At 72.6% G+C, this 57671-nt stretch carries 43 protein-coding genes, 3 tRNA genes, 1 pseudogene and 1 riboswitch (2 of these 48 cut by a window edge); of the genes and pseudogenes, 24 read left to right on the forward strand and 23 right to left on the reverse strand.

Going from position 1 to position 57671, the window contains the following annotated elements:
* Positions 1-233 carry the final stretch of an SMI1/KNR4 family protein gene (locus ACFPCY_RS29390; protein WP_378260374.1) on the forward strand. The gene continues 316 nt to the left of window position 1, outside the view, so 233 of the gene's 549 nt are visible here — the last part of the coding sequence; its start codon lies beyond the left edge, outside the window; it ends in the stop codon at positions 231-233.
* Positions 234-491: 258 nt separating this feature from the next.
* Here ACFPCY_RS29390 and ACFPCY_RS29395 read toward each other — a convergent pair whose 3' ends face one another.
* The 7 genes from ACFPCY_RS29395 to ACFPCY_RS29425 all read right to left on the reverse strand — a co-directional run bounded on the left by ACFPCY_RS29395 (position 492) and on the right by ACFPCY_RS29425 (position 8764).
* On the reverse strand, positions 492-3014 hold the full coding sequence (locus ACFPCY_RS29395; protein WP_378260376.1) for a GmrSD restriction endonuclease domain-containing protein: 2523 nt from the start codon (positions 3012-3014) through the stop codon (positions 492-494).
* Positions 3015-3490: 476 nt separating this feature from the next.
* Complete coding sequence (locus ACFPCY_RS29400) at positions 3491-4540, reverse strand: hypothetical protein (protein WP_378260378.1); 1050 nt, start codon at positions 4538-4540, stop codon at positions 3491-3493.
* A gap of 13 nt (positions 4541-4553) precedes the next feature.
* Positions 4554-4844: a hypothetical protein gene (locus ACFPCY_RS29405; RefSeq protein WP_378260379.1), complete on the reverse strand. Its 291-nt coding sequence runs from the start codon at positions 4842-4844 to the stop codon at positions 4554-4556.
* A 258-nt stretch (positions 4845-5102) separates the two neighbouring features.
* Positions 5103-5753 carry a response regulator gene (locus ACFPCY_RS29410; protein WP_378260381.1) on the reverse strand — a complete coding sequence of 217 codons (651 nt, stop codon included), beginning with the start codon at positions 5751-5753 and terminating at the stop codon, positions 5103-5105.
* A complete protein-coding gene (locus ACFPCY_RS29415; RefSeq protein ID WP_378260383.1) occupies positions 5750-6895 on the reverse strand; it encodes a sensor histidine kinase in 1146 nt (381 codons plus the stop codon). The genes ACFPCY_RS29410 and ACFPCY_RS29415 overlap by 4 nt, the downstream gene beginning before the upstream one ends.
* Positions 6892-7722, reverse strand: coding sequence for a CPBP family intramembrane glutamic endopeptidase (locus ACFPCY_RS29420; RefSeq protein WP_378260385.1), 831 nt, complete (start codon positions 7720-7722; stop codon positions 6892-6894). The genes ACFPCY_RS29415 and ACFPCY_RS29420 overlap by 4 nt, the downstream gene beginning before the upstream one ends.
* Before the next feature lie 139 nt (positions 7723-7861).
* On the reverse strand, positions 7862-8764 hold the full coding sequence (locus tag ACFPCY_RS29425) for an aldo/keto reductase (RefSeq protein ID WP_378260387.1): 903 nt from the start codon (positions 8762-8764) through the stop codon (positions 7862-7864).
* Positions 8765-8856: 92 nt separating this feature from the next.
* On the opposite strand from ACFPCY_RS29425, the gene ACFPCY_RS29430 reads away from it, so the two are divergent.
* Complete coding sequence (locus tag ACFPCY_RS29430; RefSeq protein WP_378260389.1) at positions 8857-9522, forward strand: TetR/AcrR family transcriptional regulator; 666 nt, start codon at positions 8857-8859, stop codon at positions 9520-9522.
* Here ACFPCY_RS29430 and ACFPCY_RS29435 read toward each other — a convergent pair whose 3' ends face one another.
* Together ACFPCY_RS29435 and ACFPCY_RS29440 are read right to left on the reverse strand one after the other, a co-directional pair.
* Positions 9523-10515: a helix-turn-helix domain-containing protein gene (locus tag ACFPCY_RS29435; protein ID WP_378260391.1), complete on the reverse strand. Its 993-nt coding sequence runs from the start codon at positions 10513-10515 to the stop codon at positions 9523-9525.
* Positions 10516-10598: 83 nt separating this feature from the next.
* On the reverse strand, positions 10599-11132 hold the full coding sequence (locus ACFPCY_RS29440) for a 2,4'-dihydroxyacetophenone dioxygenase family protein (RefSeq protein ID WP_378260393.1): 534 nt from the start codon (positions 11130-11132) through the stop codon (positions 10599-10601).
* A 249-nt stretch (positions 11133-11381) separates the two neighbouring features.
* Between ACFPCY_RS29440 and ACFPCY_RS29445 the strand changes: the two genes are divergently transcribed.
* Entirely contained in the window at positions 11382-12089 is a 708-nt protein-coding gene (locus tag ACFPCY_RS29445; RefSeq protein ID WP_378260395.1) for a hypothetical protein, read from the forward strand.
* Here ACFPCY_RS29445 and ACFPCY_RS29450 read toward each other — a convergent pair.
* A complete protein-coding gene (locus ACFPCY_RS29450; RefSeq protein ID WP_378260397.1) occupies positions 12082-13041 on the reverse strand; it encodes a helix-turn-helix domain-containing protein in 960 nt (319 codons plus the stop codon). The two genes, ACFPCY_RS29445 and ACFPCY_RS29450, sit on opposite strands and share 8 nt — an antisense overlap.
* A gap of 493 nt (positions 13042-13534) precedes the next feature.
* Between ACFPCY_RS29450 and ACFPCY_RS29455 the strand changes: the two genes are divergently transcribed.
* Together ACFPCY_RS29455 and ACFPCY_RS29460 are read left to right on the forward strand one after the other, a co-directional pair.
* The gene (locus tag ACFPCY_RS29455) at positions 13535-14698 is read left to right on the forward strand and encodes an FKBP-type peptidyl-prolyl cis-trans isomerase (protein ID WP_378260399.1); all 1164 of its coding nucleotides are present in this window, start codon (positions 13535-13537) and stop codon (positions 14696-14698) included.
* Between the two features lie 315 nt (positions 14699-15013).
* The gene (locus ACFPCY_RS29460) at positions 15014-17326 is read left to right on the forward strand and encodes a transglycosylase domain-containing protein (protein WP_378260401.1); all 2313 of its coding nucleotides are present in this window, start codon (positions 15014-15016) and stop codon (positions 17324-17326) included.
* Between the two features lie 110 nt (positions 17327-17436).
* Here the strand turns inward: ACFPCY_RS29460 and ACFPCY_RS29465 are convergent, their stop codons facing one another.
* Positions 17437-17814: a hypothetical protein gene (locus ACFPCY_RS29465; protein WP_378260403.1), complete on the reverse strand. Its 378-nt coding sequence runs from the start codon at positions 17812-17814 to the stop codon at positions 17437-17439.
* Positions 17815-17868: 54 nt separating this feature from the next.
* Positions 17869-17984, forward strand: a riboswitch (SAM riboswitch).
* 55 nt (positions 17985-18039) lie between these two features.
* Here ACFPCY_RS29465 and ACFPCY_RS29470 point away from each other — a divergent pair.
* The 4 genes from ACFPCY_RS29470 (at position 18040) to ACFPCY_RS29485 (ending at position 26201) form a co-directional block, all read left to right on the forward strand.
* Entirely contained in the window at positions 18040-19344 is a 1305-nt protein-coding gene (locus tag ACFPCY_RS29470) for an aminotransferase class V-fold PLP-dependent enzyme (RefSeq protein ID WP_378260405.1), read from the forward strand.
* A 338-nt stretch (positions 19345-19682) separates the two neighbouring features.
* A complete protein-coding gene (locus tag ACFPCY_RS29475) occupies positions 19683-24629 on the forward strand; it encodes an SseB family protein (RefSeq protein WP_378260407.1) in 4947 nt (1648 codons plus the stop codon).
* A complete protein-coding gene (locus ACFPCY_RS29480; RefSeq protein WP_378260409.1) occupies positions 24626-24994 on the forward strand; it encodes a hypothetical protein in 369 nt (122 codons plus the stop codon). Before ACFPCY_RS29475 ends, ACFPCY_RS29480 begins: the two co-directional genes overlap by 4 nt.
* A gap of 196 nt (positions 24995-25190) precedes the next feature.
* A complete protein-coding gene (locus ACFPCY_RS29485) occupies positions 25191-26201 on the forward strand; it encodes a hypothetical protein (protein ID WP_378260411.1) in 1011 nt (336 codons plus the stop codon).
* A 220-nt stretch (positions 26202-26421) separates the two neighbouring features.
* Here ACFPCY_RS29485 and ACFPCY_RS29490 read toward each other — a convergent pair whose 3' ends face one another.
* Together ACFPCY_RS29490 and ACFPCY_RS29495 are read right to left on the reverse strand one after the other, a co-directional pair.
* The gene (locus ACFPCY_RS29490; protein ID WP_378260413.1) at positions 26422-27240 is read right to left on the reverse strand and encodes a TrmH family RNA methyltransferase; all 819 of its coding nucleotides are present in this window, start codon (positions 27238-27240) and stop codon (positions 26422-26424) included.
* Between the two features lie 17 nt (positions 27241-27257).
* Positions 27258-28370: an endonuclease/exonuclease/phosphatase family protein gene (locus ACFPCY_RS29495; RefSeq protein ID WP_378260415.1), complete on the reverse strand. Its 1113-nt coding sequence runs from the start codon at positions 28368-28370 to the stop codon at positions 27258-27260.
* Between the two features lie 306 nt (positions 28371-28676).
* Here ACFPCY_RS29495 and ACFPCY_RS29500 point away from each other — a divergent pair, with 306 nt between their 5' ends.
* From ACFPCY_RS29500 to ACFPCY_RS29510, 3 genes are all read left to right on the forward strand, one after another.
* On the forward strand, positions 28677-31058 hold the full coding sequence (locus ACFPCY_RS29500; protein ID WP_378260417.1) for a substrate-binding domain-containing protein: 2382 nt from the start codon (positions 28677-28679) through the stop codon (positions 31056-31058).
* A gap of 565 nt (positions 31059-31623) precedes the next feature.
* The gene (locus tag ACFPCY_RS29505) at positions 31624-33240 is read left to right on the forward strand and encodes a sigma-70 family RNA polymerase sigma factor (protein ID WP_378260419.1); all 1617 of its coding nucleotides are present in this window, start codon (positions 31624-31626) and stop codon (positions 33238-33240) included.
* Between the two features lie 322 nt (positions 33241-33562).
* Positions 33563-35650 carry an RNA polymerase sigma factor gene (locus ACFPCY_RS29510; protein WP_378260421.1) on the forward strand — a complete coding sequence of 696 codons (2088 nt, stop codon included), beginning with the start codon at positions 33563-33565 and terminating at the stop codon, positions 35648-35650.
* A gap of 13 nt (positions 35651-35663) precedes the next feature.
* On the opposite strand, the gene ACFPCY_RS29515 is transcribed toward ACFPCY_RS29510, so the two are convergent.
* Positions 35664-36758 (reverse strand): phosphotransferase family protein, encoded by a 1095-nt coding sequence (locus ACFPCY_RS29515; RefSeq protein ID WP_378260423.1) that lies wholly within the window; start codon positions 36756-36758, stop codon positions 35664-35666.
* A gap of 401 nt (positions 36759-37159) precedes the next feature.
* On the opposite strand from ACFPCY_RS29515, the gene ACFPCY_RS29520 reads away from it, so the two are divergent.
* The gene (locus ACFPCY_RS29520) at positions 37160-37843 is read left to right on the forward strand and encodes a hypothetical protein (protein WP_378260425.1); all 684 of its coding nucleotides are present in this window, start codon (positions 37160-37162) and stop codon (positions 37841-37843) included.
* Positions 37844-37860: 17 nt separating this feature from the next.
* Here ACFPCY_RS29520 and pdxR read toward each other — a convergent pair whose 3' ends face one another.
* Positions 37861-39258, reverse strand: coding sequence for a MocR-like pyridoxine biosynthesis transcription factor PdxR (pdxR, locus tag ACFPCY_RS29525; protein WP_378260427.1), 1398 nt, complete (start codon positions 39256-39258; stop codon positions 37861-37863).
* A 231-nt stretch (positions 39259-39489) separates the two neighbouring features.
* Between pdxR and ACFPCY_RS29530 the strand changes: the two genes are divergently transcribed.
* The 3 genes from ACFPCY_RS29530 to ACFPCY_RS29540 all read left to right on the forward strand — a co-directional run bounded on the left by ACFPCY_RS29530 (position 39490) and on the right by ACFPCY_RS29540 (position 40945).
* Positions 39490-40164: a pyridoxamine 5'-phosphate oxidase family protein gene (locus ACFPCY_RS29530; RefSeq protein WP_378260430.1), complete on the forward strand. Its 675-nt coding sequence runs from the start codon at positions 39490-39492 to the stop codon at positions 40162-40164.
* Positions 40165-40198: 34 nt separating this feature from the next.
* Positions 40199-40798, forward strand: coding sequence for an oligoribonuclease (orn, locus tag ACFPCY_RS29535; protein ID WP_378260432.1), 600 nt, complete (start codon positions 40199-40201; stop codon positions 40796-40798).
* 71 nt (positions 40799-40869) lie between these two features.
* A tRNA-His gene (locus ACFPCY_RS29540) sits at positions 40870-40945 on the forward strand.
* 124 nt (positions 40946-41069) lie between these two features.
* On the opposite strand, the gene ACFPCY_RS29545 is transcribed toward ACFPCY_RS29540, so the two are convergent.
* Positions 41070-42401: a serine hydrolase domain-containing protein gene (locus ACFPCY_RS29545; RefSeq protein WP_378260434.1), complete on the reverse strand. Its 1332-nt coding sequence runs from the start codon at positions 42399-42401 to the stop codon at positions 41070-41072.
* 235 nt (positions 42402-42636) lie between these two features.
* Between ACFPCY_RS29545 and ACFPCY_RS29550 the strand changes: the two genes are divergently transcribed.
* The 4 genes from ACFPCY_RS29550 to ACFPCY_RS29565 all read left to right on the forward strand — a co-directional run bounded on the left by ACFPCY_RS29550 (position 42637) and on the right by ACFPCY_RS29565 (position 45590).
* Positions 42637-43932 (forward strand): cytochrome P450 family protein, encoded by a 1296-nt coding sequence (locus ACFPCY_RS29550; protein WP_378260436.1) that lies wholly within the window; start codon positions 42637-42639, stop codon positions 43930-43932.
* A 381-nt stretch (positions 43933-44313) separates the two neighbouring features.
* Entirely contained in the window at positions 44314-44892 is a 579-nt protein-coding gene (locus ACFPCY_RS29555; protein WP_378260438.1) for a LuxR C-terminal-related transcriptional regulator, read from the forward strand.
* Between the two features lie 114 nt (positions 44893-45006).
* Positions 45007-45079 (forward strand) — tRNA-Lys (locus ACFPCY_RS29560).
* Between the two features lie 160 nt (positions 45080-45239).
* Positions 45240-45590 carry an STAS domain-containing protein gene (locus ACFPCY_RS29565; protein ID WP_378260440.1) on the forward strand — a complete coding sequence of 117 codons (351 nt, stop codon included), beginning with the start codon at positions 45240-45242 and terminating at the stop codon, positions 45588-45590.
* 279 nt (positions 45591-45869) lie between these two features.
* On the opposite strand, the gene ACFPCY_RS29570 is transcribed toward ACFPCY_RS29565, so the two are convergent.
* From ACFPCY_RS29570 to ACFPCY_RS29590, 5 genes are all read right to left on the reverse strand, one after another.
* Entirely contained in the window at positions 45870-47888 is a 2019-nt protein-coding gene (locus tag ACFPCY_RS29570; RefSeq protein ID WP_378260442.1) for a xanthine dehydrogenase family protein molybdopterin-binding subunit, read from the reverse strand.
* Positions 47885-48838 (reverse strand): FAD binding domain-containing protein, encoded by a 954-nt coding sequence (locus ACFPCY_RS29575; protein ID WP_378260444.1) that lies wholly within the window; start codon positions 48836-48838, stop codon positions 47885-47887. The genes ACFPCY_RS29570 and ACFPCY_RS29575 overlap by 4 nt, the downstream gene beginning before the upstream one ends.
* Positions 48835-49344 carry a 2Fe-2S iron-sulfur cluster-binding protein gene (locus ACFPCY_RS29580; protein ID WP_378260446.1) on the reverse strand — a complete coding sequence of 170 codons (510 nt, stop codon included), beginning with the start codon at positions 49342-49344 and terminating at the stop codon, positions 48835-48837. The genes ACFPCY_RS29575 and ACFPCY_RS29580 overlap by 4 nt, the downstream gene beginning before the upstream one ends.
* Positions 49345-49587: 243 nt before the next feature.
* A complete protein-coding gene (locus ACFPCY_RS29585) occupies positions 49588-50025 on the reverse strand; it encodes a hypothetical protein (RefSeq protein WP_378260448.1) in 438 nt (145 codons plus the stop codon).
* A gap of 176 nt (positions 50026-50201) precedes the next feature.
* On the reverse strand, positions 50202-52082 hold the full coding sequence (locus ACFPCY_RS29590) for an ATP-binding cassette domain-containing protein (protein ID WP_378260706.1): 1881 nt from the start codon (positions 52080-52082) through the stop codon (positions 50202-50204).
* Between ACFPCY_RS29590 and ACFPCY_RS29595 the strand changes: the two genes are divergently transcribed.
* Positions 52068-52475, forward strand: a complete 408-nt coding sequence (locus ACFPCY_RS29595; protein ID WP_378260716.1) for a hypothetical protein — start codon at positions 52068-52070, stop codon at positions 52473-52475. The genes ACFPCY_RS29590 and ACFPCY_RS29595 overlap by 15 nt on opposite strands.
* A gap of 807 nt (positions 52476-53282) precedes the next feature.
* Here ACFPCY_RS29595 and ACFPCY_RS29600 read toward each other — a convergent pair.
* Positions 53283-53585, reverse strand: a pseudogene (locus ACFPCY_RS29600) (FHA domain-containing protein); the annotation flags it as partial.
* A 117-nt stretch (positions 53586-53702) separates the two neighbouring features.
* Here ACFPCY_RS29600 and ACFPCY_RS29605 point away from each other — a divergent pair.
* Both ACFPCY_RS29605 and ACFPCY_RS29610 read left to right on the forward strand, forming a co-directional pair.
* A complete protein-coding gene (locus ACFPCY_RS29605; RefSeq protein WP_378260450.1) occupies positions 53703-54389 on the forward strand; it encodes an LmeA family phospholipid-binding protein in 687 nt (228 codons plus the stop codon).
* 127 nt (positions 54390-54516) lie between these two features.
* Positions 54517-54589, forward strand: a tRNA-Lys gene (locus ACFPCY_RS29610).
* A gap of 137 nt (positions 54590-54726) precedes the next feature.
* Here ACFPCY_RS29610 and ACFPCY_RS29615 read toward each other — a convergent pair.
* A complete protein-coding gene (locus tag ACFPCY_RS29615) occupies positions 54727-55131 on the reverse strand; it encodes a roadblock/LC7 domain-containing protein (RefSeq protein WP_378260452.1) in 405 nt (134 codons plus the stop codon).
* Between the two features lie 246 nt (positions 55132-55377).
* Between ACFPCY_RS29615 and ACFPCY_RS29620 the strand changes: the two genes are divergently transcribed.
* A protein-coding gene (locus ACFPCY_RS29620; protein ID WP_378260454.1) for a sensor histidine kinase crosses the window boundary here: on the forward strand, positions 55378-57671 show its 5' portion. The gene runs 517 nt beyond the window's last position; the window shows 2294 of its 2811 coding nt (coding positions 1-2294); its start codon is at positions 55378-55380; its stop codon lies beyond the right edge, outside the window.

Consider the following 57671-nt stretch of genomic DNA (forward strand, 5'->3'; position numbering starts at 1 on the left):
GCAATGTCCTCGATGAGGCCGGCGTCGAGGTGCGGGAATTGATTCCCATCGGAGCCGGTGACCACAGCGCGACGCTCTTCTGCCTGCTGCGCGAGTCGTCCCAGAATCCGGGCCAAGTGCTGTGGCTGCATCACGAGGTGGTCGAGCGCTTCACGGATTTCGCGGAGTTCTTCAAGGCCATGATCGAGGGCCTCCTGGCGGACGTCGAGGCAGTCCGGCAGGGAGCTGTCTGATCCGCCACCGAGGCTCCTCCGACAGCCGACTGCATTCCGCCTCAGAGGCGCAGCGCTTACACGCACCCACCACGTTACGGGAGTGAAACGGGCAGCGTTAGTGGGAAGGTTTCGAGGCACCGCGCGAGACCGTTCAGGATGCCGCGAACAGCCCGGTGTTCGGACAGGTTGATGGTGGGCTCCTAATAACGAACGACCCGCAAGATGGCCATGCGTTACGTGCATGTCCGAACGCACTCTATTGACGTTTGGCGTCGGTCATGCCGTTTCACGCTTTTCCACTTGGCTCACGAACCAGTCGAGAGTGCCGATCAACACGTCGAGCGCCGAGTCATCTACAAGAAGAGAGCTCGGAAAGTTCGGCAGTAGGTCGATCTTCGATTCGGGAATCTCGATTCCGGGTGCATCGTTGAGACGCCGACGCAACTCGTCACGCATCTCCGGGTCGTCGAACGGAGGACGCAGCTTAAGCGACTTGAAAGGAATTTCCATGGTCTCTGGATAGATGTTCAGCATCCAGTAGTCGACACCGCCACGCACGATGTACGGCGTGCAGCGACCCGTTGCAGATGTGCCGTACCAGAAAGTATCGGATGACTTCGCCCACCAGTCGATCACTTTTGAGACAGCACTTGCGATGTCCGGGCCGCCGCGTTCTGCGAGCTGCCGGTAGAAACGGAGTTGGTGTTCCGTCAGGCCAGCAGGATCGACATCAGAGATCTCCGATGAGGAGAGATCGGCCACGTCCGGAAGGTTGAGCAGCTCTGCGAGTTCCACGGCAGTGATGCGCTTATTGAGGTCGGCGTGACCGTGTTCGTCGAAGTCAACGCCCTCTTCGGCTAGGACCTCGCGCGGACTGCGAGGGTCGGTGTCGCCCAAGCCGCGAATCTCCTGCGGTGCCACTCCGTCAGCTGTGAGCACGCGGTGAGCGTTAGGTAGAGGCGTCGAGGATATGTGCACCGCGACTGGCATAGGGGCGGAACCCGCAACCTGGGCAAGCTCTATATATGTCGTCCATGTCCCGAACGGCAGCGCAGCCATCGCGTCATGCAGCAAGGTCCAGTCGCGCCGAGGAGCGGTTCCGCGAACCTCTTCGTTCGGCCCCGGCCATATTCCGATAGCCCGGTCGGCCAGGTCATCGGCCCGGGCAAGAATCTCCTTTCGTCCCCATCGCGGCTGTTGGACGATCGCATGTGTCATGGCGATTCCAGTTTGGCCGAGTCGCTCCCGCTTGTCAGGATAGGGCATATCACCGAGTTCAGAATTATATGCGGTGAGCGTGAGGTTCCCGAGTGTGTGGACGAGCTCGCGGTGGATCCTCGCGGGTTCCTCGCCGTCGGCCCTCAGTTCCGCGCGCCAGGCGTCGGTAAGATGCTGCGGTAGGACATGTTCGATAGTGATCTTTTTCGAGGTGAGATCGACCGGCTCGCCGTCGTGGAAGGTCTCAGCCAACCGGCGCAACACCAGCTTGCGCTGACCGGCCTGTCCGCGCCAGTAAAAGGAATTGGTGCGGATTGCGTCGCGGAACTCTTCATCTGTGGCCCAGTACAGGCGTTCGGGAGAAAGCTCGGCCTGGACGGTCTCTGCCACCGAGTCTTCAGACAATCGACCGGTGAGACGCTGAAAGATTCGGTTGAGGTTCTTGGTGGTAACACCTGCAATCATGCGCCGAACGAGGAAGCTTTCGACGAAGGACAGCGCCAGTGCCACCTCCTCATTCGAAACACCGCCCTCTCGCAACTCCAGCAGACGCATTATCGTAGGGTAGGCCGTCGTCGCACGCCACTCATTAAGGAAGTGCAGGCGTTTCCTGATTGATGGGCATTCTTCTTTGTCAGGGTTGAGGATGAGTTCCAGGTGCCGAGCACGATACGCCAATTCGGCGACGTACTCTTCGACCTTATTTTCATCGCCGGCAGCTTCACGAAGGAGTTCTTGATGCCCGAGGTAAGTGTCCGTGTAGGTCGCCTCCTCACCCTGATTGAGAACCAGCAGCTGGTACATCAGTGTCTCGAGAGCCTTGGTACCGTGTTCCTTGCGGAGACGTTCCTGAAAGGGGTACCAATACTTCTGGTAGACGTATTCTCCACGAGTCGGAAGGCACATGAAGACGTAGTTACGGATGAGGTCTACGGGGCTGAGCGGCAACCCCGTGTTGTTAAGCGACTCGAAGATACGAAAAGCGTTGTCTCCTTTTTCGACCACGATCTGAACGAGCGCCAGACGATCGAGGATGACATCTTCGATCCGTCCGATGTCCTGAAGATTCGTCGCACCGTCGATATCAGCCAACCGGGCGCGGAAGAATCGATAGGAATCCCCGATTGCGCCAGTCCGGCCATCGACGTCTCCCTCAATGCATGCGATCAACGCTTTGCGGTCAACCTGGGTGGGCAGCAGGCGGTACCGCATGGTTCCGGTCTTGAATTTGTTGATCAGATGAAGTTCATTGATACGTTCGATGTGCTTGGGGTCTTCGGGCGCGAGGTGATCACGGACCGCGCACAGGGCGATCATCAGGGTGGTGAGGCGCTGCTGCCCGTCCACTACGACCCACTGGGAGAGCGACGGACTCAGCTCGGGGCCGGGCGCGAGCACCGTCGAGCCGAGGAAGTGCGACCTGCCGCGTCCATTCGCCAGTGCACTCGCTTGGTTGACGATGTCCGCCCAGAGCGTGTCGAGCTGATGGTACCCCCACGAATAAGTGCGCTGGTAGAGCGGGACGACAAGCTGCTGCTCGCCGCCGATCAGCTTCCGAAGAGTCGTCTCTTCAGCCTTCATTTCACTACCTTTCGAGGGTCCGTTCCGATGGCACGCTCACTAGGTACGTCGCTACTTCACAGTCTCCTTACCACCTCTGACATTCTGCCGAAGAAGCCCCGCGGCTGCTGGGCGAACTGGTGATCGCCAACTGCGGAGCCCGCACGTCGTAGCCGGCCTCGGACCGACGCCCCTCGCTGACCAGTGCCGTTGCAGTACATGCGTTCTCCGGAAGCCTTCGGTGTTCCGCCTTCAAGGTCCCGCTCGGTTCGAGACTCAGGCCCACTCCTCGATGGGGTGCGGCCTCAGGCGAGGCCCAGCTCGCAAGGTCGGTCATGAATGGTTCGCGCCCCACCTCGGGAGCTAGCGGAGAACAGCCGGCATCACGCCGCGCTCGTGAAGGCCCGCACGGCGCGTGGGGACCGCGCCCCCGGCGGTCGGCTTTCAGCACCGCTCAGTCCGTCGGACGGCGACGATCATCGATGGCGCGATGGGGATTAGGGAGTCGTTTGGGTAAGGGGTTGCGTAGCGGTGCGGGTGGTGTCGGTGGGTACTGAGTCGGCGCCGGGGGCGCGTTGCCAGGCGATGTTCGATTCGTTGCTGGGGACGTACTCCCAGAAGTCCGGGGTGGGGATGCCGGCCACGGCCAAGGGGGTGTGGTCGTCATCGATGGTGAGGTCCTGGTTCTGCCCGTTCAGGGTCGCGGTGATCTTCAGGCGGAATCGGCAGTTCCGGTGCTTGTAGGAGAGGACGGCGACGTCGAAGGCCGCGGTTTCGCCGCGGGAGAGGGTGAAGCCGAAGGGTTGGGCCGACGCGGTGTTGATCGACGATTCGCCGTCCTTGCTGAGCCATTCTTCCGGGACGTGCGTGAAGGACAGGGGGTCGGGAGCCGGGGAGTCGAGGTTTATCAGGAGGACCCTCGGTGCGAGGGGACCGGCTCCGCCGCCGCTCAGCACGTGAGTTCCCTTGAGGGCGGGGCCGCACCGCAGATCGGTGACTCGTATCGTGCGCAGGAAGGCCGCGCCACCGGTGAGGTTCTGGACGGTGACGCTGAAGAAGAGGCGGTTCACGGCCACGGCGTTGTAGCCCTTGACGAACTTGTAGAAGCCCTCACCGACGCGTTCGCCATCGGGTGTCGGGACCCCCTGGACAACGCGGGGAGCGGGGATCAGCCAATCCTGCTTCTCGGCGTACAGCTCCCGGAGTTCCTCTGATTGCAAGTCCAGGGGGTCGGTGTCCACGACTGCTCTGATCAGCGGGCTGACCGGGGCGGGAGGCGCCGCGACGACAGGGGCACGGCGGGCGGCCGTCGATTTCGTTCCTTTGTCGCCGGGGCCTTGGATCAGGCTCCGCGCGGAAAGAAATGCGAGTACTACGCCCACTACGACGATGACCGCGATCCGCCAGAAGCCGGAGGCTTTGAGCAGGATGAAGTTCCCGCTCAGCTGGAAGACATTGCCTCCCACCCGGCTTCGGGAGATGCTTTGCTGCGACCGGTGAGCCTGTTGCTCGCCCGCATCGCCGTCACCGGGATCCACGTTCGTCATGCCGTCTCTTCGGTCAGCGAAAGCGGCGTCGCCGGGTCTGCTGGATCTGCGACAGGTCCCCGTCCACTCGCACGTCGGTCGCTTTCTGGGTTCCCGCGTCCGCCATCTCCTGACGCATCGATTGGCCGACGCTCGCATCTTCGACGATCTGGGACGGCGTCTCGTCAGCGCCGCGGTGATCGGCGACGACCAGCCACGCCTGCATCACCGCGGCGGGCACGACGATGGCCACGACGAACGCGATCCATGCGAGCGTCCATTTCTGGGTGAGCATGCCGGTCGCGACGTTGATCAGCGCGGCCATGGCGACCGTCCCCGCGGCCACGAGCGCCCTGCGGCGGTTGTGCGAGCCCATCGCGACCTTTCGTCGTGCGGTCGTCCGTCCTGAACGGCCAGTGTTGTCTGCCGGCCCGGTGGTCGCCGGGATGATGCGTCCGGAAGGCCACAACCGGTCGGCGCGGTCCCGGCAGATCGATGGCTCGACGGCTCGCGCGACCCGGCGGCGGATCTTCGCTGGCCGAGTGGTCGCAGGCACGGGCCCGCGGTTGCGCGGGGGGGTGGGTCAGGAGGGGGCTAGGCCGTGGCGGTAGGCGTAGACGACGGCTTGGACTCGGTCTCGGAGGTCCAGTTTCGTCAGGATTCGGGAGACGTAGGTTTTCACGGTCTCCGGGCTGAGGACGAGTTCGGCGGCTATCTCGCTGTTGGAGAGGCCCTCGGCTATGAGGCGGAGGACCTCCAGTTCGCGCGGCGTCAGCGGGGTTTCGGTGGCAGGTGCGGCGGGGCGGATTCGGGCGGCGTAGCGGCCCACCAGCTGGCGGGTCACTTCGGGGGCCAGGAGGGCGGCGCCGCTGGCCACGGTGCGGATGCCTTGCAGGAGCTGCTGGGGCGGGGCGTCCTTCAGAAGGAAGCCGCTCGCTCCGGCGCGCAGGGCTTCGTAGACGTATTTGTCGAGGTTGAACGTGGTGACTACGAGCACCTTGACCGGGTCGGCGACGCCGGCGCCGGCGAGGAGGCGGGTGGCTTCGATGCCGTCCAGGACCGGCATGCGGACGTCCATGACGACGATGTCGGGGTTCAGGCGGCGGGCCATGTCGACGGCGGCGCGGCCGTCGCCGCATTCGCCCACGACCTGCAGGTCGGGCTGGGCGTCGATGATGGTCGCGAAGCCGGTGCGGATCAGCGCCTGGTCGTCGCAGACCAGGACGGAGATCACGCGGGGCCCCCGGCGGGGATGCGGGCGCGGACGACGAAGCCGCCGTCCGGCCGGGGGGTCGCGGTGAACTCGCCGCCCAGGGCGTGGACGCGGGCGCGGAGGCCGGCGAGGCCGCGTCCGCCGCCGCCGGGGGACGCCGCGCGGCGCTCGGGGCCCTCGGTGCCGACCTCCACGGTGATCTCCTTCTCGCCGTAGCGCACGCGGGTGACCGTTCGGTTGCCGTGAGCGTACTTGAGGGCGTTGGTCAGCGCTTCCTGGACGACCCGGTAGGCCACGAGCTCGGCGCTTCCGGCGGATTCGGACGGCGCGCCCTCCTCGGTGAACTCGACCGGCTGCCCGGCCTGGCGGGTCTGTTCCACGAGCGCGCGGAGGTCGCTTGCGGACGGGGGCGTGACGTGGTCGGGGTTGAGCAGGTCCAGGAGGTGCCGCAGGTCGGCGATGGCGCGGCGGCCGGTGTCGCTGACGGTGCTCAGGGTCTCGTCCAGGCGGTCGGGCGCGGCGGTCAGGTACCGGGCCGCCTCCGCCTGGACGACCATGGCCGTCACGTGGTGGGTGACGACGTCGTGGAGTTCGCGGGCGATGCGGCCGCGTTCGGCGAGGCGGGTGGCCTCGGCGAGGCGGAGGGCGCGCTCGGCGTCGGCGGCGCGGGTGGAGCGGAGCCAGGACCCGATGCCCCAGATGGCGACCAGCGACAGGTAGAAGGTGACGTATCCGTCCAGCCGCTCGGCGCCGCCGAGACGGTCGAGCGCGACCGCCAGCAGGACGTATCCGGCGGACAGGACGATCATCGCGGTGCGCCGGTGGTGCTCCAGGTGGGCGCCCGCGCTGAGGAGGGCGATGGGCAGCGCGGTCCCGGCGACCATGTGGTAGCCGCGGAGTTCCGCGACCAGGAAGCCGAGCGTGACGAGGGCGAGGGTCGCGGCCGGCCATCGGCGGCGTCCGGCGAGCGGGACGCACAGGAGGGCCAGGGCCGCGATCGCCAGGGCGTCGAACGGGCGGGCCGGAAGCTCGCCGACCTGCGTCTCGTGGCCGCGGAACGCGGGCAGGAAGGTCGTCACGACGAGCAGCAGCGCGAGCGGAAGGTCCCGGACCGTCACGTCCCAGCGCCGCCACAGCGCCGGGACCTGCCGCAGGGCGGTCACCGGGCGAGGCCGGGGGCCGCGGCGGGGACGCTCCGCCGCCGGGGGACCAGGTTGCCGCGCCGGCGGGCCAGCCACAGGAACGCGATCGTCAGCAGGACGCCGAAGACGATCGTGTACGGGCTCGCCTCCGGGCCGAACCGGCCGCCGGTGAGCACGTCCGGGCCGGACGTCACGCCGTGCAGGAGGCCCTCGTTCTTGCCGTTGCCGGACACCTCGCTGCCGAAGATCCCGGCCTCGGCGTAGTTCCAGCCGAAGTGCAGGCCGATCGGGACCCAGAGGTTGCGGGTGGCGGTGTAGGCGGCGGCGAGCGTCGCGCCCGCCGAGAGCGCGATGGCGACGGCGCCCCAGACGGTGGCGTCCGGGTTGGCCAGGTGGAACAGGCCGAACACGGCGCTGCTCAGGACGAGCGCCGTCCAGGTGCCGAAGCGCTCCTCGGTGATCCGGAACAGGATGCCGCGGAACAACAGCTCCTCGGTGAGGGAGGCGGCGGCCATGAAGCCGACCAGTCCGATCGGGCTCGCCACCGTCCCGAAGCCGTCGATCCGGTAGTCGCCGAGGAAGGCGAGGTTGCCGATGACGGCGCCGAACCATGCGACGCCGATCACCAGTCCGAGGGCGAGCTGGGGGGCGGCGCCGCGGGCGGCGATCTCGGCCGGCGCCCGGCGCTCGGACCACCGCACCGTCCAGGCGTAGACGAACACCGCGAGCACGGCGGTCACGATACCGATGATCAGCCGGAGGGCGGCGTTGTCCCCGACCGCCGCGACGGCCTGACCGCCGACGAGCGAGACCAGCATGACGGGCAGGAGCTGCTTCAACAAGCGCACGACGACTCCTTGCGCATTTCTCTGGGGAGCGCGCGGCGGGATCGCCGCGACCGGGAGAAACGCTAGGGAGCCGACGCTCCGCGATCTTCCCCGCGCGGAGGACATTCGCTTGTAGCTCTCACGGGGGACAAGGACCGCCTCAGCCCTCGGACGGGGCGGTCGGGGGCGCGAGGGCCGCCAGGCGCGCCGTCGTCTCCGGGTCGAGCCGGACGCCGGCGGCGGCCATGTTCTCCGCGAGGTGCGCGGGGTTCGCGGTGCCGGGGATCAGCAGGGTCCGCTCGTAGTGCGCCAGGAGCCAGGCGAGCCCGACCTGCGAGGCGGTCGCGCCGAGGTCGCGGGCGACGGCGCGGACGGTGCCGTCCTCGGTGACCTTACGGTAGCCGGGGAACGCCGAGCCGAGCGGGATGTACGGGACCCACGCGACGCCGTGCTCGCGGCAGGCGTCCAGCACCGGCTCGGTCGCGCGGTCCAGCAGGTTGTAGGCGTTCTGGACGGCCTCGACGCCGACCGGCGCCGCCCGCCGGAGCCGGCCGGCGTCGACGTTGCTGAGCGCGATCGCGCGGATCTTGCCCGCCGCGCGCAGCGCGGCGAGTTCGGCGAGCTGGTCGTCGAGATCGACCTTCTGCTCGCCGGTCGCGATGATGCCGGGCTCGAAGTCGAGCCGGCGCAGGTAGACGACGTCCAGGCGGTCGACGCCGAGCGAGGCGAGGTTCGCCTCGACCTGCCGTCGCAGCTCCTCGGGGCGCTGGGCGGGGGTCAGCCCGCCGTCGGACGTGTTGTCGGCGCCCACCTTCGTCGCGATGACCAGCTCGTCGGGATAGGGCGCGAGCGCCTCCCGGATGAGCGCGTTGCAGGCACCTTCTCCGTAGAAGTAGGCGGTGTCGATGTGGTTCGCGCCGGCGTCCGCGGCGAGCCTCAGCACGTTCACGGCGTCTTCGCGGGCGACGTGGCCGCCGTGGGTGAGCTGCATCGCGCCGTAGCCGACCCGGGCGACGTCGCGTCCGGCGAAGGGAACGGTGCCGGGGGTGCTGGTGGACGTCATGGAGGACTCCCGTCCTGGCATAGTGGAACGGCGAAGCGGAGGAACCTCCGCTTCACTACGCACGCTAGCAGAAACGGAGGACCCTCCGGATAATGGCCGAGGAAACTTCCGCTGAGCGCCCGCAGGACGACGCCCAGCGCTCGCGAGTCGATGCCCAGCGCTCGCAGGGTGACGGGCGCCGTCCGCGGGCTGATGCCCGGCGCAATCGCGAGCGGCTGCTCGCTGCGGCGCGCGCCGTCTTCGCCGCCGGGCAGGAGTCCGGCCGGCCCGTCACGCTCGACCAGGTCGCGCGGGAGGCGGGCGTCGGGATCGGGACGCTGTACCGGCACTTCCCCAGCCGCGAGGCGCTCGTCGAGGCGCTCTACCGCGAGGAGGTGGAGCAGCTGTGCGCGAGCGTGGACGTCCTGCTGGAGCGGACGCCTCCCGACCTGGCGCTGCGCGGCTGGATGGACTGCTTCGCCGACTACGTGGAGGCCAAGCAGGAGATGGGCGATGCGCTCCGGGCGCTGATCGACACCGGCGTGGTCACGGCGGAGAAGTCGCGCGAGCGGCTCGCCGGGGCGCTGCGCCGCCTGCTGGACGCGGGCGCGGCGGACGGCACGCTCCGCGCCGACCTGCGGGCCGAGGACCTGGTGACGGCCATCGTCGGCGTCGTCATGGCGACCGGGATCGCGGGCGGACGCGTCCAGCTCGGACGGCTGTTCGACCTCGTCCTGGCGGGCGCGCGAGGCCCCGCCGCCACCCGCGCGGACGGCTGATCAGGGGTTTCGCAGGGCGGCCCGGCGCGCTTCGGTCGGCGTCTGGTCGTAGCGGGCGCGGAAGAGGCGGGCGAAGTGCGACTGGCTCGCGAAACCCCAGCGGTGGGCCACGTCCGCGATGGTCAGGTCGGTGGACGGCAGGTCGGCGCGCGCGTGGCGGAGGCGGCGGTCGAGGATGTGGCGGGCCGGGGTCATCCCGGCCGAGGCGAAGATCCGGCCCAGGTGGCGGACCGAGACGCCCAGGGCCTCGGCCACGCGGGCCGGGCTCAGGGACGGGTCGTGCAGGTGGCGTTCGATGTGGTCCTCGGCGAGGATCAGCTGCGTCCGGTAGGCGGGCGGGGCGGCCCGGTCGCCAGCGCGGGCGGTCGTCAGCAGGCGCAGCAGGTCCAGGACCGGGGCGTCCTCACCTGGCATGAGCGCGCGGTGGAGCGCGGCGACGAGGGCGCCTTCGCGGGCGGTGGCGCGGCCGAAGAGCATCGGCGCCGGGACGCCGCCGGGCAGGCAGGCGCGCTCGAACAGATCGCTCGGGATGTCCAGGAGGAGCTGCCGCATCGAGGACGAGAAGCCGAACAGGTACGGCCGCCGGGTGTCGTAGAGGACGAGGTCGCCCGCGGTCGCGGCCAGGCAGCCGTGCTCGTGCAGGAAGACCGCCTCGCCCTTCAGCAGCAGGGACGCGAAGACCGACTCCTTCGGGGTGGAGCGGGTGATCTCCGGGTCGCGCTCGATGGTGTGGGCGTTGCCGCTGATGTCGGCCAGCCGCACCGCGCCGAGGCGGTAGTTGGCCTGGCGGGCGAGCAGGCCGTCCTCGGAGTAGGAGGTGCAGGCGAGGCCGACCAGGGCGCGGCGGTTGTAGTCCTCCCAGTAGGCGATCCGGTCCGCGGGATCGATCCGCTCGGTGGTGGCGCGGGAGACCAGCGCGGCGGGACGCGAGACCGGTGCGGCGGGACGCGAGACCGGTGCGGGGGCGCCGGGGCTCGGGGCGGCGGGACGCATCCGCTCTCCTCCTCGACGGGGGCTTCCGCCGCAGGATAGCCCGCCCGAGTGAGCCCGATCACACGCGGCGCGCGCCGGGGGCGTCAGCGCAGCAGGGAGTCCACCAGGTCGGCGCCGAGGCCGACCTTGGCGTAGTGCTCGCGGCACAGCGCCAGGTAGTCGTGGACGTCGAAGTAGCCCTCGGGCTCGCCGTCCTCGTCGAGCCAGATGAGCGGGCCCTTGACGATGAACATGGTCTTCATCGGCTCGCCGCTGTCGTAGGCGACCAGGGTGTGGCCCTCCCCCGGCGACTCGTACACGAAGTCGCCCGCCGTGGCCGTCCACGGACGCTCCAGGTAGCCCCACTTGCCGGAGATCGTGTAGGCGAAGACCTCGTGCGGGTGGTAGTGCCGGTTGACCAGCCCGGCCTGCTCGGACCGCAGGACGTCGCACCAGGTGTTGTCCTTGATGTTGATCCACAGCGGCCGGGAGCCGACCGTCTCGCTGAACGGCACGTAGTACCGGTCGTCGTCGGTGGCGATCTGGGGGATGTACACCTCGGGAAGCGCGTCGGGCTTCAGGGAGTTCTCGATCGGCCGGAGGTTCTTCCAGAACTCGGTGGTCGCGTCCTCGGGCATGTGCGCCGCTCCTCTCACGTGTTTTCCGAAGTGAACCCCCGGATCGGGCTTCCGGTCTTGCCTATGCGGGACGTCCCGCTTGCCGATTCAGGACACCGCTCGGCTCCGGGCCGCGCCCGCCCCCGGACGGGCTCGCCGGAAGGACCTTCGTTATCTGGCTGGAAGCGCCGGGCGACGTTCGCTGTGGGTGTTGAGGGAGGCGGCGGCTGCGGGCCATGGTCGATACATGGTTCTTGGCAGGAGCGTTTGATGGCATCGGGTCCGGACGGTGTCCGGCCGCCGGCCCCGCCCGTGGACGCGGTGCGGGCGAGCCGGGTGCACACGGCGGCGCGGTTCGCCGAAGGGGTGGACCGGTTCATGTGGGAGACCTACCGGCGTCCGCTCGCCGACACCGACGCGGTCGAGAAGGTGATCGCGGCGGCGGAGGCGGGGGTGGCCGAGGGGCCGGACCTCGCCGCCGCGCTGCTGCTCGTCCAGTCGGCGCTCCTGGACCTCGACCGCCTCGCCTGGAGGGTGATGCGGGTCGTCGCGCAGGAGGGCATGACGGACGAGACGGTCGCGGCCGTCCTCGACCTGCCGTCGGCCGAGGCCGCCCGGCGCTACGCCGAATGGCTGCGCGAGCGCGCCGCCCACCCCGTCGACGAGATCGACCTCTCGACTCCCGGCCACGGCCGCAAGTCCGCCCGCGCCGGGACGAGGAGCGCGGACGGCGGCGGAGCGGAGAAGGCGGGGAGCGGAAGGGGCGCCGGGACGGAGGTCTCGGGCGCCGGGACGGAGTCCCGCGAGTTCCGGTCGGAGCCTCCGGAATTCGGCACGGCCGCCCCCGGCTTCCGGACTGACCGCGGGCTCGGCACCGACGACGGGCTCGGGACCGACGAGGCGTTCGGCACCGACGACAGGTTCGGCACCGACGACGGGCTCGCGACGGACGGCGGGCTCGGGTTCCGGGTCAGGTGACCCGGTCCTTCAGGGTGTCCTGCGGCGGACGGCCGTAGGCGGCCCGGTAGTCGCGCGCGAACCGTCCGGGATGGAAGAAACCCCAGCTGGCGGCGACGGCGGTCACCGTCGTCCCGCCGGACTCGGCCTCGCGCAGCGCGGTGTGGGCCCCGGCCAGGCGGACCTGGTTCAGGTAGCCCAGCGGCGTGATGTCCAGGTGGCGGCGGAAGGCGTGCTGCACGGCGCGGACGCTCACCCGCGCGGCGGCGGCGATGTCGGCGATCGTGATCGGGGCGTCCGCGTTGTCCTCGATGTAGGCGATCGCGCGGCGCAGCGTCTGCGGATGGGCGTCGCGGCGGTCGGCCGCGTCCGGGGCGGCGCGGACGTTGCTCGGCAGGGCCGCGAGGACGGCGGCGGCCAGCAGTTGCCCGCTCGACGACGCCACCAGCGGGTCCGCGGCCATGACCGGATTCCCCAGGACGTCGTCGCGCAGGTAGGCGATGGTGCGTTCGAGATGGCGTCCGGCGGCGTCCGAGATGGGCCGCGCCCCCAGCAGCCGCACCGTTTCGGGCTTGTGTCCGGGTTCGGTGCCGGCCACCTGCTGGAGCAGGTCCGGATCGAACATGATGATGTCGTAGCGCGAGCGGCGGATCTCACCCTTGTACGGACGGTCCGGAGGAGCGAACAGGACGACGTCGCCCGGACCGAAGACCTCCTCCTCGTCACCCGCGACCTGGTTGACGATGGACCCCGTCTGCACGGTGCACAGGCACACCTTGCCGAGCGGATCGACGTCGTAGCTCATGCCGTAGTTCAGGTTCAGCTGGTCGACGCTGATCGATCCGAGCGTCCGCCGGGCGATCTGCGTGTGCGGCCGCGACACGTCCCCGCCGATGCTCATCTTGGCGTACGCCTGGCTGAGGAATTCCTCGGTCTGCCCGAGGTCGCGGCTGTCGAAGAGCAGTGGCTGCAACGGGCCCTCCCACTCGTGGACGTCGGCCTCGCGGGCTCTTTCTGAGCGTCCGTACGGCCAGAGTACTGTCCCGGTCCCCGCTTCCCGCGCCCCGCACTTCTCACCTGCGCGGACACACTTCCGGACCCCGGACGGCCCCCGGATGGCCCCCGGACGGCCCCGGACGGCCCCGGACGGCCCCGGACGGCGGCGCGCTCGGCCGCCCGCGGCCCAGCCGTCCCGCCTGGATTCAGGGCCGTGCGACGCGGGCGTCCCGCCGGGACTTGGGTCCCTGGGCGCGGGCGGGCCGCTCCGGCTCGGCCCCGGCGGCGCGGGGTCCCGCGCGACGGCCGGGACCGGACTGTCCGGCAGAGGCGGGCATCTTCCGGCTCGGGACGGTAGATTGCGGGCCTGGTCATTTCCGTCCCTGTTCTTCACGGCGAGCTTAGGCGTGGCCTGGCAGGGTGGTTGACCTTTGGAGTGGTGTCGACGAACCCGGAGCGAGTGAGGAAACATGTCCGACGACGACAAGCCCCGGGGTGAGCCGGCGGTCAAGGCCAAGCTGCCGAACGCCAAGAACATCCGCAGCCCGGAGTTCACCCCGCACGGCATCAGCGGCGGACGGACGGGCGGGCAGCCGCTCCGGACGTCCGCGAAGGCCTCGGGCCTGACCGCCGCCCAGGCGAGGAAGCGGCGCAACATCGCCATCGCGGTGGCGGTCGTCGCGGTGCTCGCGATCGCCGGGGGCACCACCTGGTACGTGACGCGGCCCGCGCCCAAGGTCGAGGTGACCGGGGCGTTCGGGAGCGCGCCGAAGGTGAAGATCCCGGGCTCGGTGACGCCGCCCAAGGGCCTGAAGGTGACCGAGCCGATCACCGGCAGCGGCGCCAAGATCGGCGCGAACACGCTGGCGCTGCTCCACTACGAGATCTACGAGTGGGCGCCGAAGGGCAAGGAGAAGAAGGGCTCGACCAGCAAGAAGGTGCTGGACACCCGGGAGAAGACCGAGCTGAATCCGCAGCCGGGCCCGCAGCTGCTCCCGGTCGACAAGCTCCAGGTCAAGGGCCTGAAGAACGGCCTGACCGGCAAGACCGAGGGCAGCCGCGTGGTGCTCCAGATCCCGCCGGACCAGAGCTTCGATCCGCAGTCCGCGCAGCAGTTCGGGCTGAGCGAGGGCGACTCGGTGCTGTTCGTCGCCGACATCCTCAAGGTCGTGCCGTCCGGCGCCGAGGCGTCCGGCACCGAGCAGAAGCTCGACGACAAGAACCTGCCCACCGTCGAGCCGCAGAAGGGCAAGGCGCCCAAGGTCACCATCCCCAAGGTGGACCCGCCGAAGACCATGCAGGTCAAGACCCTGATCCAGGGCAACGGGCCGACCACCACCAAGGACGACACCGCCGTGGTGAACTACGTCGGCGACATCTGGGGCACCGGCAAGCAGTTCGACTCGTCCTGGGAGAAGGGCGCGCCCGCCGCGTTCCCGCTCGCCGACCCGCCGCCCGGCGCCATGCCCGGCTTCTTCAAGGGGCTGCGCGGGCTGAAGGTCGGCAGCCGGGTGATGCTGATCCTGCCGCCGAACGACGGCTACGGGAAGCAGGGCAACCCGCAGGCCGGGATCAAGGGCACCGACACGGTCGTGTTCGTGGTGGACATCCTCGGAGCCGCCAAGACGACCTGACCCGTCACCCGACGGCTCCACGATCCATCGCCCGACGGCTCCACGATCCATCGCCCGACGGCTTCCGATCCGTCACTTGCCGGATCGCTGAGTCGCCCGGCGGACTCCTGATCCGTCGCCCGACGGTTTCGACGGCGGGACGGCCCGATGCGGGCCGTCCCGCCGCGCGTTTCCGGACCGTTCTGTGATCCGCGCCACGCGAACCTCCGGGCCGATCCAGTCGTCCTTCTAAGGGAGGCCATGTGAGCGTGATGACCGGCCCGACGCACCGAACCCCTCGGGTATCGTCGATAACGAATAAATCACGGGGGGCCAGTGAGCAGTAAGGACCTGTCCCGGAACGGCGATTCGCCCACCGGGTCGAACAAGGACGTCCCGGGCGGGCGGCCGGGTGGTGCCGCGAGGCTCGGCGGGATCGCCGAGAGCCCGCAGACCGCCGGGGCCAAGGCCGCCGAGGCGGCCCGCACCGCGGCGGGCGGTCGCGGCCGGGCGCCGGGCGCCGCCGGAGGGCCGCCGCGGCGGCCGAAGCGGCGGCGCAGCCGCGGCGTGCGGTACGCCCGGCGGGCGCTGTTCACCCTGCTCGGCCTGCTCTTCCTCGGCGTCGCCGCGTTCGCCGTCGCCTACCTGTTCACCCCGGTCCCCTCGCCGTCCCAGGCGGCCGTCGCGCAGGGCCCGACGTACTACTACGCCGACGGCAAGACCGTGATCGCCAAGACCGGCACCAACCGCGAGGCCGTGCCGATCAGCCGGGTGCCCAAGAGCGTCCGGGACGCGGTGATCGCCGCCGAGAACCGCAGCTTCTACAGCGACCCGGGCGTCTCGGTGACCGGCACCGGGCGCGCGCTGTGGTCCACCGCGACCGGCAAGCAGCTTCAGGGCGGCTCGACGATCACCCAGCAGATGGTCCGCAACTACTACGGCGGCATCGGCCAGGAGCGCTCGGTCACCCGCAAGCTCAAGGAGGTCATGGTCTCCCTGAAGGTGGGCCGGGAGAAGTCCAAGGACTGGATCCTCGAGCAGTACCTCAACACGATCTACTTCGGCCGCGACGCCTACGGCATCCAGGCCGCCGCGCACGCCTACTACAACAAGGACGTCAAGGACCTCACCCCGTCCGAGGGCGCGTACCTGGCCGCGGCGATCCAGCAGCCGACGCCGTTCGGCGACCCGTCCGGGGCGTCGCTGACCTACGCGCAGCAGCGCTGGCAGGCGGTCGTGGCGAACATGGTCCGCGACCACGCGGTGACGCCCGAGCAGCAGGCGCAGATGAAGTTCCCGATGCCGCTCAAGCAGAAGCTGAAGAACGTCTACCGCGGCCAGAACGGCTACATGATCAACGTCGCGCGCAAGGAGCTGATCGAGCGCCGCGGCTACACCGAGGACGAGATCAACCGGGACGGCCTGAAGATCGTCACGACGTTCGACAAGAACCTGATGGACGCCGCCAAGCAGGCGGTCACCGACAACACCCCGAGCGGCATGAGCAGGAGGATCCGCACGGCGCTGGTGTCGGTCGACCCGAAGACCGGGCAGGTCCTCGCGTTCTACGGCGGGCGCAACTACCTCGACGAGATGGGGTCGAGCGTCTGGTACGACTGGGCGCAGCCGGGCTCCGGCTTCAAGCCGATCGTGCTGGCCGCCGCGCTCAAGGCGGGCTACGGCCTCGACACCACGGTGGACGGCTCGTCCCCGCAGACCTTCGCCGGGACGTCGCTGAAGAACGACTCCAACGAGCAGTTCGGCGACATCAACCTCGTCACCGCCACCGAGCACTCGGTGAACACCGCCTACGTCAACCTCGGCCAGCAGGTCGGGCTCGACAAGGTCGTGAAGATGGCCGAGGCGCTCGGCATCCCGAAGGGCCAGCTCACCGCGAACGGCGCCGACACCGCGCCGTCGCTGCCGCTCGGCCCGATCTCGGTGCACCCGATCGAGATGGCCGGGGTGTACTCGACGTTCGCGGCGGGCGGCACGCACCGCACCCCGTACGTGGTCCGCTCGGTCGAGGACAACAAGGGCAAGTCCGACGAGTTCTCCGAGAAGGGCGACAACGTCTTCAGCGACCAGGTCGCGCGGGACGCCACCTACGCCATGCAGAAGGTCGTCCAGGGCGGCACCGGCACCGGCGCGCAGCTCGACGACGGCCGCGACGTCGCGGGCAAGACCGGCACCACCAACGGCGGCGCGGCGATCTGGTTCAACGGGTTCATCCCGCAGCTCCAGACGACGGTCGCGATGTTCCGCTCCGACAACAAGCAGCTGGACATCCCCGGCTACGCGTCCTACGGCGGCCAGCTTCCGGCGCAGATCTGGAAGAGCTACATGACCGAGGCGGTGAACATCAAGAACTACGAGCCCAAGTCGTTCGAGTCGCCGTCCATCGAGACCGGCTCCGACCAGGGCCCGAGCACCGACCGCCCGACCGGCCTCCCGTCGACGCGTCCGCCGACGGGCAAGCCGACCCATCCGGGCCGTCCGACGAGCCCGCACACGCCGCCGACGGACCGTCCGACGCACCGTCCGACCGACCGTCCGACGGGTAAGCCGACCATCCCGATTCCGGGAGGCGGCGGTGGCGGCGGAGGCGGCGGCGGTGGCGGGGACGGCACCGGCGACCAGGGCAACTGATCCGCGCCGAACCTCCGTAACCCTTTGCGGACTGATGCGAAACGGGGTCCCGAACCACTCGGGACCCCGTTTTGTCATCGGCCGCCGCCGGTCGCGCGATGCGCTCCCGCTCAGCGGCAGGCCGTGCCCAGCTCGTCGGGCGCGGCGGTGAGGGTCGCGTTGAGCTGCGAGACGTCGCCGGTCGAGACCGTCCCGGCGGCGGCGCGCAGCCTGTCCGCCTGATCCTTGAGCGCCTTCTTCAGCCCGTCGTCGGACGCCTTGTCCGCCAGCCCCGACAGGTTCGCGGCCAGCTCCTCGGTCGGCCGCCGCCACTGCGCCGCGTCCGAGGCCGAGACCGCGCGGACGCCGCCGATGTACCGCTCGTACGCCCTCTTCGCGTCGCCGCACGTCGCGGCCGTGTTCCCCGACCCACCGCAGGCGGCGAGCAGCGCCGCCGCACCGGCCGCCAGCGCTCCCCCGGCCAGCGTCCGGCTCACCCCGTAGCGCATCCGCTCCCTCTCCCGACTTGATCCGTCCAGCGTCCTTCCTATACTTTCGCATCAGGTCATGAGTGCCAGCGTCAAGCCCCGGCTCGCTGGCCGGCAACCCTTCGTCCGCGATGGGGTGCCCCGGGTGAGGACCAGGCCGGACGCCATCCGCGTCCCGGCAAGCGCGGATCCCGTCGATCCAGGGCACGGCCCTCGGGATCCCTGATCCCGAAGGAGTGCACTCGTATGTCCGCGACCACCCTCGCCACCGCCGCCGCCCCCTCCGGCGCCGCCGTCTCCGCCGCCGTCTCCGCCGCGCCGGCCGTCGTCGGGGCGGACGCGCCCGTCCCGCTGGAGGACGGACGCCGCGTCCCCTACGCCAACCTCGACTACGCCGCCAGCGCGCCGTGTCTGTCGGCGGTGCAGGAGGCGATCACCTCGGCACTGCCGTACTACAGCAGCGTGCACCGGGGCGCGGGCTACGCGTCCCAGGTCACGACCGCCGCGTACGAGAAGGCGCGGGAGACCGTCCGCGACTTCCTCGGCGCGTGGCGGCGCGCGTCGGTCGTGTTCACCCGCAACACCACCGACGCGATGAACCTGCTCGCGCACTGCGTCCCGTCCGGGACGACGGTCGTGGTGTTCGAGACCGAGCACCACGCGACGCTGCTGCCGTGGCGGCGGGCCGTCCGGCTGCCCGCGCCGTCCTCGCCCGCCGAGGCCGTCGCCGCCGCTGACCGTGCGCTCGCCGAGGCCCCCGGCGGGCCGCGCCTGCTCGTCGTCACCGCCGCGTCCAACGTGACCGGCGAGGTGTGGCCGCTGGCCGAGCTCAGCGCGGTCGCCCACCGGCACGGCGCGCGGATCGCGGTGGACGCCGCCCAGCTCGTCCCGCACCGGCCGCTGGACATGACCGCGCTCGGTCTCGACTACGTCGCCTTCTCCGGGCACAAGCTGTACGCGCCGTTCGGCGCCGGCGTCCTCGCCGGACGGTCCGACTGGCTCCGCGCCGCCGACCCCTACCTCAAGGGCGGCGGGGCCAGCGCGTCCGTCGAGGACCACGGCAACCGCGCCCTCTGGCACGCCGACCCCGAGTCGCGGCACGAGGCGGGCACCCCGAACGTCCTCGGCGTCATCGCGCTCGCCGCCGCCTGCGAGACGCTCGCCGCGACCGGCTGGACCCCGCTCGTCGAGCGCGAGGAGCGGCTGCTCGCCCGCCTGCGCTCCGGCCTCGCCCGCATCCCCGGTGTGCGTGAACTCACGCTCTGGGAGGACGGCTCCCCGCGCGTCGGCATCGTCTCCTTCGTCGTGGACGGCTGGGAGGCGCGCGACCTGGCGCTCGCCCTCTCCGGGCAGTACGGCATCGGCGTCCGCGACGGCAAGTTCTGCGCCCACCCGTTCGTCCGGCACCTGCTCGGCGCGTCCGACGCCACCGGCGGAACCTGCTCGGACGGCCAGAGCTCCGCCGTCCGCGCCAGCTTCGGCGTCGGCACGACCGAGGCCCACATCGACCGCCTCATCGACGCCGTGGCCCGCCTCGCCCGCGAACGCTGACCCCTTCGCCGACCGGTACCCGGGCGAAGGGGGCTCCGGGACTCGGTGCGAAAGGGGAGGTGCCGGTCGTTCTCGGGGGCGCGCGGTTGGCTCGCGCGCCTCGCGGGTAGACCTCCGTCGCTCTCCGAGTCCAGGGTCCTCTTCCCCGGCCCGGCGACCTTCGGCGGACGGCGCGGGAATGTCACCGTCCCGAGTCATACTGATCGGAGGGTCGTCCACGGACCGGTCGAGTGGGCGCTTTGGCTCTGTTCGCCCATGTAGCGTAAGCAGGTCCGTAAGGTGCCCAACGGGCCCGCCTCCCGGCGCCGGGGTCGGGCGGGGGAAGGTTCTTGGGCGGGATGAAACAGGGGGTGGCGACCGTGGCCGACGCCTGGCGGCCCACGTCGGAGCTGGAGCGCCGACTGGGTGACGCGGTGCGGAGCGGGGACCAGGAGGGCTACTTCCGCCTGCTGGCGGAGAGCGAACTCGTCGTCCCCGTACCACCGGACATGATCGACGACGTGCTGGCGAACGAACGCCAGCCGACGTGGCCCACCCAGGCCGAGGACGACCGCACCTTCGTGCTCGTCTACACCTCGCCCGACGCGATGCGCGCGTGCCTCGGGCCGTCCTACCGGCACTACATGCGGGTCCGCTTCACCGACCTCGCCGCGTCCTGGCCCGACGCCCGCTGGTGGCTCGCGGTGGACGTCCCTTCCCACGCCGTGCAGGACGTGGCGCTTCCGATCGAGGGCCGGCTGCCCGCCTGGTTCGTCCAGCAGCTCGCGCAGGGCGACGCCCGCCCGCCGCTCGCCGGACACCACCCGGCACCGTCCGCCTTCTCCGGCCCGCCCGCGCCGCACGCCACTCCGGGCACTTCGCCGCACCCCACTCCAGGCACTTCGCCGCACGCCACGCCTGGCACTTCACCGCAGGCCACTCCAGGCACTTCGCCGCAGGACGCCGGCAACGCGCCCCCGCCGCCTCCCGCCGCACCGGCGCAGGAAGCCCCTGCTCACGCGGGCTCCCTACCTCCGGCCGTGCCGCACGGCTCGGCCTACCCGCCGGCCCCGGGCCAACCGCCCGCCGCCGAGCCACTCGGGACGCCGAGCGAGACCGCCGCGTCCGCTCAGCCGTTCACTTCAGGCCGTCCGGCCGCGCCCGACGCTCCGCACACCGCAGGCGACGTGGCCGCGTCCGGCCAACTGAGCACCCCTCCCCCGTCCGGCGCACCTGGCGAAGGCACGCCCTCACCCGGCGTGGGAAGCCCCGCCACCCCAGCGGCCCCCCTCGGCCACCCCACCCCCGGGGCGCCGCTCGGCTCAGGTGAGCACCCCACCCGGGACATGCCGCCCGCCCCCACCGACCACTCCGCGCCCGACGTATCACTCAGTCCAGGCGAACACCCCACGCGCGAGCCCTCGCTTACCCCCGACGAGTACGCCCCGCGCGACGCGTCGTTCGGGTCCGGCGAGCACTCCTCGCTCGGTTCGGGCGAACGCGCCACGCGCGACGCCTCGCTGACGCAGGATGCGTCGCTGACGCAGGATGCGTCGCTGACGCAGGATGCGTCGCTGACGCAGGATGCGTCGCGCGGCCCGGCCGAAGGCCTCACGCGAGGTACTCTGGCCGCCGCGGGCCAACAGCCCACGCCCGACGCCACGCCCACACCGGACGCGTCGCGTGGGTCGGCCGAGCTTCCCGCGCGCGATGCTTCGCTCGGCTTGGGTGGACACGACGCGCGTAGTGCTTCGTTCGGGTCTGGCGAGCATCCTTCGCGGGATGCGTCGTTCGGGCGGGATGAGTACGCCACGCGCGAAGGTTCGCTCGGATCGGGCGAGTATGCCTCGCGGGATGCTTCGTCCAGCCCGGGTGAGGTCGGCGGGGCGAACCAGCCTGGCGAGATTTCGGGGCCCAGGGAGTATGCGGCTTCTGGGCAGGCCGCTGCGCGGGCTTCGGAGGACGCGGGTTCCGGGGCGGACGTCCCGGAGGAGAGCCTCGGGCGTGCGGACGATCCGACCGCGACGATTCCCGACCTCTCGGTCTATGCCGGGCAGGACGCGGCGCAGGACCCGCGGGTCACGCAGGCGATGCCCGCCGGGGACGCGCCGCCGCCCACGCTCGCGGACGAGCCGGGCGCCGGGTTCGACACCGAGCGTCCGCTGCCGCCCGGTGTGGAGAACATGCCGCCCGTGCCCGAAGCGCCCGTTCCGGCGGAGGAGCCGAAGGGTGCGGAGGCGTCGCCCGCCGCGACGTCGGTGGACCCGATCCCCGTGGTCAGGCCCCGCACGGATCCGGACGCGCCGTGGGAGGAGCTGCAGGAGCAGCACCGCGAGCTTCCGCGCCCGGAGCCGCGTCCGGAGTTCCAGCCCGCGAACGAGGTCGAGCGGTCGCTGCTGGCCGCCGCGACCGGCAACGACCACGATCTCTTCCTACAGACGCTCGCGGACGCCGAGGTTCTGCTTCCCGTCGGGCCGGACGCCGACTACACGCTGCGTCCGGGCCGCGCGGGGTTCCAGTGGCAGACGCGCGAGGTGGACGGCGCGACGCTCGTCCAGGTGTTCACCTCGCCCGAGCGGCTCGCCGAGACGGCCCGCGCCGCCGGGACGGGCGCCGAGTCGATCCGCGTCCCGTTCCCGCTGGTGCTGCGGTACTGGCCGGAGCACGCGAACGCGCTCGCGGTCAACCCCGGCTCCCCGGCGGGCGGGACGATCCTGGCCGAGCAGCTGTCCGGCCTGGCGACCTGGGCCGACCAGCGCGCCGCGCGCCGCATGTCGGAGGGGTTCGAGGCGCAGAACGAGGTCGAGCAGCGGCTGTTCGACGCCGCGCTGCGGCGCGACACCGACGCGTTCTTCAAGGTGCTGCTGGGCGCTCAGGTGCTCGTGCCCGCCGATCCCGAGACGCCGTGGGGCATCACGCCGGACGATCCCGAGTTCCCGTGGCGTCCGACGCGCGTGCACGGACGCGTCGCGATCCAGCTGTTCACGTCGCTGCGCTGGATGAACGAGGCGGTCGGGTCGTCCCGGTTCGTGATGCCGACGTTCCTGGAGGTCGTCGCCGCGTGGCCGGACGTCGAGTGGACGCTCGTCCTCAACCCCGGCACGCCGGTGGACGCGGCGATCCCCGGCGAGCAGGTCCGCGCGCTCAGCGGCCCCGCCGAGCAGCGGCTCGCGGAGGATCCGGCGCCCGAGCCCCAGGTTCAGAGCGCATCCGGAACCCCGGTTGCGGACGCGCCCGGGACCCCGGTTGCGGGTGCGCCCGGCACCCCGGTTGCGGACGCGCCCGGGACCCCGGTTGCGGGCACGTCCGGCACCCCGGTTGCGGACGCGCCCGGGACCCCGGTTGCGGGCACGTCCGGCACCCCGGTTGCGGACGCGCCCGGGACCCCGGTTGCGGAGGCTTCGGTTCCGGACGCGTCCGGAACCCAGGGCGAGCCGGGGCCGGAACCGGCGGCCGAGCCGGAGCCGGAGCCCGAGTTCGAGCCCGGCAACCGGATCGACCAGGAGCTGTTCGAGGCGGCGCTGGGCGGTGACTCCGACGCGTTCCTGCGGGTGCTGCTCGCGGCGAACGTGCTGGTCCCGATCCCGCAGGACGCGCCGCTGGAGGTCACGCCGACGCAGCGGGAGTTCCGCTGGGAGGCGTCGCTGCGCGGTTCGTCCGCCGTGCAGGTGTTCACGTCCCTCGTCCGGCTGCGCGAGGTGCTGCCGGAGTCGCGGTTCGTGTACGCCGACTTCCGCGAGCTGATCGCCGCGTGGCCGCGGGACGACTGGGCCATGCTGCTGAACCCCGGCACCCGCATCGGCGCGTCCCTGCGCGGCGACCAGGTGCGCGCGCTCAGCGAGTGGGCGATCCGCGTCGGGCTCGTCCAGCCCGCCGCCGATCCGGACCCGGATCCGTACGCCCCGCCGTCCGCGCCGGAGTCCTTCGCCCACGCGCCGGACGCCACCGACCCGTCCGCCTACGCACAGACCCTCGACGAGCCCGGCACCCCGCGGCCCGCCGCCTCCGGCGAGCACCCTGCGAACGCGCCGGGCAACCCCGGCGGGACCGCGCCTGCCGAGTTCCGCGCGGACGCCGCCGGTCACGCGGGGCCGGGCGCACCAGACGTGCCCGTCTCGGGTGCGCCTGGCGGCAACGCCGCCGATGAACTCGGGACGCCCGAAGCTGGACGAGTCGCCGCCGGCGACAGCGAGGGGTTCGGGACGCCCGCGCCCGAGCGTCCCGCTGCCGGATACGAGGCCGACGCGGACGGCGCCGGCCTGAGCAGTTCCGGCGGAGCGGCGTCCGACGCCGCCGAGGAGTTCGGCGCACGCGCGTCCGGCCGGCCCGCGAGCGGTGCGCCGGAAGGGTACGGGCCCAGGGGGTTCGGCGAGGACGCCGCTGATCAGACCGGCGGACGCGGGATGCGCGCGTCCGGTGCGGCCGGGTCCGGCGAGTACGCGGCCGAAGGCCCGAGGACGGGCGCGACCGACCGGTCGCAGCCCGGCGCGTCCGGCGACTTCGAAGCCGTTGCGCCAGGTCAGGGCCTGGTCGAGGACTACGCGCCCGGCGGCTTCGAGACCGCTTCGCCCGATGGGGCCGGATCGAACGCGCCCGGAGAGTACCGGCCCGGCGCGTCCGGAGAGTACCGGCCCGGCGCGTCCGGAGACGACGCGCGCGCGTTGGTAGACGGCGCGGGCGGGGTCGGCGACGGTGGGCGCGGGGCTGCGGAGACGGGCGCGTATGACGGCGTCACGGCGTTCGGGATCGCGAGCGAGCGGCAGGAGCTGCCCGACGGCGATCCCGGATCCGAGCCGACGATCATGCAGAAGGTCGTCCCGCACGCGCACGTCGCCTGGTACCTGGAGCAGGGGTACGACCGGGTGGGCGGGTTCGTCCACCCGACGGCGGACGTCGCGGAGCTTCAGACGCCCGGGCAGCTGTACGAGACGCTCGGCCTGCTGTACGAGGACTCGCCGTTCTCGATGGCGGACGACACCGTGCACGTGATCCGCTGGCCCGCCTACTGCCCGGACCTGTACCGCGTGCCGTTCGGCGGGCGGACCGAGGAGGAGGTCGCCGCCTGGGGCGAGGCCGGGTGGGTCCTGGAGCGGCCGCCGTTCGCGGGGACGGGGTTCGCGCCGGGCAGCGCCGGGTCCATCCGGGAGTACAAGGTGGACAGCGTCCGGCTGCCGTACGGCGCGGAGATGTACGCGCTCGGCCGGGACGGCTCGGAGACGTTCGTCGCGATGTACGACCCGGACCGGCTCGCCTGGCTGCGTCCCGAGGGCGCGACCCCGGCCCGGCGGTCGGAGGCGGCGCGGTGAGGCGGGACGGGTACGTGGCGCGCTGGCTCGGGCGCGAGTTCGAGGCCGTGCCGGGCGCGGACGGCGAGATCCGGCTGTACACCGCGCAGCCGACCGACGGGTTCGAGGAGCTGCGCCCGGACCGGTACCGGCGGATCGTCCCGGCGTTCGAGCTGGAGTCGCTGCGGTACGTCCGGACGGTGTGCCGGTGGCGCGGCGAGCCGTTCGTGATCGTCGGGGAGCACGACGGCTGGACGCGGGTGGAGTACGCGGGCGGACGGGCCCCGGTCGCCGAGGCGCTCGGCCTCGACCGGATCGATCAGGGCGTGTGGCAGGCGTGGGCTCCGAGCGGGGAACTCGAGGGCGTGCACGAGGAGTTCATCTGACGGTAGTGTCCCGGATGCCCGTCTGAATCGGACACGGGGTTGATTTCGGCTGTAGATCCGTGTTCGCATGATTTCGGAGACGAGTCCTGGGGTACAGCGGGGCTCGGGCGTTCAACGACGACGCGACGGAGGTGGCTCGGGCGTGGCTTCCCGGCGGGCAGGCGTACCGGCTCTGACGGGTCTCGGAGCGGCGGCGGTGATCGCCGTCGGGGCCTGTGCGGCGGTGGCGCTCCCCGCGTTCGCCGACGGGACTCCGAGCAGCTCGCCGTCCAGTGCGACCCCCACCTCGTACGTCCTCGCGGTGTCCGTCACGCCGCACGAGGTGGACGCGGGCGAGTCCGCGACCGTCACGGCCACCGTGACGAGGAGCAGCGGGGACTTCTCCGACGTCCGCGTGCTGCTGAGCACGGGCGCCGCGCACGTCGACTTCGAGCCGATCTCGTGCAGCGGCAGGGCCGTCCCGCTCCCGTCCACGCACGGCTGCGATCTGGACGCCGTGGCGGGGGACTCCGCGAGCGCCGTGCAGAGCTTCACGCTTCCCCCGGCGTACGTGAAGAAGAAGACGGCCGTCACGCTGAACGTCTCGCTCGTCAAGGACGGCAAGGAGATTAGGCCGGGCAAGGCGACGGTCGTGTTCGACCCGAAGCCGAGCCCGTCGCCGTCCAGCCCCAAGCCGACCAAGCCGTCGCCGTCCGACCCGGGCAAGCTGACCGAGCCGCCCGCGACGCCGAAGCCGACCTCGTCCAGCCCGAGCCCGACCAGGTCGTCCAACGGCGGCGGGTCCGGGACCGGAAGCGGCAGCGGCGGCGGAACGGGCGGGAACAACACCAGCGCGTCCGGAAACGGCGGCAACTACACCCCGCCCAACACGAACGGCTCGTTCGACAGCTCGAAGAACCCGCAGGTCGCGCTGCCTCCGATCACCGGCAACGCGCCGAGCCCGTCGGTCGCCTCTCCGGACGCGCCGTCCGCGACCCCGCAGAGCACGCTGCGCGCCAACAAGCACCCGGTCGCGCAGGAGATGACGTTCCAGCGCGTCGCCAGCACGCAGATCGCCTGGCTGGCCGCCCTGCTCGTCGCCTGCTCCCTGCTCCTGACGCAGCTCCGCCTCGGCCGCCGCCCGGTCGCCGCGTCCGCGCCGGCCGCCTCGAAGCGCGCCAGGGGCGCCCACCGCCGCCCCCGCAACGGCGCCCACAGCAAGAAGTAACCGCACCCCGCGCCTGAGCCCGCCCCACCTGCGCCCGCCGCAACTGAGCGGGCCGCACCTACACGCGCCGCACCTGCGCCCACCCCACCTGCGCGCGCCGCAACTGAGCGGGCCGCACCTGCACGCGCCGCAACTGAGCGGGCCGCGCCTGGGCGGGCCGCGTCTGAGCGCGCCTTACCTGCGCGGGCCGCGCCTGGCAGGGGTGCCTTGGGGCGGCGGGTCAGCGCGAGCGGACCAGGTCGTGGCAGGCGATCGCGGCCGCCGCGACCACGTTGAGTGAGTCGACGCCGTTCGCCAGCGCGTCGTCGCTCATCGGGATGCGGACGAGCCGGTCGGCCTCGTCCATCCAGTGGGACGAGAGGCCGTCGCCTTCGGAGCCGAGCATGAGCGCCGCGCGGTCGCCGAACTCCGCCTCGTCCAGCGGGACGGCGGACGCGTCCGGCGTGAGGGCGAACAGCGCGAACCCGGCGGCGCGCAGCACGCCCAGGTCGTCCCGCCAGTTCGCCATCCGCGCGTACGGGACGGCGAACACCGCGCCCATCGACACCTTGACCGAGCGGCGGTAGAGCGGGTCGGCGCAGCGCGGCGCGAGGACGACCGCGTCCACCCCGAGCGCCGCCGCGCACCGGAAGATCGCGCCGACGTTGCCGTGGTCGACGAGGTCTTCGAGGACCAGGACGCGGCGGGCGGACGCGATGACGTCCTTCACCGGCGGCAGGGGGAGGCGCTGGAGCGACGCGAGGGCGCCGCGGTGGACGGGGAAGCCGGCGACGGCCTCGACCACGGCGTCGTCGGCGACGTAGACGGGGGCGTCGACGCCGTCCAGGAGGTCGGCGAGCGGGTCGAGCCAGCGGCGGGCCATCAGCAGGGACCGGACGGGATGCCCGGTGCCGATCGCGCGGCGGATGACCTTCTCGCCCTCGGCGATGAACAGGCCGTGCTCGGCCTCCAGGCTCTTGCGCAGGTTCACGTCCCGCAGCCGGGTGTAGTCGGAGAGGCGCGGATCGGCGGGGTCGGTGACCGGAACCTGGTGGACCATCCCCCCATTGTGCCTGTTCAGGGAAGTTGCAGGCGGGCGAACAGGGCGCGGTGGTCGCTGCCGGGCAGGTCGTAGATCCGCACCGCGCGGACGGCGCAGCGCCGGTCGAGCAGCACGTGGTCGATGGTCAGCGGCGGACGCGGCTGCCCGAGCCCCCACGTCGGGACGAGTCCCTCGCCGGCGCGGTCGGCGGCGTCGGCGTAGCCGCGTGCGATCAGGCGGCGCAGGGTGGCGTGGTCGAGCGTCGCGTTGAAGTCGCCCGCGAGGACGCGGGTCGCGCCGTCGCCGGACGCGACGATGCCGGACGCGACCCCGGACGCTTCGCCCGAGCCGTTCCGCGGGGACGCCGTCGTCGCGCTGTCGCCGGACGGCAGTTCGCCCAGGTCGCGCTTCCAGTCGCCGAGCGACTCGGCGTTGATCGGCGGGACGGGGTGCACCGCGGTGATCTGGACGCGGCGCCCGCCGGGCAGGGTGAACTCGGCGGACGGCATCGCCATCTGCGTCCTCGGCAGCGGCGGCAGGGCGCGCAGCGGGTACTTGGAGTAAAGGCCGGATCCGGCCGCGCCCCACCGCGTGTCGGTCACCTTGTACGGCAGGAGCCTGGTCAGGCCGGCGTTCTCGTACTTCGCGACGGCCTCCGGCGGGAACTCCTGGAGGCTGAGCACGTCGGCGTCCGTGCGCTTCACGAGGTCGACGATCCGTGCCGGGCTGCCCGTGCCGAACATCAGGTTCGCGGTGAGAACGCGCAGTTCAGGGCCGTGCGCGGCGGGTTCGCCGCTCGGGATCGCGCGCGGCACGACGGCCGCGAGCAGCCCGGCGGCGACCAGGCCCGCGGCGATCGCCGCGCGCGGTCGCCGGAGGACGAGCGCCGCCACGACCGGGATCGGCGCGGTCGCCGCGACGTACGGCGTCACGGCCAGCACGGGCGCGGCGAAGATCCCGAAGCCGGGAACGCGGTCGCCGTCCGTCCAGCGCATCAGCGCGTACGCGCCCCAGGCCGCGACGCCGCCCCAGGCGATCCAGCTCCGCCAGGCCCGTCCGGGCGCGTTCCGTCCGGTCACCTCGTTCGCCCTGGTCACACCGTTCGTCGTGGCCCGGCCGGACGCCTCGTCGCCGCTGGTCTCGCCCACACCCGCTCCCCCGGTCGCACGGCTCCGCAGAGCCCTGTCCTGTGAGGTGGTTCCGGTCCCCATCCTGTGGGACGAACGGGCTCGGAGCAGAGTTGCCGCGCCGTCCCGGCGGCCCTCCGGAGCCCCTGGCGCGCGGGCGGTCCGGGCGTCCGGGGCGGGGCCCAAGGGGTCCCACCAAGCCATGAATCACCGGGACATATGCTCATGACCTGCGCCATCATCGTTTTTGAGTTCTTTGTAACCTCCGAGCCGTACTACTACAGTGCCGGGAAACATCGACGGGTTTCTGGTGAAACGAGGACAGCCGTGAACGGACGTCATCGCAACGACTTCCCGGACGGGACGCCGGGCGACGGCGCCCGTCCGCCCCACGGCGCCGGCGACGAGGGCCAGGCGCCCTCCGACTGGTTCAACCCGCGCGGCGGCGCCGCTCCGCGCGGGGACGGGCCCGAGGAGCCGGGGCAGGTGTCGAGCGACTCCGGCGGTTACCTCTTCGGGCCGTCCGCGCCACCGGGTTCCACCGGCTATCCCTCGGCGCAGTACGGCGCGGGCCAGGGCGGCTACCCGTCCGAGCCTGGCGGGAGTTCGGAGGCGCCCGAGTGGTTCACGCCCCGCCAGACCGGGCCGCAGCAGACGTTCGGCGGTAGCGGTGGCGCTGCAAGCGGCGCGGGCAGTGCGGGCGGGTTCTCCGGCGCGTCCGATGCCGGAGGCTACGGGCTCGGACGCCAGGCGCCCGGCGACGAGGGCGCATCCCGTCGAGGCCCCCTCCGGTCCGGGTACGGCGACTCCGGCTACGGCGACGGCTACGACTCGATCAGCGGCTCCGACGAGCGTCCGACCGGCTTCTTCGGCGGACGCGCCGGAGGTCCGGGCGGCCCCGGCGACGGCGGGAACGGCGGTTCCGGTGGTTACGGCTCCGGGGACGGCTCGGGTGGTTACGAGTACGGACGCTCCAAGCGCCGCCGCAGCCTCTCCTCGCTGCTCGGCCCGATGGCGGGCGCGATCGGCCTGGCGCTGCTGCTCGGCGTCGGCGTGTACGCGTTCGCCGAGAGCGGCGGCGGCTGCTCGGGCGACAACGCGATCAACCTGAAGGTCGCGGCGGCGCCCGACATCGAGCCCGCGGTGACCAAGGCCGCCGGACGCTTCAACGACGCCCGGCACAAGGTCGGCGGCAAGTGCGTCAAGGCGACCGTCTCCAAGAGCCAGCCGTACGAGGTCTCGACCGTCCTGTCCGGGACGGCCGTGGACCAGGGCGGCGACCAGCGCCCGGACGTGTGGATCCCCGACTCCTCCCTCTGGACGTCGCTGGTGCGCAGCGGTCCCAAGGGCGGCGCGGCGCTCGCGCCGAGCAAGACGTCGGTCGCGGTCAGCCCGCTGGTCGTCGGGCTGCCCGGCTCGCTCGCCGCGCAGCTGCACCGGCAGGGCATCACCGCGACGCCGTCGTGGGACAACCTGCTCAAGGCGGCGGGCGGCACGCAGGGCGGCGGCGTCACCAAGAACCAGATGATCCCGGCGGGCGCGGTGAAGCTGCTGGTGCCCGACCCGTCCCGGAACGCGGCGGGCATGGCCGGGCTCATGGTCACCAACACGCTGCTGAACAACGACCCCAACAAGGACTCGATCTTCACCGGGATCGTCCGGACCGTCCGGGAGAGCACGGTCCCGACCGTCCAGGACCAGTTCAAGCAGTTCCACAAGGGCCAGCGGGCGCGGCAGCCGGTCGCGCTCTCCTCCGAGCAGGCGCTCTGGAAGTACAACCGGAGCAACCCGGCCGAGCCCGCCGTCGCGCTGTACCCGTCCGAGGGGACGCTGACCTTCGACTACCCGTTCACCGTCACCACCTCCGACGGGAACCGGCAGAAGGCCGCCGGGCTGCTGGAGCAGGCGATGAACACCGAGGCCACCCGGTCGGACGTGCGCGACCTCGGGTTCCGGTCGGCGGACGGCAAGGCGCCCGCGTCGTTCGGGCCGAAGCTCGGCGTCGACGCGGGCCGGGTGCGCCAGCTCCCGCCGCCGAAGGCCGCCGAGGTCGGCGAGGTCATGCAGGCGTGGTCGAAGCTGTCGCTGGGCCTGCGCATGCTGACGCTGATCGACGTGTCGGGCTCGATGGCGCAGCCGGTCGCGCCGAACACCTCCCGGATGCAGGCGATCGCGCAGGTCGCGCAGGGCGGCCTCAGCATGATGTCCAACGACACCGAGACCGGCGTGTGGCTGTTCTCCACGAACATGGGCAAGGGCGGCGTCCCGTACAAGGAGGCCGTGCCGGTCGGGCCGCTGGGCGACCGGATCGGGTCGAGCACGCGGCGGACGATGATCCTCTCGCAGCTCCAGCAGATGAAGCCGAAGCCGGACGGCGACACCGGCATCTACCGGACCGTCCTCGCGGCCTACAAGTACATGAAGCGCAGCTACAAGCCCGAGTTCGGGCAGTCGATCCTGCTGCTGACCGACGGCACCAACGACGACAAGAACGGCCCGTCGCTCCAGCAGACGATCGCGAAGCTGAAGGCCGAGATGGACCCGAACAAGCCGATCCAGATCAACATGATCGGCTTCGGCCCGGACACCAACCCGGCCGAGCTGAAGCAGATCGCGCGCCTCACCCACGGCGACGTCGAGATCGCGAAGACCCCGCAGGAGATCAGCCGGATCTTCCTGGCCATGCTGTCGCGCCGCATCAAGCAGTAGTCCCGTAGGGCGGCGGTCCCTGCCGCCGCCGTCCTGTGCGCCCCGGCCGCCTTCTCGCGGCCGGGGCGCTCGCTTTGCGCGGCCGTGGCGCCGTGTCGAACGCGGGACGTGCTGGTCAGAAGGTTTTTCGGAAGGCAGTCAGGACGGGGCCGCGGGGCGGGCGGTCCGGGCCGTCGGCGCGGGCGGGCCGAGGCCGCGGAGGCGCGTGGGGGACGGGGATTCCGGCGTTCCGGCGGGACGGCCGGGGCGGTGGCCAGCACGAACACGAGCCGCCCGAAATCACGGAAATTTCTCTGGCAACCCGTGTCAACCGGGCGCGGGGGTCGGCCGTCTTTCTGTGTGGAGGCCCGACGGGGAGCGGGGCCGTCGGGCCTCCACACACTTCTCCGGCGGGTCTTCCCCGGGGGCCGTCCGGCCCTCCGCCCGTCCGCGTCAGCTCCGTCATCACCGCTCCGCCGAGCGATCCGGCGACCCCGACGGCGTCCCGCACCGCGCCGCACCGGTTCCGCGCAGGCCGTGAGCGAGCTCCCCCGAATCCCCTGTGCCCAGCCCGCGGGAGGAACTCGTGTCCGGTTGGCCCACGCTCGACCGCCTGGACGACGAACGCCTGGCGCGCGCCCTCGCCAGATCCGGGGCGCACGTCCTGGCCGGCCCGCCGTCCGGCGACGCGACCGCGCCGCTGCCGCCGTCCGGCCTCGCGACGGCGCCACCACCGCCCGGCGTTGCGACCGCGCCGCTGCCGCCGCCCGACACCGACGCGCTCGCCCGGCTGGCGGACGCGTACGCCGCGCGCCTCTTCGACTACTGCCACGCCCTGCTGCGCGACCAGGACCAGGCCGCCCGCGCCCTGCACGCGGCGCTGCTCGCCGCCTACGCGCACGCCGGACGCCTCACCGAACCCGACCGGTTCCGCGCCTGGCTGTACGCGCTGGTCCGGAACGAGTGCCTGCGGCGGCTGCGCGATCCGGAACGGCCCGCCGAGCGGCACGAGGCCCCCGAGGTCGAGGACCTCTTCCTGGACGAGGCGGAGCGCGCCCGCCGCCTCGCCACCCGGCGGCTCGTGCACGCCGCCCTCGGCGACCTGCGCGGGCCCGAGCGCGAGGCGCTGGACCTGCTGCTCCGGCACGGCCTGGACGCCGCCGAGATCGGGGCCGTGCTCGACCTGCCCGCACCGCGCGCGCTCGAACTGACCCGGCAGACGCGGCGCAGGCTGGACGACGCGCTGTCGGTCGCCGTCCTCGCCCGCACCGGACGCGACGACTGCCCCGAGCTGGCGGCGCTCGCCGGGGACGTCACCGACGAGGCGCCGCTTCCCCCGGCGACCGTCCGGCGGCTGATCCGGCACATCGAGACCTGCCCGGTCTGCCGTGAGCGGCGCGGCCGGACGGTCTCGACGGCGCGGCTGATCCAGGTCCTCCCGGTGGCGCTGATGCCGGCGGACCTGCGTCCGGCCGTGCTGAACGCCGCGTCCGACCCGGCCCGCTTCGACCGGCTGCTCGCCGCGGCCCACCGCGCCGAGCCGTTCGACGAGGACGGCTGGCCGCTGCCGCTCGACGGTCAGCGTGCCGACGGGGACGACGATGACGACCGCCGCGCGCCGCGCTTCTGGCCCGCCGTGGCGGCGGCGGCCGCGGTCGTCCTGATCGTGACCATCGCGTTCTTCGTGATGCCGGGCTCGTCGAGCACGAACGCGAGCGGCACGCCGCGTCCGTCCGGGAGCGGCGACGCCGAGTCGCCGGACTCCCCGACCGCGTCATCCGGACCGTCCGAAACCCTGTCCCCGACGCGGAGCGCGTCCCCGTCGCCGACGACGTCGTCCCTCTCGCCGTCGCCGCACTCCGCCGGCCCGGCCCGTCACTCACCGCGTCCGACCTCGACGCACTCCGCGCCGCCGCCCGGGCCCACGCACACCGCCCCGGCCGGTCAGCTGGCCGTCTCGCCGCGGATGTGCACCCTCTCGCCGGACAAGCCCGCCTGCCCGGTCGTCGTCGCCGCCGTCGGCGGGACGGTGACCTGGAGCGTCAGCGCCCAAGCACCGCTGACCGCGGTGGGCGGCGGCACGCTGCACTCCGGTGAGACCGCTCAGGTGACCATCAAGCTCGGCGCCTGCTCCGAGGCGAGCGACCAGACCGTGACGTTCGTCCCGGGCGGCAGCGTCGCGGTCACCTGGACGTGCGGCTAGGCGTGCGGCCAGGTGAACGCCGGTCTCGTTGAGTGACCGCCAGGCCCTGAGCAGTACGGCGTTCGATCACCCTCGGCACGTATCGAGCGACGCTGCGTCGCCGTTGGCGAGGCCCTCTGAGGAAAAGGAGATTTTCCTCACAGTCGGGTAAACGCGATGGTCAGCGGGGACGCGGGCGCGCGGAACCCCGGGTCGGAGCCGTCCGAAATCCGCCACCGCGCCAATCGGCGGGCGGACGATGGCAAGATCGGTCAACCAAGGACGCCGGTCCGACGTCGGGCCGGTGCGGGAAGTGACCGCGAACCAACCCGGGAGGCAGCACGTGACCGGTCGGGCCGTGCCCGGTGCGAGCGACGATCCCCGGCTCGTGGAGGCGCTGCGCACGGGCGACGTCATCGCGCTCAGCGAGGTGTACGACGCCTTCGCCCCGTCGCTGTTCGACTACTGCCACGGCATCCTGCGCGACCGCGTCGAGGCGGCGGGCGCGCTGCGCAACTGCCTGTTCGCCGCGCGGGAGCACGTCACCACGCTGCGCCAGCCCGAGCGGTTGCGCGGCTGGCTGTACGCGATCGCGCGCAAGGAGAGCCTGCGCCGCCGCGAGGACCCCGCGCGCAGCACCGGGCAGGAGGCCCCGGAGGCGGGCGCGGACGAGATGTCCCGGCAGGAGCGCGGACGGCTGCTCGAACGGCGCGAGCTGGCGCACGCGGCGCTCGGCGCGCTGGACGGCCGCCAGCGGGAACTGCTCGACCTGGCCGTCCGGCACGGGCTGACGGCGTTCGACCTGGCCAAGGTCTTCGGCCTGTCGCCCGCCGACGCGGACGCCGCGCTCGACGAGGCCCGCGCCGAACTCGCCGGCGGCCTGCGCGCCGCCCTCGTCGCGCGGCGCCACGCCCGCGACTGCCCCGACCTCCAGTCGCTGCTGCCGCAGACCTGGCCGCCGGCGCCGCCGCAGGCCCGCGCGCTCAGCGACCACGTCGCGTCCTGCGGGATCTGCGCGCGGCACGAGGTGCCGGACGGCCCGGCCGACCAGGTCCTCGGCTACATGCCGGTCGCCGCGATCCCCGCCGACCTGCGCCTCGACATCCTCAACGCCGCCGCCTCGCCCGGCCGCGCCGAAGCGCGCCGCTCGGCCGCCGCGCTCATCGAGCCCCTCGACGCGGACGGCTGGCCCGTGCCGTACCGGCCGTCCCGGCGCCAGAAGCGCGGGCGGCGCGGACGCGCCAACGAGCCGCTCCAGGCCGCCGCGCCCGCCGTCCCCGCGTGGGACGCCTCGGCCGATCCGTCCGGGGACGAACCCAACCGCACGCAGAACTGGAACGCCGACCCGGCCGCCCAGCCGGCGGCGGGAGCACGCCCCGGCCTCGGCGGCCAGCCGACTCCGAACGCCCAGCCCGGCTTCGCGACCCAGCCCGATCTGAGCGCACAGCCCGATCTGAGCGCACAGCCCGCGCCGCCGGGCTCGGGCACGCAGCCCGGCTTCAACGGACAGCCTGACCTCGGCATGCCCTCTGACCTCGGCATGCCCTCTGACCTCGGCGGACAGCCCGGTTCGGACGGGCTGACGGTGCCGGTCGGGCAGCCCGAAGCCGGGGCGGCGCCGGATACGACGCTCACGTTCGATGTCGTTCCCGGCACGGACGAGACGGCCGCTCATTCCGCTCCCGGCGGCGGAGGAGGGCGGGGCCGCGGGTCCTCGGGCGGCGGCGGACGGCATTCGCGGGACGACGACGGCGAGAACCTGAAGCCGACCCGGTCCGGACGCGTCCCCGAGGACGGGGACCGCTGGGTCGCCGGGGAGATGCGGGCCGCGCGCGGGCGCAAGCGGGCCGTGCTCGCCGGGGCCGGAGGCGTGGTCGCGGTCGCGATGATCGGTGTCGCGGCGGCGGCGTTCGCCGGCGGGGGCGGGAGCAGCGGGCCCGTCGCGAAGGGCGGCGAGCCGGTGTCGCCGAAGCCGTCCGGCAGCGTCGTGGAGCCGACCACGTCCGCCGCCGGGACGCCCACGGGTTCGCCGACGCTGCACGCCAAGAGGAAGCCGTCGCCGACGCACTCGCCGACCGAGACGCCGACGACGCCGTCCTCGCCGTCCACCTCGCCGACGCGGAACCCGGTCCCGCCGCCCTCGCACACCCAGAAGCCGCCGCCCGCGCCGCCGCGGCCGGGGACGCTGGCGGTCGCGGGCTGCGCGATCGGCCTCGGGGACAGTTGCCAGATCACCGTGTCGGCGCGCGGCGGGACGGTGTCCTGGCACGTCGCCGGGGTGTCCAGGGGCCTGTCGGCGTCCGGTTCGGGGACGCTGGCGGCGGGCCAGTCCGCGACGGTCCAGGTCTCGCGGGAGTCCATGTGCTGGGGGTCCCGGACCGGCCAGGTGACGTTCTGGCCGTCCGGCACCGCCGTGGTCACCTACTGCTGACCCCGCGCCCCGCTCACCAGGGGGAACGCGCGTCCAGGACGGTGTGGGCGCGGTCGAGCAGCATCGGCACGGCCGCGCCGATCTGGTCGAAGCCGTCGCCGACCGTGGCCTTCTGCAGGAAGCGGGCGTGGATGCCCTCCAGGATGACCGCGAGCTTGAAGCACGCGAACGCGACGTAGTAGTCGAGGTCGGCCAGGTCGTAACCGGTGAGCGCGGCGTACCGCTCGGCGAACTCCCGGCGGGACGCGAAGCCGGGCGCGGTGGTGATCGTCGCGCCGACCGGGAGCTGCACCGGGTCGGACGCCTGGGCCCAGTAGACCAGCGTCAGGCCGAGGTCGGAGAGCGGGTCGCCGAGCGTGGACATCTCCCAGTCCACGACGGCGGCGATCTCCGGCGCGGGCTCCAGCCGGGCGAGCGCGTTGTCGAGCCGGAAGTCGCCGTGGACGAGCCGGGCGGGCGCGTCGGCGGGCAGCCGCTCGGCGAGCCGCGCCACGAGCCGGTCGTATTCGGGCAGGTCGCGGACCGTCCCGGTGGCGCGGATCGCGTCCTGCGACGCGTCCCACTGCTTGCCCCAGCGGCGCAGCTGCCGTTCCATGTAGCCGGACGGGCGGCCGAAGTCGGCGAGCCCCGCCTTCTCGACGTCCACGGTGTGGATCGCGGCGAGCGCGGAGGCGAGCGCCTCGCTGAGGCCGCGCGCCTGCTCGGGGGTGAGGTCGGCGGCGTCCTCGACGGTGCGCAGGACGCGTCCCGCGACGAAGTCCATCAGGTAGAACCGCGCGCCGGTGACGTCCTCGTCCTCGCAGAGCGCGAGCGCCGCCGGGACGGGCACGCCGGCGCCGTGCGCGCCGAGCGCGGACAGCACCCGGTACTCGCGGCGCATGTCGTGCGCGGTCGGCAGGACGTGCCCGAGCGGCGGGCGGCGCAGGACGATCCGGTCCCGGCCGCCGCCGGTCAGGGTGATCGCGTAGGTGAGGTTGGACCGTCCGCCCGCGATCAGGTCGATCCCGGCTATCCGCCCCGATCCGGGCAGCTCGCGGGCCAGCCAGTCGGCCAGGCGGGGCACGTCGATGCCGGGGACCCCGGCCGGGAGTTCAGCGTCTGCGGTCATGACGTCCTATTAGAACGCTGCTCGGTTATCGATGGGAAGCCCACCCCCGCGGCGGGGCAGGTCCGGGGCGCGACCGTCACCCTCCGGCCGGATCCGGCCACACGGAGCAACACGCTTCGCAGGCGTCCCACCAACCCCTCACCTGCGCGTACACCTCCGAAGGGGTATCGGCGTCCCTAATTAGGGACAGGGTGAGCGCAGGAAAGTCGCGTTCGCAGGTGCGAGCGGACTCCGGTAGGGGTACTCATCAGCGACACAAGGCGCGAATGCCGAAAACATCATCCAAACCGGCCCAGGGCGGGCCGGTCGGACGGGCATCGCCCCGTCCGGCCGGGCCGGAAGGCAAGGACCGGACCGAACGGGGCCGTGAGCTCACGCGCCCCATTGGGGGGGAACCCACCGTGGCCGACGCATGGCTGCCCGAAGCCGTCCGGCTGCCCGCACGACAGGACGGCGGCGCCCTCCGGGGCGGCGCGCCCCGGGCCGTGTGGCTGACCAGCGAGTCCGATCCGTGCGCCGTCTCGGCGTGGTCGGTGGCCGCCGACCTCGCCAAGGCGGCGCGCCCCGCGCACCTGGTCTGGAACCCCGTGTCGGGCGAGATCGTCCAGCAGATCCCGATCGTCCGCGCCGCCCGCGCGCTCACCGAGGACGGCTCGGGCGTCGGCCGCGAGGGCCGGATCTGCGCGCAGATCATGGTCGTCGGGCAGGCCCGCGAGCCGTTCACCGGCGCCCTGCTGAACGGCCTGGACCCGATCATGCGCTGGCTGGACGCCTGGGGCGTGGCGCGCCGCTGGCCCGCCGGGCCGCCGCTGCCGACCCCGCAGTCCTACGAGGCGCGGCGCGAGAGACGCGCCTGGGCGCGCGGCGGACACTTCGGCGCCTCGCAGGTGCCCGGCGGCGGCCGGCCCGACCCGGGCGGCATCGACGTCCGCCGCGTGACCGGGCCCGACACGCCGCCCGCCGTGATCCCCCGCCCCCGTCCGACCCCGGTGGACGAGACGGCGCTCGGCAACGGCAGCCGCAAGCCGCTGCTGTCACGCAAACCGTCCGCCCCGGCCGCGCCCCAGCCCGTCCCCGCCCGCTAGACCCCCGAGCGTCCGGCTCAAGCCACCGCGCTCCCGAGCGCGGCAGTTTCGGTCGCTTCGATGAGGCGGCGGACCAGGGCGCAGGCGGCGCGGAGTTCGGCGCGTCCGGACACCGCGCCGTAGCCGATGACCAGGCCGGAGAAGCGCACCGGCCCGGCGTGGTGGCGTTCCACCGTGTCCAGGAGGACGCCGTGCGGTTCCGCCGCGGCGGCGACCCGCTCGGCCCGGCCCGGCGGCAGGGACGCCACCAGGTGCAGCCCCGCGGTGTCCCCGACCAGCGGGAGCCCGGCGAGCTCCGCGGTGACGACGGCGCGGCGGCGGGCGTATTCGGCGCGCATCCGCCGGACGTGCCGGTCCAGGTCGCCGCGTTCCAGGAGCAGCCGCACCGCCTCCTGGGACACGGCGGCCGTCCGGTCGGCGAGGTCGATCCGGCGCCGCGCGACGGCCGCCGCCAGCTCCGGACGGGCGACCAGCCAGCCCACCCCGACGTCCGAGGTGAGGATCTTGGCGGTCGTGCCGAGGTGGACGACGACCTCGGGATCCAGGTCGAACAGGGCGGGCAGCGGCGCGACGTCGTAGCGGAACTCGCCGTCGTAGTCGTCCTCCACGACCAGCGCGCCGGTGCGCCGCGCCCATGCGAGCAGCGCCTGCCGCCGCGGCACCGGCAGGACGCCGCCCAGCGGGTACTGGTGGGACGGCGTCGTGTACACCATGCGCAGGTCGCCGGGCAGGGCGTCCACGACGAGGCCGTGCTCGTCCACCGGGCACGGGACCGGGACGATGCCGCGCGCTTCGAGGACGGTCCGGGCGCGCCCCCAGCCCGGATCCTCGACGCCGACGCGGTCGCCGGGCCGCAGGACGGTCGCGGCCAGCACGTCCAGCCCGTTGCCGACGCCCCGCGTGACGACCACGGCGTCCGGCGTGCAGGACACGCCCCGGCTGCGCCGCATGTGCTCGGCCAGCACCGCGCGCAGGGCGGGCCGTCCGCGCGGGTCGGGACGCGCCGACGGGACGGCCGCCGCCGCCATCCGCCACGCGCGCCGCCAGGCGGGGCCGTCCAGGCCGCCGATCCACGGGGTGCCGGGCCGCAGGTCGATCATGCCCTCGGGCGCGACCGGCTCGTGCGGCTCCGGGCCGTTCCAGGCCGGACGGGGCGCCGGGACGATCTCGGTCACGTACGTCCCGGAACCGTGCCGTCCCTCCAGCCAGCCCTCCGCGTAGAGCTGCTCGTACGCCTCGGTGACGACCGTCCGGCTGACGCCGAGCGCCGCCGCCAGCGCCCGCCCGGACGGCAGCCGCTCCCCCGCCACGAGCCGCCCGTCCCGCAGCGCCGATCGCAGCTGCGCCGCGAGCTGCGCGCCGAGCGGCTCGTCCCGCGCGCGGTCCACGGTCAGCGGCAGGTCGAACGTCGCCAAAGTGGTCTCCCGGAATCCCCTCGAAGTGGCTCTTTGCGCCAGTCCACTTGCCTCCTAGCGTAAGGCTCCATGAGCACCGCGAACCCACCGGCCTCCGCCGGGACCCCGCCGTCACCTGCACCTTCTCCCCCTGAACCGGCCGCGCCGGCGTCCTCCGCCGCGCCACCGGCACCGGCCACGTCGGTGTCCTCCGCCGCGTCACCGGCTCCAGCCGAGCCCGCGTCCTCCGCCGTGTCACCGCCGGCTCCGGCCGCGCCGCCGCTGTCGGCCACGGCGCGGACGCGCATCGGCCGCAAGCGCGACCGCGCGCGGACGGACCGCGCCGACCTCCACGCCGTCCTGGACGCGGCCTGCGTCTGCCACCTCGGCGTCGTGATCGACGGCGCGCCGCGCGTCCTCCCGACCGCCTACGGACGCGACGGCGACACTCTCTACCTGCACGGATCCACCGGCGCGTCGTCCCTGCTGGCGGCCCCGTCCGCCGAGATCTGCGTGACCGTCACCCACGTGGACGGCCTGGTCCTCGCCCGCTCGGTCAACCACCACTCGATCAACTACCGCAGCGCGGTCGTCTACGGCATCCCGCGCCGCGTCACGGGCGACGCCGAGAAGCTCCGCGCCCTGCGCGCGATCGTGGAGAACGTCGCCCCCGGCCAGTGGGACGCCGCCCGCGCCCCGTCCCGCAAGGAGCTCGCCTCGACCGCCGTCCTCGCCCTGCCCCTGGACGAGGCGTCGGTGAAGGTCCGCGAAGGCGACCCCGTGGACGAGCCCGAGGACTACGCCCTCGACGTGTGGGCGGGCGTCGTCCCGGTCCGCACGTCGTACGGCGCTCCGGTGCCCGATCCGGCGCTGCGGCCGGGCATCCCCGTACCGGGACACATCCTGGCCACGTTCCAATCCGGGTGACCCACCGCGAGCCCGGGGGTCGTATGGTGAACCCATGAATGAGCGGCTCGTTTGGGTGGACTGTGAGATGACCGGCCTCGATCTGCGGCACGACGCCCTGATCGAGATAGCCGCCCTGGTCACCGACAGCGAGCTCAACATCCTCGACGAGGGCGTCGACGTGGTGATCAAGCCGCCGGAGGAGGCCCTCGCCCAGATGAGCAAGGTCGTGCACGACATGCACACCTCCTCGGGCCTGCTCGACGTCCTGCCCGGCGGCGTCACCCTCGCCGAGGCCGAGGACACCGTCCTGGACTACGTCCGGCGGCACGTCCGCGAGCCGAAGAAGGCGCCGCTCTGCGGCAACTCGATCGCCACCGACCGCTCCTTCCTGGCCCGCGACATGCCCGCCCTGGACGGCCACCTCCACTACCGCATGGTCGACGTCTCCTCGATCAAGGAGCTGTCCCGCCGCTGGTACCCGCGCGCCTACTTCGCCAGCCCGGAGAAGAAGGGCGGCCACCGCGCCCTGGCCGACATCACCGAGTCGATCGTCGAGCTGCGCTACTACCGCGCCGCCGTCTTCGTCCCGCAGCCCGGCCCCGACTCCGAGACCGCCCGCGCGCTGGCCGCCGAGATCCTCTCCCAGTCCTGAGGAAAACCGGGTGCGCGACCACCCCCCTCGAACCGCTACACTGATTCTCGCCGGGGCAAGCCCCGGCCCTGGTGGGTGTAGCTCAGCTGGCAGAGCACTTGGTTGTGGTCCAAGATGTCGGGGGTTCAAGTCCCCTCACTCACCCCAGCTCCGGAAGGGGCCGAATCCGATCCCGGATTCGGCCCCTTCCGCGTTTCCGGAGGTCGGAGGCCACGGCGCCGGGGTCAGCGCGCCAGGGGCACAGGGGCGCCGGGGGCACGGGGCGCCGGGGTTACGAGGACGGGCGCAGGAGGTCCGGGTCGAAGGCGGCGGCGGCGAGTCGCATGACGTACGGGGACTCCGAGCCGTCCTTGTTGCCGGTGGGGTTGAGGCTGTAGACGGCGACGCGGCGGAGGTCGCGGGTGGCGAACACGCCGCTGGTGTAGCCGGGGCGCGAACCGGTCTTGCCCCAGGCCGTCACGCCGTTCGGAAGGGTGAAGCGCATCAGGCCCGCGCTGAAGCAGGCGTGACCGGTGTCGGGGCCGAGATTGCAGTGGCTGTCGTCGGCGTACTTCACGTCCGGCACGGTGAACATGGCGGCCAGGACGGAGCGCGGGACGACCCGGCCCTGGAAGATCGCGCGGATGAAGCGGGTCAGGTCGGCGTCGCTGGAGATCATCCCGCCCTCGGCCCACGGGTAGGGGCTCTGCTCCGACACGTCGGCGAGGACGGTCTTCCCGTCCCTGGTCACCGCGACGTAGCCGTGCGCGTGCGGGCCGGGGAGGCGCGGGTCGCGGCGGTCCAGGACGTAGGTGGAGCGCAGGTTCAGCGGGCGCAGGACGCGGGCCCGGACCTCGTCCGCGTAGGTGCGTCCGGTCACCTTCTCGATCAGGAGGCCGGCGACGTAGTAGTTGAGGCCGTTGTAGCGCTGGCTGGTGCCGGGCGCGAAGTCCCTGGGCGCGGTCATGGCGTCGGCGACGATCTGCCGCGGCGTCCAGCTGTCGAAGCGGTGGTCCACGAACCACTGGTTCGGGTCGCCCTGCGGGTCGCCGAGGTGGCCGCCGGTCGGGAGGCCGCTGGTGTGGTCGAGCAGCTGCCGGACGGTCACCGTCGGGTACCCGGCGGGCAGCAGGCCGGGCAGGTAGTGCTGGACAGACCCGTCGAGGTCGATCCGGTGCTCGGCGACGAGCTGGAGGACGACGGCGGCGGTGAAGACCTTCGTGATGCTCCCGGCGCGGAACCGTCCGTCCGCGGGGACGGGCTCGCCGGTCTTCACGTTCCCGACGCCGGACGTCCCGCTCCAGTGCCCGGCGGATCCGGTGATCTCGACCATCGCTCCGGTGACGGTCCTGTCGGGCAGGCCGGCGATCGCCGCGCGCAACGTCGCCGGGTCGAGCGGCGGCAGCTTGACCTGCGGCTTCGTGCCCGCGGGCGGCGTCGCGTCCGCGGACGGCTCGGCGTTTCCAGGCGGCTTCGCGTCCGCGGGGGGCGTCGCGTCCGCGTGCGGCGGGGTTGGGGTCAGGCGCGTCGTCGCGGCGGATGCGGTCGCGGTGCTCACCGCCACGGACGCGGCCAGGACGGCCGCCGTGAGCACCAGCGGCCTTCTCGTCCTCGAATTCCTCATGCGAACGATTAGATCGGCGGTCACGGGGGCGAGCCCATGTCGCTGGTTTCCGTCTTCGCGGTGGTCCTGGCTGCACCGGGGCGTTACAGGAGGATGGAGTGTCCGGTGGGCTCGGGTAGTGCCACCAGGGCGTCCGGCGTGGCGGCGGTGACCGGCGGTTACAGATGGACGGAGCACTTCACCAGCGTCGTGCGCCGTGGGACGGTCGGCGCGGGACCCCGCCGGAGAGGACGCCGTGACCGAGCCCCTGACCGAGCCCCTGACCGAGCCCGTGACCGAGCCCGTGACCGTGGACCTGCTGGACCCCGACCTGCTGCGCGACCCGTTCGCGGGGTTCTCCCGGCTGCGCGAGCTGTCGCCGATGGTGCAGGTCACGTACGGGAGCGCGGGGACGCCGCTGTGGCTCGTCACGCGGTACGAGGACGTCCGGAAGGTGCTCGGCGACCGGCGGTTCGTGAACAGCCCGGCGAACGTGCCGGGGCTCGGGCTGGAGGACGTCCGGGCCGAGGCGTTCCGCGGCATGGGGATCGAGGACGAGTACGCGGCCTACCTGCTGCGCACCGTCCTGGACGCCGACGGGGACGATCATCTGCGGCTGCGCCGGCTCGTCGCGCGGACGTTCACGGCGCGGCGCGTCCAGGAGCTCCAGCCGCGCGTCCGGAACATCACCGCCGGGCTGCTCGACCGGCTGCCCGTCCGGGACGGCGTCGTCGATCTCGTGGAGGACTTCGCCTACCCGCTGCCGATCACGGTGATCTGCGAGCTGGTCGGCATCCCGGCGGACGACCGCGGACGGTGGCGGGAGTGGGGCCGGGCCCTGATGCGGCAGGACGACCCGGGCGGCATCGGCGCCGCCGTCGCGGGCATCGTCCACTGCGTCGAGGACCTGATCGGGCGGCGCCGGGTCGAGCCCGCCGACGACCTGATCACGGCGCTGATCCGCGTCCACGACGAGGACGGCTCGGTGCTCAGCGGGTTCGAGCTGGTCACGCTGGTGCTGGCGATCGTCCTGGCCGGGCACCAGACGACCGCGCACCTGATCGGGAACGGCGTGCTGGCGCTGCTCGACCATCCGGACCAGCTGGCGCTGCTGCGCTCCGACCCGTCCGGGCGGATGGCGGGGGCCGTTCACGAGCTGATGCGGTGGTGCGGGCCGGTGCAGGCCACGCGGTTCCGCTACGCGACCGAGGACGTCGAGATCGGCGGGAAGATCCTGCGGAAGGGCTCGCCGGTGATGGCGAGCCTGGTGTCCGCCAACTTCGACCCGCGCCAGTTCGAGGACCCTCACCGGTTCGACATCACCCGCCAGCCGGACGGCCGCCGCGAGTCCCACGTGGGCTTCGGCCACGGCCTGCACTACTGCCTGGGCGCGGCCCTCGCCCGCCAGGAGGCCGAGGTCGCGTTCACCGCCCTGCTCGCGCGCTTCCCGGAAATGTCCCTGGCCGTCCCCCGGGACCGGCTCAGCCGGACCAGCGTCCCCGGCACCTGGCAGTTGGCCTCGCTGCCCGTCCGGCTCGGCGCTCAGCCGTGAAGCAGGACGGCCGATCGGCGAACCCGCCGGCCACCGCACAGCGCAGAACGGCGGGTCTGACGGCGACCGGACGGCGCAGAACGGCGGGCCCGTCAGCTACCGGACGGCGGAGCGGCGGGTCTGACGGCGATCGGACGATGCAGAGCTGCGGTCTGACGGCGTTCGGTTGAAGGTTGTTGAGAACGCGTTCGGACTCCGGCGAACCGGGCACGGAAGGCGCGAGGCGTCCGTTGATCAGGAGGAACGCCGCCGATCGGAGCGCGCCCGGGCCGCCGGAGGGGGCGGACCGCGGACGGGCTTCCGGCCGACCCCGTGGTATCTGAATGATCGTCGGGTTATGCTCCTGACCTGCCCACCGTGAACGCGACAGCCGGAGACGGGATGAGCGTGGACGAGACGGCCCCCCTTCGCGTACTGGTGGTGGGCGGTGACGCGTCCGCACGCGCGGACGTCGCCCGCCTGCTGTCGGCGAGCGACGAGCTGAACGTGGTCGCCGAGGCCGGTGAGGCCGCCGCGGCGGTCGAGCTGGCCGGGCGGCTGCGTCCCGACGTCGTCCTGCTGGACGCCTCCGCCGCGCGCGCCGGGCGCACCGCCGAACTCGCCCGCGGCTCCCGCGTCTTCGTCCTCGCCGGGCCGGACGACTCGGGCGCGGTCGACTCGGCCGTCCGCGGCGGGGCCTGCGGCCACCTGGTCCCGGGCGCGTTCACCGCCCGCGACGTGCTGCGCGGCGTCCGGGACGCGAGCCGGATCAGCATGGGCCTGTCCGCCCGCGAGTCCGAGGTGATGGATCTGATCGCCAGCGGGCGGTCCAACGGCGAGATCGCGCGGCAGCTCTTCCTCAGCGAGAAGACCGTCAAGAACCACGTGAACCGCATCTACGCCAAGCTCGGCGTCAGCTCCCGCGCGACCGCGATCGCCCTCTGGCGCGGCCTCGTCAGCGCCCTCCCCGGCCGCGACTGACCCCCGGACGGGCCCGCTCGGCGGGGCGGGATAAACCGATTCGCGCAGGGCTCGGGGCCCTGCTACTCTCTTTCTCGTCGCCAGGGAGGCCACGGAGCCGACCGGAACGACAACGCGCCGTTAGCTCAATTGGCAGAGCAGCGGACTCTTAATCCGCGGGTTCGGGGTTCAAGTCCCTGACGGCGCACCCGCCACGAATGCCCCGGGCCGCTCAGCCGCGCCCGGGGCATTCGGCTTTTCTTCGCCGAGCGCATGAACCGGCGGGACCGTTCCTGGTTCACTGGAGGGCACTCCCGCCTCGCCGGGAGGCGACCGCCCGCCCGTCGCGGTGAACAGGGGCCAAGCCGATGGACGATTACCAGGCGATCGTGGTCCGCAACCCGGACCACCGCGTCGTCGCCCTGTACGGCGACCTCGACGCGGCCAGCATGCCCGCGCTGGAGGCCGAGCTGTTCTGCCTGCTCACCGAGAGCGATCTGCCGCTCGTGGTGAGCCTGGACGGCGTCGCGTTCTGCGACACCGGCTGCCTGCGCTCGCTGCTCCAGGCCGTCCGGCACGCGGACGCCGTGGGCTGCCGGCTGGCGTTCTGCTGCCAGCTGGAAGACCTGCTCCGCGTCCTTCGAGCCGGTCCCTGGACGCAGCACATGTGCGTCTGGCCGACCGTCGAAGAAGCGGTGGAGGCCGTCCTCCCCCCTTGACCCGGCGCCCACCGTCGCGGTGCTGGGCCGCCGCGAAAGCGCCCGCCGCCGCGGTGCCGGGCCGCCGCAAAGGCGCGCGCCGCCGCAGTGCCGCGCCGCAGTGCCGCGCCGCCGTTCAAAGGCGCGTCCGCCGTCGCTGTGCCGTGCGCCGTTCAAAGGCGTTCGCCGTCGTCGTGCCGGGCCGCCGCAAAGGCGTCCGTCGTTGCGGCGCCGGGCGGACGGAGCGGCGAGCGGACGGAGCGCTGGGCGGCCTTCCGGGACGGTGACGGCGCTTCGCGGTCAGGTGCTCGCGGGAGTTCCGGTCAGGCGCGGAAGGACGGTTTGCGGCGTCAGCGGCAGGTCGCGGAAGCGGACGCCGGTGGCGTCGTGGACGGCGTTGGCGATCGCGGCGGCCGTGCCGACGATGCCGATCTCGCCGATGCCCTTGGCGGCGATGGGGTTGAGGTCGGCGTCGTCCTCGTCCAGCCAGAACGCGTCGATGGACAGGACGTCCGCGCAGGCGGGGACGTGGTACTGGGCGAGGTCGGTGTTGACGAAGCCGCCGTCGCGGTCGAAGACGGTGTGTTCGGTGAGCGCCATGCCGAGGCCCATCGTCATGCCGCCGATGAACTGCGAGCGGGCGAGGACGGGGTCGATGACGCGTCCCACGGCGTAGACGCCGAGGAGGCGCGGGACGCGGATCTCGCCGGTGACGGGGTCGACGGTCACTTCGGCGAAGTGCGCGCCGAACGCGTGCCTGGAGTAGTCGGGCTCGTTCTTGATCTCGTCCGCCGTGTCGGCGAGGGCTTCACGCGCGTCGGGTTCCGCCAGAAGCTTCTCGCACGCGCGCACGACGGCGGTTCCCCAGCTCGCGGTTCCGGTCGAGCCGCCGGCGAGGGGCGCCTTCGGGAAGGCACTGTCGCCGAGTTCGAGCGTGACGGCGGACGGTTCGACGCCGAGCGCTTCGGCGGCGACCCGGGTGAGGGCGGTGCGGGCGCCCGTGCCGATGTCCACGGCCGCGATGCGGACGGTGTAGTGGCCGTTCCCGTCGCGGCGTGCCATGGCCTGGCTCGGCGCGCGGTTGGCGGGATACGTCGAGGCGGCCACACCCAGTCCGGTATAGGACGGTGTGGGGCTGCCCCATCCGAAGCGGCTCGCGCCCTCGCGCAGGCATCCGATGAGGTTGCGCGAGCTGAACGGGTGGCCGGAGGTGGGGTCGTTCTCCGGCTCGTTGCGGATCCGGAGCTCGATCGGGTCCAGGTCGAGGGTCCTCGCCAGCTCGTCCATCGCGCATTCGAGCGCGTACATGCCCGAGGCCTCGCCGGGCGCGCGCATCCAGGACGTGCTGGGCACGTCGAGGCGCGCGAGGCGTCCGGCGAGGCGGCGGTTCGGGGCGCGGTACATCACGCGGGACGGCTTGATCGCCTCCTCGGCGAAGTCGCGGACGGTCGAGGTCTGCTCGTTCGACTCGTGGACGAGGACGGTGAGATGTCCGTTCCGGTCCGCGCCGAGCCGGACGCGCTGGGCCGTCGGCGACCGGTAGCCGGTGATCGCGAACATCTGCTGGCGGGTCACCGCGAACCGGACGGGCCGTCCGACGGCGCGGGCGGCCATCGCGGCGAGGACGACGTGGGGGCGCGGCGTCCCCTTCGAGCCGAAACCGCCGCCGACATGCTGTGCGATGACGCGAACGTCGCTCTTGTCCAGTTCGAAGAGCCGCGCGAGCGTGGACTGGACGCGGGACGGCCCCTGGTTGGAGTCGTACACGGTGAGCTTTCTGTCACCGTCCCAGCAGGCGAGTGTGGCGTGCGGCTCCATCGGATTGTTGTGCTCCGGTGGGGTTCGGTAAGTCGCGTCCAGTTGGACGGCGGCGGACGCGAACGCGGCGTCCGGATCGCCCATCTCCACCGTGTCGCCGTGCGGCTCCTCGTCCTGCGTCTCGGCCGGGCTCCGCAGCCTGAGGCTCGGCGCGCGCTCGTCGCGGTAGTCGACGCGCAGCACCCGGGCGGCCTCGCGGGCCGTCTCGGACGTTTCCGCGATCACCGCGGCGACGAGCTGTCCCCGGTAGGAGACCCGGCGGCTCTGGAACACGTTGAGCTCGCCGTCCTGGTCGTCCCGCGTGAGGCGCGGCGCGTTCTCGCAGGACAGTACGCCCAGGACGCCCGGCATGGCGAGCACCTCGGCGGCGTGCACGGCCTCGATCTCGCCGCACGCGATCGTCGAGGTCACGGCGGACGCGTACGCGACGTTCTCGACGGGGAACTCGTAGGCGTAGCGGGCCGCGCCGGTGACCTTGTCCCGCCCCTCGATGCGGCTCACGACAGCTCCTCCAGCGTGCGGACGATCAGGCCCCGGACCAGCGCGATCTTGTACCCGTTGTCGCGCAGCGGCTGGGCGTCCTCCAGTTCGGCCTCGGCGACACGGGCGAAATCGCTTCGGGTGGCGGATTTGCCTTGCAGTTCGCGTTCCGCCCGCCGGGCGCGCCATGGTTTCGCGGCGACCCCGCCGAGCGCGATGCGGCTGTCCTGGACGACGCCGTTCCGGACGTCCAGCGCGGCGGCTATCGAGACCAGCGCGAAGGCGAACGACGCGCGCTCGCGCACCTTCTTATAGGTGCCCGTCATGCGAGGCGACGGCGGGATGCGGACGTGCGTGATGAGATCGCCCGGACGGAGCGCCGAGTTCTCGGCCGGATCGTCCCCGTACAGCTCGTCCAGGGAGAACTCGCCGCGTCCGTGGACCAGGACGGTCGCGTCCAGCGCCGCCAGCGCCACGGCCATGTCGGACGGATGCGTCGCGATGCACTCGGACGTGTGGCCGTAAATGGCGAGATTGTGGTGGTCGCCCTCGCGCGCCGAGCAGCCCGCCCCGCGCTCGCGCCGGTTGCAGGCGCGCGTGACGTCCTGGAAGTACGAGCAGCGGGTCTGCTGCAGCAGGTTCCCGCCGACCGTCGCCATGTTCCGGATCTGCCCCGACGCCCCGGACAGCACCGCCCGCGCCAGCATCGGGAACCTCTCCCGCACGGCGGGATGCGCCGCGAGATCCGAGTTCCGGACGGCCGCGCCGATGAGCAGCCCGCCGCCGCCGCCGTCGTCCTCGACGCGGTCGCAGGGCAGGCGCGTGACGTCGACCAGCCGGTTCGGCAGCGCGACGCCGAGCCGCATGAGATCGACCAGGTTCGTCCCGCCGCCGAGGTAGGCGGAGCCTTCGGTGTGCTCGGCGACGGCCGCGTCCGGAGACTCGGCTCGCGCGTACGAGAAGGGCTTCACTCGGCGGTCCTCCGCACGGCCTCGACGATGTTCGGATAGGCACCGCAACGGCACAGGTTCCCGCTCATGCGCTCGCGGATCTCCTCGTCGGTCAGGTCCGGCGCTCCGGCGAGGTCCTCGGTGACCGCGCTCGGCCAGCCCGCCTTCACCTCGTCCAGCATCCCGACCGCCGAACAGAGCTGGCCGGGCGTGCAGTAGCCGCACTGGAAGGCGTCGCATTCGACGAAGGCGCTCTGGATCGGGGCCGGCTCGCCGCCGTCCGCCAGGCCCTCGACCGTGGTGACCTCGGCGCCGTCCGCGGCGACGGCGAGCACCAGGCACGAGTTCACCCGCCGCCCGTCCAGCAGGACGGTGCACGCACCGCACTGGCCGTGGTCGCAGCCCTTCTTCGGCCCGGTCACGTCGAGCCGCTCGCGCAGCAGGTCGAGCAGCGACGTGCGGGTGTCCACGGCGATCCGGCACGGCCGCCCGTTCACCCCTAGGCCGACCTGGGCATTCTCCGTCATGATCCGGAACGTACCCAGCGTCCGGGCACGGAACCGCTCCCGGAGCACGGGCTCGGCGCCCGCTCCCGCAGCAGCCCAAGACTGCCGTCAGCGCAGCTCAACGCCGCTCCAAAGATGCAGCTCCCTTCTGCGCGGACAACTCTGGGTTTTACGCGGACGGCTGTGGACGGGCGGCTCGGCGCGGACAGCTCAGCGCGGACGGCTCGGCGCGGACGGCTCGGGCCGACGGTTTGGGGGGACGGGTCAGACGACGCAGCGGCAGTAGAGGCGGCGGCCGCATTGCAGCGCCTGGCGGGCGAGGGCGCAGAAGTCCTCCAGGAGCACGGTGAGCCCTTCGGTGTCGGCTTCGCCGTCGAACTCGTCCGTCCGCGCCCACTGCTCGGCGACCCGGGCGAACACCTCGGGCTCTCCGGCGGCGAGTGCCCTGGTCAGGCCGTCCGAGAGGGTGACGACGACCGCCTCGCACTCGGGCGTGGCGGCCACGAGCTTGGCGTGCCGGGCGTCCTCGGTGACCTCGTCGTAGGTGCGGCCGGTCAGCAGCGCCTCCAGCGTCCCCAACTGGACGGCGGGCTCGATCCCCTTGGCCTCCAGCGTCCCGAGCGCGCCCAGCGACGGGAGCTCCAGGGCGGCCGCGGCGGTCGCGTCGTCGTTTGCCGCGAAGTATTCGAACACTGCGCTCACGAGAACAGCCTGGCATCCGGCACCGACATTTCGATCCGGCCCGAGGTCCCTTCACGCTTCCGCAGGTGAAAGCGCTCTCCCGGAGAGTTATCCACAGATCATGGATCCGTTTCCGTTCGATGGCGGCGGGTGCCACGATCGGAGTGCGGGTCGGGAGAGCGACGGAAGGGAGGTGATCAGAGCCGGCCGCGGCGGCGCTTGGGGCGGAGGCGTTCCAGTTGCCACCAGGCCAGCACGGTGAAGACGACGCCCAGCCCGGCGAGCACGCCCATGTCCAGGGACCAGGTGTTCAGGTCGGGGAGCCAGATGCGGTCGGGTTCCAGGGACGACGGGATGATGTGGCCGAGGTCCACGGTGGCGGCCGTGGCGGCCAGGCCCCAGCGGGACGGCGCCAGCCAGGCGATCTGTTCCAGGCCGGGTTTGCCCGCGAGGCGGACCAGCGCGCCGCACAGCACGAGCTGGGCCATCGACAGGACGATCAGCAGCGGCAGGGTCTTCTCGGAGCTGTTCACCGACGCCGAGACCAGTAGGCCGAGGGTCATCGAGACCAGGCCGAGCAGTCCGGTCGCGAGGACCAGTTCCAGGAACGGCGAGGTGAAGGTGCCGGACGCGGGCAGCTTCACCCCCAGCAGCCCGATGCCGACGAGCACCACGGCCTGCACGGTCGTGATCAGGCCGAGCACCAGCAGTTTGGAGGTGAGATAGACGCCCGCCGACAGCCCGGCGGCGCGTTCCCTGCGGTAGATCGTGCGTTCCTTCACCAGCTCGCGGACCGCGTTGCCGGTGCCGACGAAGCAGGACGCGAAGATCAGCACCATCAGCTTGGATGCGGCGTCGGCGTTGGTTCCGGGCGGTCCGACCAGACCCTTGGGGGCGGGGATCGCGGCGATCAGGCCGCCCATGATCAGCGGCATCAGGCCGAGCAGTACCAGATAGGACCGATCGGAGGTGATCACCGCGAGGTAGCGGCGGCACAGCGTGGAGAGCTGGGCGAGCTTGCTCTGCCGGGGCGGCGGCGGGGCGGGCGGCCTGGCGTCGGTGGGGCCGACGGCACCGCCCATGCCGTACCCCACGTACCGGGACCAACGCGGCGACGTGCGGAACTCGCCCGCCCAGTCGCGGTCGGGCTCGCGGTCGAACGCCTGGAACACCTCGGCCCACGACTTCGCGCCGAAGTGCACCAGGCCCTCCTCGGGCGGGCCGTAGTAGGCCATGCGCCCGCCGGGGACGAGCACCAGGAGCCTGTCGCACGCGCGGAGGTTCTCGGTGCTGTGGGTGACCACGATGACCGTCCGGCCGTCGTGCGCCAGGTCCTTCAGCAGTTCCATGACCGTCTTGTCCAGGCCGGGGTCGAGGCCCGACGTCGGCTCGTCCAGGAAGAGGAGCGATGGCTTCGTCAGCAGTTCGAGCGCCACCGAGACCCGCTTGCGCTGGCCTCCCGACAGCTTGTCGATGCGGGTCCGCGCGTGCGGGGTGAGGCCGAGTTCGGCCAGCACCTCGTCCACCCGCCGCTCCCGCTCGTCCTTGCGGGTGTCCCCCGGGAACCGCAGCTCGGCCGCGAACAGCAGCGCCTGCCGCGTCGCGAGCTGCGTGTGCAGGATGTCCTCCTGCGGGACGAGCCCGATGCGGTGCCGCAGCTCGTCGTAGTCGGAGTACAGGTCGCGGCTGTCGTAGCGGACGGTCCCCTCCGTCGCGGGCCGCGTCCCGGTCACCGCGCCGAGCAGCGTCGACTTCCCCGCCCCGGACGGCCCGATCACCGCGACCAGCGACCGCTCCGGGATCGGGAAACCGACGCCGTCCAGCAGCACCTTGCCCTCGGGCGTCCGGACGGTGAGGTCCTGCACGAGCACGGACACGTCCCCGGTGTCCACGTACTCCCGCAGCTCGGTGCCCACCAGCCGGAACGTGGCGTGCCCGACCCCGACGAGGTCCTCCTCGGTCACCACCGCCCGCTCGATCCGGACCCCGTTCACGTACGTCCCGTTGTGGCTCCCCAGGTCCGCGATCTCGGCCCGCCCGTGCCCCGTCATCCGCAGTTCGGCGTGATACCGCGACACGACCAGGTCGGGAACGACGACGTCGTTGTCAGGCGCCCGCCCGATCCGCAGCGCCTCCCCGACGCCCTGCTCAGGGCGCTCACTCCCGCGCCCACGCCCGAACCCGCCGCCCCGTCCCGTCCCCCGATCCGTCCCACGGCCCGGCACCCAGCCGGTGCCCCGCCCCGCCTGCTGCTCACGCCCAGCACCCGCGCCGGGCGACGCGTCCAGCCCCCGTCCGGCACCAACCCCGACCTGCCCGAACCCGCCCTCCTGCCCGGCCCCTCGTTCCCGCCCCCAGCCAGCAACGCCAGCCGAGCCAGCCCCCCACTCAGCGTTCCCAGCCCGTCCGCCGTCCCTGGCCCGATCGGCACCAGCCCGACCGGCCGCCGCGTCCGGGCCCGCGCTCGCTGACCAGCCCGCATCACCGGGCCGGCCCGCACCTTCGGCCGGTCTCCCACCAGCGCCCCGGCCGACGCCTCCAGCCGCGCCGGCACCGGGTGCCCACTCTGCGTTCCCCGGCCGTCCGCCGCCCTCGGCTCGGCCGCTGCCGCCGCGCCGGCCGGCGTCCCCGGCCCGTCCGGCGTCCTCGGCTCGGCCGCTGCCGCCGCGCCGGCCGGCGTCCCCAGGCCGTCCGGCTCCCGCCGCCCAGTCAACTCCTCCGTTCCCTGGCCGGCCGGCGTCTCCGGCCCGTCCGGCGCCCGGCGCCCAGTCGGCTCCTCCGTTCGCCGGCCGGTCAGTGTCGCGGGCTCGTCCGGCGTTTCCGGCCTGGTCGGGGGCTCCGGGCTGGTCGGCGCTTCCGGGGCGGGCGGAGTTTCTGGCGGGGCCCTGCGGGCCGGCGTCCGGAGGGTAGGGGGCGGCGGCGCCTGGGTGGCGTGGAGGTGCCTGGTCGTTGTCGGGCGGCCCGTGGTCGCGCCCGGTTTGGGGGGTTCGGTGGGGGTCGTAGCCGGGCGCCGGGCCGCGGCCTGCTTCCGAGGGACGGGCGGAGGGCGGTCCGTAGCCGGCGGCTGGCGCACGGCCGGATTGCGGGCCGTAACCGGAAGGGGCGGCGGAGCCTTGGGCGGGGTGAGGTTGTCGGGAGTCGGCGGAGGAGGCGGGCTGGCGGGGGGTGGGGAGTTTGATGATCTGGCTGGGGTTGCGGTCCACGCCGGGGCGGTGGTCCGGGGGGCGGACGGCGGAGCAGGCGAGGGGTGCGCCGTCGGTGGGGTGGCCCAGGCGGAAGAGGTGTTCGCCGTCGATGACGAGGCGCTGGACGCGGTGGCCGTCGAGGAAGGTTCCGTTCCGGCTGCCCGCGTCCTCGATGACCCATCCGTCCGGACCCGACCAGAGCGCGGCGTGCCGCCAGGAGACGCGGCCGTCGTCGAGGACGATCTCGGAGTCCGGGTCGCGCCCGATCCGGTACGTCCCGCCCGGACGCAGCCGATGTACCCGCTCCCGTGTCCGGACGACCAGGAGCGGCGGTGCCATGGACCCGGCCGAGGGACCCGCCGTCATGTCCGGAGTGTAAGACGTCGCACCCGCCATTGACAGGACGGATCCGGCGGCTTTGCATGAAGTCCATGCCGACCCGGCGGATACCCGCGCGATCGACGGCCGCACGGGGGATGTCGGTGCAGGGTGGTGGGGCCGGTGGACGCTGCGGTGACACGTGAGGACCGGCTGCCCCGGCGGCGCCGGCGGCGGCGCTGGCCGCTCGTCCTCGGGATCGTGCTCGTCGTGCTGGTGGTCCTCGCGATCGTCGTCGACCGGGTGGCCCTCTTCATCACCGAGGACGCCATGGCCGGCGAGATCAAGAAGCAGGGCTTCCCGGCCAAGCCGGACGTGACCATCGAGGGCTTCCCGTTCCTGACGCAGGTCGCGAGCCGGCACTTCGACGACGTGCGGCTGAAGGCGAAGAACATCCCGGCCGGGCCGCTGAACGTGACCCGCCTGGACGCGCGCGCCACGGACGTGAAGCTCAACTCCGACTACCAGAGCGGGACGCTGGGCCATGTCACCGGCGACGCCTTCGTCGGGTTCGGCGATCTCTCCAAGGCCGGGGGCAGCGAGCTGAGCCTGGAGGCGGACGGCCCGGACAAGGTGAAGGCCAAGGTCGGCGCGTTCGGCGTGGACGCCACCGCCATCGCGTCGGTCACCAAGGAGGGCAACAACATCCACGTCAGGGCGCTCTCGGCGGAGGGCCTCGACCTGAGCGACCTGGGCAACGACCTCGACTTCACCGTTCCGGTCGGCGGCCTCCCCCTGGGCATGCGCTTCGACAGCCTGACCGTGACCAGTTCCGGCGTGCTGCTCCGTGTCAGCGGCTCCCACGTGGTCTTCAGCCAGTAGTGGCCACAGGGCGGCCGAGCGTCCCGGTTCCGGGCCGGGACGCCGGTGGTCAGCGTGCTGAGCACGGGCTCGGTGCTGCTAAAGTTAGGGGTGTTGCCAGCGAGGTCGCGCCTCGCGAGGGCGACTCGCGCCGTTAGCTCAATTGGCAGAGCAGCGGACTCTTAATCCGCGGGTTCGGGGTTCAAGTCCCTGACGGCGCACCCGCCATCGAGCCGGGCATCCTCTCGTTCAGGATGCCCGGTTTCGTCATTTCCGGCCGAGAAGTGAGGACGCCGACGCGCCCCCGGTCCCTCAGCCGCAGTCACGTCGGGCGAGTCGCAGGCGGTCGGGGGGCGGGTCAGGCCATTCGGGGGTGGGACGAGAGGTGTTCGCCCACCTGGCGGACGAGGACGGCCATCTCGAAGCTGATCTGGGACGGGTCCACGTCCGCGTCGCTCAGGACGGTCAGGGAGGCGCCCTCGCCCGCGGCGGTGACGAACAGGAAGGCGTCGCGCATCTCGATGATCGTCTGGTGGACGTCGGACGCGCCGAAATGGGTGCGGGCTCCCTGGGCGAGGCTCTGCAGCCCGGCGGCCAGGGCGGACAGGTAGTCGGCGTCCTCGCGGGACAGCCCGGAGGAGGCGCCCATCAGGATGCCGTCCGCGGACTGCAGGACGGCCCGGCTGACCTGCGGCACCCGCCGGACCAGGCCGTCGATCAGCCAGTCGAGCCGGTCGGTCGTCTCGCCCCGCTGCGGCGTCACGGGAGTTCCTCTCGTCGGGATCCAGGGGTCCGGCGTCGGCGTCGGCGTCACCGAACGTCGTCACATGATCGCACCGCCGTCGCGCCAAGATCCACAAAACCAGACAAATGATCAAATCAACGGCTAGGGTGTCCCGAGTTTTCGTCCGACACCCGTCCCCGCTCCCCGCCTCCCGATCCCGCCTTCCGTCCCCGCTTCCCCGTTGTGTCCCCGCCCGTTGCTCCCCGACGCCTGAGAGACGACACCGTGAAGAGCTCTCGTCGACGCTCGATCCGAATCTCGCTCTACAGCATGCTCGTCATCCCGCTGGTCTCCCTGGTGGTGCTCTGGGCCTTCGCCGCGCAGAGCGTCGCGTCGCAGGCCATCGACCAGCGGCACATCGACACCGCCAACAAGATCTACGGCAACGCCGTCCAGCCCATGCTGATCACGCTGGCGCAGGAGCGCCAGGAGTCGGTGGTCTGGATCGCGTCCCGCCGCAGGCAGCCGCGCGCCGCCATGGACGCCGTCCGGCAGAGGATGGACGGCACGATCGTCCAGATGAACCGGGCCGCCCGGTCCGGATCGTTCCAGGACACGCTGACGCCGCTGATGAAGGAGCGGCTCGCGACCCTGATCGACAAGCTCAACCGGATCAACACGGTCCGCGGCCAGGTCGACTCCGGCGCGTTCGACAAGCTGACGGCGTTCAACGCCTACAACGACATCCTCGACTCGCACTTCCGGTTCATCTACCTGCTGGTGGCCGAGAACGGGTACCAGCAGGCGTACCACCTGACCGGCATGTCCCGCGCGATGGAGCTGGCCGGACGCGAGGCCGCGCTGGTCGGCGGCGTCCTGGTCAGCGGCGGCCGGATGAGCGCGGACGAGCGGACCGCGATCGCGCAGCTCGTGTTCGAGCGCCGCTACCTGGAGACCTCCAGCCTGTCGGAGTTCAACGAGGCCAACGGCGCGCCCTACAAGGCGGCGCTCGGATCGGCGCAGGCCAAGAACTTCACGGCCGTGGAGAACCGGATCCTCGCCGTCTCGTCCGCGGCGAAGCTCAAGCTGAGCCCCACCACGTGGCAGGCCGCGGTCGGCGGCTACCTCCAGCAGATGGACGGCGCGCTCGGCAAGTCCCGCGTCACGCTGGCCGGGGACGCCAAGAGGACCTCCGACGACACGCTCACGCGGCTCGCCCTCATCGGCGCCGTCGGCCTGGTCGCGCTGCTGCTGACCGCCCTGCTGATGCTCCGGTTCGGCCGCCGCATCGTCCGCGACCTGCGCGACCTGCAGGGCGCGGCGCACGACCTCGCCGACCAGCGGCTGCCGGACGTCGTCACCCGGCTGAAGCGCGGTGACGAGGTGGACGTCGCCGTCGAGGCCCCGCCGCTCGCGGTCGGGCGGTCGGCGGAGGTCGGCAGCGTCGCCGACGCGTTCTCGACCGTCCAGCGCACCGCGATCGAGGCCGCCGTCGGCCAGGCGGACCTGCGCAAGGCGGTCAGCAGCGTGTTCCAGAACCTCGCCCGCCGCAACCAGTCGCTGCTGCACCGCCAGCTGTCCATGCTGGACACCCTGGAGCGCAAGGCCGCCGACCCCGACGACCTCGCCGACCTGTTCGCGATCGACCACCTCACCACGCGTATGCGGCGGCACGCGGAAGGCCTGATCATCCTGTCCGGCGCGACGCCGGGGCGCGGCTGGCGGCGTCCGGTCAGCATCCTGGACGCGCTGCGCGGCGCGATCGGCGAGATCGAGGACTACGCGCGGGTCGAGGTCGTCAGCTCGGCCGAGGAGGGCATCGACGGCGCGGCCGCCGCCGACGTCGTCCACCTGCTGGCCGAGCTGATCGAGAACGCCGTCACGTTCTCGCCGCCGAACACGCCGGTCGAGGTGGACGCGGGCCTGGTCGGACGCGGCTTCGTCGTGGAGATCCAGGACCGGGGCCTCGGCGTCGGCCCGGAGAAGCTGGCCGTCCTCAACGAGCGGCTCGCCCGCGAACCGGAGTTCGACCTGTCCGGCGGCGAGCAGCTCGGCCTGCTGGTCGTCGGGACGCTGGCGCACCGGCACGGCATCCGGGTCGTCCTGGAGCCGAACTCGTACGGTGGTCTGAAGGCGATCGTCCTGCTGCCGCACTCGATCGTCGTCTCCGCCGACCGGATCAACCACCCGGACGCCTCGTCCGAAACCGCCACCTCCGACGCATCCGCCGCAGAGCCGCACAAGCCCTCTGCTGATCCAGAGCCGCACCTGGTCGCTGCCGCAGCGCACCCGCGCGACACGTATGCCGGCACGGACGCGCACATGCCGTCCGCCGCCGGAGACCTTCACGGAGCGTCGGCCCCCGTTCCGCCCGGAACGCCCGTCGACGCGAACTCGCACGAGGCATCTGCCGGGGCGGTTCCGCGTATGACGGCAGCCGACCCACAGCCGCACGGCGCGTTGCCCGAAACCGACCCGCACTGGACGCCTGCCAGGGCGGATGCGCGTATGCCCGCCGAGGTGGCGGGAGCGCGCGGGGAGGACGAGGAGCGGTCTCGCTCGTCCAGGGGCCGGACGGG

Source organism: Actinomadura gamaensis (assembly GCF_042652125.1).
GTDB lineage: Bacteria > Actinomycetota > Actinomycetes > Streptosporangiales > Streptosporangiaceae > Spirillospora > Spirillospora gamaensis.

Bases quoted from the DNA above. Each gene is read 5' to 3' on its own strand.
- ACFPCY_RS29395 (WP_378260376.1), bottom strand. From the start codon at position 3,014: ATGAAGGCTGAAGAGACGACTCTTCGGAAGCTGATCGGCGGCGAGCAG.
- ACFPCY_RS29400 (WP_378260378.1), bottom strand. From the start codon at position 4,540: ATGACGAACGTGGATCCCGGTGACGGCGATGCGGGCGAGCAACAGGCT.
- ACFPCY_RS29405 (WP_378260379.1), bottom strand. From the start codon at position 4,844: ATGGCCGCGCTGATCAACGTCGCGACCGGCATGCTCACCCAGAAATGG.
- ACFPCY_RS29425 (WP_378260387.1), bottom strand. From the start codon at position 8,764: ATGACGTCCACCAGCACCCCCGGCACCGTTCCCTTCGCCGGACGCGAC.
- ACFPCY_RS29430 (WP_378260389.1), top strand. From the start codon at position 8,857: ATGGCCGAGGAAACTTCCGCTGAGCGCCCGCAGGACGACGCCCAGCGC.
- ACFPCY_RS29435 (WP_378260391.1), bottom strand. From the start codon at position 10,515: ATGCGTCCCGCCGCCCCGAGCCCCGGCGCCCCCGCACCGGTCTCGCGT.
- ACFPCY_RS29440 (WP_378260393.1), bottom strand. From the start codon at position 11,132: ATGCCCGAGGACGCGACCACCGAGTTCTGGAAGAACCTCCGGCCGATC.
- ACFPCY_RS29445 (WP_378260395.1), top strand. From the start codon at position 11,382: ATGGCATCGGGTCCGGACGGTGTCCGGCCGCCGGCCCCGCCCGTGGAC.
- ACFPCY_RS29455 (WP_378260399.1), top strand. From the start codon at position 13,535: ATGTCCGACGACGACAAGCCCCGGGGTGAGCCGGCGGTCAAGGCCAAG.
- ACFPCY_RS29465 (WP_378260403.1), bottom strand. From the start codon at position 17,814: ATGCGCTACGGGGTGAGCCGGACGCTGGCCGGGGGAGCGCTGGCGGCC.
- ACFPCY_RS29470 (WP_378260405.1), top strand. From the start codon at position 18,040: ATGTCCGCGACCACCCTCGCCACCGCCGCCGCCCCCTCCGGCGCCGCC.
- ACFPCY_RS29475 (WP_378260407.1), top strand. From the start codon at position 19,683: ATGAAACAGGGGGTGGCGACCGTGGCCGACGCCTGGCGGCCCACGTCG.
- ACFPCY_RS29490 (WP_378260413.1), bottom strand. From the start codon at position 27,240: ATGGTCCACCAGGTTCCGGTCACCGACCCCGCCGATCCGCGCCTCTCC.
- ACFPCY_RS29515 (WP_378260423.1), bottom strand. From the start codon at position 36,758: ATGACCGCAGACGCTGAACTCCCGGCCGGGGTCCCCGGCATCGACGTG.
- orn (WP_378260432.1), top strand. From the start codon at position 40,199: ATGAATGAGCGGCTCGTTTGGGTGGACTGTGAGATGACCGGCCTCGAT.
- ACFPCY_RS29545 (WP_378260434.1), bottom strand. From the start codon at position 42,401: ATGAGGAATTCGAGGACGAGAAGGCCGCTGGTGCTCACGGCGGCCGTC.
- ACFPCY_RS29555 (WP_378260438.1), top strand. From the start codon at position 44,314: ATGAGCGTGGACGAGACGGCCCCCCTTCGCGTACTGGTGGTGGGCGGT.
- ACFPCY_RS29565 (WP_378260440.1), top strand. From the start codon at position 45,240: ATGGACGATTACCAGGCGATCGTGGTCCGCAACCCGGACCACCGCGTC.
- ACFPCY_RS29580 (WP_378260446.1), bottom strand. From the start codon at position 49,344: ATGACGGAGAATGCCCAGGTCGGCCTAGGGGTGAACGGGCGGCCGTGC.